At 35.8% G+C, this 57,671-nt stretch carries 46 protein-coding genes and 1 other RNA gene (1 of these 47 cut by a window edge); 17 read left to right on the top strand and 30 right to left on the bottom strand.

Annotation, left to right across the window (positions count from 1 at the left end; translation table 11 throughout):
* On the top strand, window positions 1-1,166 hold the 3' portion of the coding sequence (locus tag DF947_RS19875; protein WP_109932235.1) for an ATP-dependent DNA helicase. It extends 268 nt beyond the left edge of the window; the window shows 1,166 of its 1,434 coding nt (coding positions 269-1,434); the start codon falls outside the window, past its left edge; it ends in the stop codon at window positions 1,164-1,166.
* Window positions 1,167-1,265: 99 nt separating this feature from the next.
* Window positions 1,266-1,949, top strand: coding sequence for an MCP four helix bundle domain-containing protein (locus DF947_RS19870; RefSeq protein ID WP_109932233.1), 684 nt, complete (start codon window positions 1,266-1,268; stop codon window positions 1,947-1,949).
* 108 nt (window positions 1,950-2,057) lie between these two features.
* Here the strand turns inward: DF947_RS19870 and DF947_RS19865 are convergent, their stop codons facing one another.
* Entirely contained in the window at window positions 2,058-2,903 is an 846-nt protein-coding gene (locus DF947_RS19865; protein WP_109932231.1) for a CvfB family protein, read from the bottom strand.
* Between the two features lie 177 nt (window positions 2,904-3,080).
* Between DF947_RS19865 and DF947_RS19860 the strand changes: the two genes are divergently transcribed.
* From DF947_RS19860 to DF947_RS19850, 3 genes are all read left to right on the top strand, one after another.
* On the top strand, window positions 3,081-4,817 hold the full coding sequence (locus tag DF947_RS19860) for an ABC transporter ATP-binding protein (RefSeq protein ID WP_109932229.1): 1,737 nt from the start codon (window positions 3,081-3,083) through the stop codon (window positions 4,815-4,817).
* Window positions 4,801-6,561 carry an ABC transporter ATP-binding protein gene (locus DF947_RS19855; RefSeq protein WP_109932227.1) on the top strand — a complete coding sequence of 587 codons (1,761 nt, stop codon included), beginning with the start codon at window positions 4,801-4,803 and terminating at the stop codon, window positions 6,559-6,561. The genes DF947_RS19860 and DF947_RS19855 overlap by 17 nt, the downstream gene beginning before the upstream one ends.
* A 230-nt stretch (window positions 6,562-6,791) precedes the next feature.
* Window positions 6,792-7,679: an SMP-30/gluconolactonase/LRE family protein gene (locus DF947_RS19850; protein ID WP_109932225.1), complete on the top strand. Its 888-nt coding sequence runs from the start codon at window positions 6,792-6,794 to the stop codon at window positions 7,677-7,679.
* Here DF947_RS19850 and DF947_RS19845 read toward each other — a convergent pair whose 3' ends face one another.
* Window positions 7,680-9,728, bottom strand: coding sequence for a sensor histidine kinase (locus tag DF947_RS19845; protein WP_109932223.1), 2,049 nt, complete (start codon window positions 9,726-9,728; stop codon window positions 7,680-7,682).
* Between the two features lie 160 nt (window positions 9,729-9,888).
* Window positions 9,889-11,814, bottom strand: a complete 1,926-nt coding sequence (locus DF947_RS19840) for an ATP-binding protein (RefSeq protein ID WP_158526301.1) — start codon at window positions 11,812-11,814, stop codon at window positions 9,889-9,891.
* Between the two features lie 418 nt (window positions 11,815-12,232).
* Between DF947_RS19840 and DF947_RS19835 the strand changes: the two genes are divergently transcribed.
* On the top strand, window positions 12,233-13,141 hold the full coding sequence (locus tag DF947_RS19835) for an SRPBCC family protein (protein ID WP_109932294.1): 909 nt from the start codon (window positions 12,233-12,235) through the stop codon (window positions 13,139-13,141).
* Window positions 13,141-13,566: a luciferase domain-containing protein gene (locus DF947_RS19830; protein ID WP_240615429.1), complete on the top strand. Its 426-nt coding sequence runs from the start codon at window positions 13,141-13,143 to the stop codon at window positions 13,564-13,566. Before DF947_RS19835 ends, DF947_RS19830 begins: the two co-directional genes overlap by 1 nt.
* Before the next feature lie 18 nt (window positions 13,567-13,584).
* Here the strand turns inward: DF947_RS19830 and DF947_RS19825 are convergent, their stop codons facing one another.
* The 8 genes from DF947_RS19825 to DF947_RS19790 all read right to left on the bottom strand — a co-directional run bounded on the left by DF947_RS19825 (window position 13,585) and on the right by DF947_RS19790 (window position 25,567).
* Window positions 13,585-15,201 carry a TldD/PmbA family protein gene (locus tag DF947_RS19825; RefSeq protein WP_240615428.1) on the bottom strand — a complete coding sequence of 539 codons (1,617 nt, stop codon included), beginning with the start codon at window positions 15,199-15,201 and terminating at the stop codon, window positions 13,585-13,587.
* A 132-nt stretch (window positions 15,202-15,333) separates the two neighbouring features.
* On the bottom strand, window positions 15,334-16,650 hold the full coding sequence (locus DF947_RS19820) for a TldD/PmbA family protein (RefSeq protein ID WP_109932215.1): 1,317 nt from the start codon (window positions 16,648-16,650) through the stop codon (window positions 15,334-15,336).
* A 2-nt stretch (window positions 16,651-16,652) separates the two neighbouring features.
* Window positions 16,653-18,287, bottom strand: coding sequence for a TldD/PmbA family protein (locus DF947_RS19815; protein ID WP_109932213.1), 1,635 nt, complete (start codon window positions 18,285-18,287; stop codon window positions 16,653-16,655).
* Between the two features lie 89 nt (window positions 18,288-18,376).
* Window positions 18,377-20,164: a hypothetical protein gene (locus tag DF947_RS19810; RefSeq protein WP_109932210.1), complete on the bottom strand. Its 1,788-nt coding sequence runs from the start codon at window positions 20,162-20,164 to the stop codon at window positions 18,377-18,379.
* Window positions 20,165-20,166: 2 nt separating this feature from the next.
* Window positions 20,167-22,302, bottom strand: coding sequence for a DUF4175 family protein (locus DF947_RS19805; RefSeq protein WP_109932208.1), 2,136 nt, complete (start codon window positions 22,300-22,302; stop codon window positions 20,167-20,169).
* Complete coding sequence (locus tag DF947_RS19800; protein WP_109932206.1) at window positions 22,289-23,680, bottom strand: BatA domain-containing protein; 1,392 nt, start codon at window positions 23,678-23,680, stop codon at window positions 22,289-22,291. Before DF947_RS19800 ends, DF947_RS19805 begins: the two co-directional genes overlap by 14 nt.
* 1 nt (window position 23,681) lies before the next feature.
* On the bottom strand, window positions 23,682-24,569 hold the full coding sequence (locus tag DF947_RS19795; RefSeq protein ID WP_240615427.1) for a DUF58 domain-containing protein: 888 nt from the start codon (window positions 24,567-24,569) through the stop codon (window positions 23,682-23,684).
* Window positions 24,569-25,567, bottom strand: a complete 999-nt coding sequence (locus DF947_RS19790; protein WP_109932204.1) for an AAA family ATPase — start codon at window positions 25,565-25,567, stop codon at window positions 24,569-24,571. The genes DF947_RS19795 and DF947_RS19790 overlap by 1 nt, the downstream gene beginning before the upstream one ends.
* Window positions 25,568-25,718: 151 nt before the next feature.
* Here DF947_RS19790 and DF947_RS19785 point away from each other — a divergent pair, with 151 nt between their 5' ends.
* The 5 genes from DF947_RS19785 to DF947_RS19765 all read left to right on the top strand — a co-directional run bounded on the left by DF947_RS19785 (window position 25,719) and on the right by DF947_RS19765 (window position 30,703).
* The gene (locus DF947_RS19785; RefSeq protein ID WP_109932202.1) at window positions 25,719-26,348 is read left to right on the top strand and encodes a DUF4159 domain-containing protein; all 630 of its coding nucleotides are present in this window, start codon (window positions 25,719-25,721) and stop codon (window positions 26,346-26,348) included.
* Between the two features lie 23 nt (window positions 26,349-26,371).
* A complete protein-coding gene (locus tag DF947_RS19780) occupies window positions 26,372-27,145 on the top strand; it encodes an NIPSNAP family protein (RefSeq protein WP_240615426.1) in 774 nt (257 codons plus the stop codon).
* Between the two features lie 201 nt (window positions 27,146-27,346).
* Window positions 27,347-28,507: a sialidase family protein gene (locus tag DF947_RS19775; RefSeq protein ID WP_109932198.1), complete on the top strand. Its 1,161-nt coding sequence runs from the start codon at window positions 27,347-27,349 to the stop codon at window positions 28,505-28,507.
* A gap of 79 nt (window positions 28,508-28,586) precedes the next feature.
* Window positions 28,587-28,953: a transfer-messenger RNA gene (gene ssrA / locus DF947_RS19770) on the top strand.
* Window positions 28,954-29,194: 241 nt separating this feature from the next.
* Window positions 29,195-30,703, top strand: coding sequence for a M60 family metallopeptidase (locus DF947_RS19765; RefSeq protein WP_109932195.1), 1,509 nt, complete (start codon window positions 29,195-29,197; stop codon window positions 30,701-30,703).
* Between the two features lie 89 nt (window positions 30,704-30,792).
* On the opposite strand, the gene DF947_RS19760 is transcribed toward DF947_RS19765, so the two are convergent.
* Together DF947_RS19760 and DF947_RS19755 are read right to left on the bottom strand one after the other, a co-directional pair.
* The gene (locus DF947_RS19760) at window positions 30,793-31,992 is read right to left on the bottom strand and encodes a pyridoxal phosphate-dependent aminotransferase (protein ID WP_109932193.1); all 1,200 of its coding nucleotides are present in this window, start codon (window positions 31,990-31,992) and stop codon (window positions 30,793-30,795) included.
* A 62-nt stretch (window positions 31,993-32,054) separates the two neighbouring features.
* Window positions 32,055-32,447, bottom strand: a complete 393-nt coding sequence (locus tag DF947_RS19755) for a DUF1573 domain-containing protein (RefSeq protein WP_109932191.1) — start codon at window positions 32,445-32,447, stop codon at window positions 32,055-32,057.
* A gap of 174 nt (window positions 32,448-32,621) precedes the next feature.
* On the opposite strand from DF947_RS19755, the gene DF947_RS19750 reads away from it, so the two are divergent.
* Together DF947_RS19750 and DF947_RS19745 are read left to right on the top strand one after the other, a co-directional pair.
* A complete protein-coding gene (locus DF947_RS19750) occupies window positions 32,622-35,042 on the top strand; it encodes an alpha-ketoacid dehydrogenase subunit alpha/beta (RefSeq protein ID WP_109932189.1) in 2,421 nt (806 codons plus the stop codon).
* A 259-nt stretch (window positions 35,043-35,301) separates the two neighbouring features.
* Window positions 35,302-37,644, top strand: a complete 2,343-nt coding sequence (locus DF947_RS19745) for a tetratricopeptide repeat-containing sensor histidine kinase (protein ID WP_109932187.1) — start codon at window positions 35,302-35,304, stop codon at window positions 37,642-37,644.
* 4 nt (window positions 37,645-37,648) lie between these two features.
* On the opposite strand, the gene DF947_RS19740 is transcribed toward DF947_RS19745, so the two are convergent.
* The 11 genes from DF947_RS19740 to DF947_RS19690 form a co-directional block, all read right to left on the bottom strand.
* Window positions 37,649-38,398, bottom strand: a complete 750-nt coding sequence (locus tag DF947_RS19740) for a LytR/AlgR family response regulator transcription factor (protein ID WP_109932185.1) — start codon at window positions 38,396-38,398, stop codon at window positions 37,649-37,651.
* A 131-nt stretch (window positions 38,399-38,529) separates the two neighbouring features.
* On the bottom strand, window positions 38,530-39,138 hold the full coding sequence (locus tag DF947_RS19735; protein WP_109932183.1) for a DUF1684 domain-containing protein: 609 nt from the start codon (window positions 39,136-39,138) through the stop codon (window positions 38,530-38,532).
* 288 nt (window positions 39,139-39,426) lie between these two features.
* Complete coding sequence (gene aroC / locus DF947_RS19730) at window positions 39,427-40,524, bottom strand: chorismate synthase (protein ID WP_109932181.1); 1,098 nt, start codon at window positions 40,522-40,524, stop codon at window positions 39,427-39,429.
* 105 nt (window positions 40,525-40,629) lie between these two features.
* Complete coding sequence (aroA, locus tag DF947_RS19725; protein WP_109932179.1) at window positions 40,630-41,901, bottom strand: 3-phosphoshikimate 1-carboxyvinyltransferase; 1,272 nt, start codon at window positions 41,899-41,901, stop codon at window positions 40,630-40,632.
* A gap of 276 nt (window positions 41,902-42,177) precedes the next feature.
* Window positions 42,178-43,317, bottom strand: coding sequence for a chorismate mutase (locus DF947_RS19720; protein ID WP_109932177.1), 1,140 nt, complete (start codon window positions 43,315-43,317; stop codon window positions 42,178-42,180).
* A 106-nt stretch (window positions 43,318-43,423) separates the two neighbouring features.
* The gene (locus DF947_RS19715) at window positions 43,424-44,257 is read right to left on the bottom strand and encodes a prephenate dehydratase (protein WP_109932175.1); all 834 of its coding nucleotides are present in this window, start codon (window positions 44,255-44,257) and stop codon (window positions 43,424-43,426) included.
* Between the two features lie 443 nt (window positions 44,258-44,700).
* On the bottom strand, window positions 44,701-44,877 hold the full coding sequence (locus DF947_RS22540; RefSeq protein ID WP_240615425.1) for a hypothetical protein: 177 nt from the start codon (window positions 44,875-44,877) through the stop codon (window positions 44,701-44,703).
* 144 nt (window positions 44,878-45,021) lie between these two features.
* The gene (locus DF947_RS19705; RefSeq protein ID WP_109932173.1) at window positions 45,022-45,213 is read right to left on the bottom strand and encodes a hypothetical protein; all 192 of its coding nucleotides are present in this window, start codon (window positions 45,211-45,213) and stop codon (window positions 45,022-45,024) included.
* A gap of 316 nt (window positions 45,214-45,529) precedes the next feature.
* Complete coding sequence (locus DF947_RS19700) at window positions 45,530-46,492, bottom strand: sterol desaturase family protein (protein WP_109932171.1); 963 nt, start codon at window positions 46,490-46,492, stop codon at window positions 45,530-45,532.
* A 1-nt stretch (window position 46,493) separates the two neighbouring features.
* Window positions 46,494-47,552: a 3-dehydroquinate synthase gene (gene aroB, locus DF947_RS19695; protein WP_109932169.1), complete on the bottom strand. Its 1,059-nt coding sequence runs from the start codon at window positions 47,550-47,552 to the stop codon at window positions 46,494-46,496.
* The gene (locus tag DF947_RS19690; protein WP_109932166.1) at window positions 47,552-47,758 is read right to left on the bottom strand and encodes an RNA-binding S4 domain-containing protein; all 207 of its coding nucleotides are present in this window, start codon (window positions 47,756-47,758) and stop codon (window positions 47,552-47,554) included. Before DF947_RS19690 ends, aroB begins: the two co-directional genes overlap by 1 nt.
* A gap of 96 nt (window positions 47,759-47,854) precedes the next feature.
* On the opposite strand from DF947_RS19690, the gene DF947_RS19685 reads away from it, so the two are divergent.
* Complete coding sequence (locus DF947_RS19685; RefSeq protein ID WP_109932164.1) at window positions 47,855-49,039, top strand: proline dehydrogenase family protein; 1,185 nt, start codon at window positions 47,855-47,857, stop codon at window positions 49,037-49,039.
* Window positions 49,040-49,331: 292 nt separating this feature from the next.
* Here DF947_RS19685 and DF947_RS19680 read toward each other — a convergent pair whose 3' ends face one another.
* From DF947_RS19680 to DF947_RS19660, 5 genes are all read right to left on the bottom strand, one after another.
* Window positions 49,332-49,652, bottom strand: coding sequence for a DUF962 domain-containing protein (locus DF947_RS19680; RefSeq protein WP_109932162.1), 321 nt, complete (start codon window positions 49,650-49,652; stop codon window positions 49,332-49,334).
* Between the two features lie 9 nt (window positions 49,653-49,661).
* The gene (locus DF947_RS19675) at window positions 49,662-50,297 is read right to left on the bottom strand and encodes an HAD family hydrolase (RefSeq protein ID WP_109932160.1); all 636 of its coding nucleotides are present in this window, start codon (window positions 50,295-50,297) and stop codon (window positions 49,662-49,664) included.
* Between the two features lie 220 nt (window positions 50,298-50,517).
* On the bottom strand, window positions 50,518-53,208 hold the full coding sequence (locus DF947_RS19670; protein WP_109932158.1) for a PQQ-dependent sugar dehydrogenase: 2,691 nt from the start codon (window positions 53,206-53,208) through the stop codon (window positions 50,518-50,520).
* Window positions 53,209-53,318: 110 nt separating this feature from the next.
* Window positions 53,319-54,728, bottom strand: a complete 1,410-nt coding sequence (locus tag DF947_RS19665; protein ID WP_109932156.1) for a PQQ-dependent sugar dehydrogenase — start codon at window positions 54,726-54,728, stop codon at window positions 53,319-53,321.
* A gap of 105 nt (window positions 54,729-54,833) precedes the next feature.
* Entirely contained in the window at window positions 54,834-55,016 is a 183-nt protein-coding gene (locus tag DF947_RS19660; protein WP_109932154.1) for a hypothetical protein, read from the bottom strand.
* A 309-nt stretch (window positions 55,017-55,325) separates the two neighbouring features.
* On the opposite strand from DF947_RS19660, the gene DF947_RS19655 reads away from it, so the two are divergent.
* Entirely contained in the window at window positions 55,326-55,568 is a 243-nt protein-coding gene (locus DF947_RS19655) for a cold shock domain-containing protein (RefSeq protein WP_109932152.1), read from the top strand.
* Here DF947_RS19655 and DF947_RS19650 read toward each other — a convergent pair.
* A complete protein-coding gene (locus DF947_RS19650) occupies window positions 55,565-56,092 on the bottom strand; it encodes a GAF domain-containing protein (protein ID WP_109932150.1) in 528 nt (175 codons plus the stop codon). The two genes, DF947_RS19655 and DF947_RS19650, sit on opposite strands and share 4 nt — an antisense overlap.
* A 590-nt stretch (window positions 56,093-56,682) precedes the next feature.
* On the opposite strand from DF947_RS19650, the gene DF947_RS19645 reads away from it, so the two are divergent.
* Window positions 56,683-57,519: an aldo/keto reductase gene (locus tag DF947_RS19645; protein ID WP_109932148.1), complete on the top strand. Its 837-nt coding sequence runs from the start codon at window positions 56,683-56,685 to the stop codon at window positions 57,517-57,519.
* Window positions 57,520-57,671: the final 152 nt, after the last annotated feature.

Here is a 57,671-nt window from a genome sequence, read left to right as displayed (position 1 = left end):
CATTAACCATTCATAAAAAAATCTATCGAAAACGTTCTTCTACATCGCCAGAATTACAGTTTCAAATTGCTCCAAATTTATCAGAAAATACGCTTTTTATTATTGATGAAGCCTCGATGATTGCCGATGAATTTAATGAAACAGGCTCGTCTATTCTTCGTGATTTGCTGGAGTTTGTTTATAATGGCAAAAACTGTTTTCTGCTTTTTGTTGGCGATACGGCTCAGTTGCCACCGGTTGGAAGTTTGGACAGCCCTGCGCTGAATGAGCAATATATTAAAGATAAGTTTGCTTTATCGGTAACTGCTGTTGAGCTTAAAGAAGTGGTTCGACAGGAAAAGAAATCGGGGATTTTAGCCAATGCAACCATGTTGAGGAATCAGATTTCGAAGAATCCCGAAAACCCAATGCCTAAGTTCTTAACCAAAAGCTATACAGATATTTATAATATGGCCGGCGCTCGTTTGGTTGAAGGCCTTGAATATGCTTACCGAAAATTTGGAATCGAAAATACATTGGTGGTGTGTAGATCAAATAAATCGGCCAATGTTTATAATCAGCAAATTAGAGCTCGATTGCTTTACAGAGAAGAAGAATTAACAGGTGGAGACCAGATTATGGTGGTTCGAAATAATTACTTCTGGCTTCCAGAAAACGAAGAAACCGCATTTATTGCAAATGGCGATATGGCGAAAGTTATCCGTGTACGTGGAGAGGAGGAACGCTACGGTTTCCGTTTTGCCGATGCCACTTTAGAGTTTATGGATTTCCCCGCTGCCGGACAAATTAGTTGTAAGGTGCTTTTAGATACACTTAATTTGGAAACCGCAAACCTTCCGTACGAGCAAAATAAAAAGCTTTTTGATGGATTGGATGAAGATTATAGTCACATTGCAAACAAGCGACAAAGAATGTTGGCCATAAAGCAAGATCCTTTTTATAATGCCTTGCAAATTAAATTTGCCTATGCTGTAACTTGCCACAAAGCACAAGGCGGACAATGGGATGCCGTTTTTGCAGATCAAGGCTACTTAACAGAAGAAATGATCGATCTTGATTTTCTGCGTTGGTTGTACACAGCGATTACCCGAGCAAAAAAAGAACTGTATCTGGTAAATTTTGCACCACAACTTTTTGCTAAAACTGCGTTAGAAGATTATTTTTAAATATTTTACATAAAGCCATCAAGTACACAAAAGTTAATCGAATAATTTATTTGTGCTATTTTGTCTTATGGTTTAAATACATGCTAAACAAATTCTACTATGAAATTTGCCTTCAGTCTTAAAAATAAGCTAAAAATAGCTTTTTTGCTTTTCTGCATTATGTGTTGCAGTTTATTGATTCGTTTTTTGGAAGATAAAAGTGTTAAAAAAATAAACGAGTCATTTATTTCGATGTATAACGATAGATTGATACCTGCAACTGATCTTTATTTTATAGCAGAAAATCTTTATCATAAAAACTCCATTGTTCAAAATTCTTTGGGATTTTCAGAACGTTCAGTTCACCCTTCGGTCGGAAAACTTCGGTTGGCAAAATACAATAGGAAAATCGATTCTGTTGTGAGCAAATATGAGTTAACATTATTGGTTAAACAGGAAAAACAGCATCTGGATGATTTAAAAAGCGCTTTAACTCATCAAAATGTTCAGGAAAATAAAATTTTAAACCTATTACATCATGATATTTTGGAAGGCAGAAAATTATATGAAACCTCTGGAGGAAATACTTCTTCTAAGTCTCTAAACAGTTTATCTGTACTGATTAAAATGCAATCGAAAGTAGGAGATGAATTAATAAAAGACTCCAAAATATTTGTCTCAGGAACCAAGGTTTATTCAACCTTACAGGTTATGCTGGCTATTGCAATCGGGATTTTAATTGTTGGAATTGTTTCTGCTTCTAATGCAGTAAAAATCCAGAATGAAAAATTTAATTTGAATTAAGAGATTTAAGGAGTAAGGAATAAGGAGCAAAGATCAATGAGTAATAAGCAAAAGCCTTACAATTAACTTTACTTAAAATAAAGCAAACAATGAAAAACGACTAACGGATTATTCCGCTTCGTCGTCAGTCAGTAACCTTATCGAGTCATCAGAAAGTACAATTAAACGTTCTTTGTAAAGTGAACCGATGGTTTTTTTGAAAGCACTCTTGCTAATCTGAAAACGGTGATAAATTTCTTCAGGCGAACTTTTATCGCCCAATTCGATAACACCACCACTCTTTTTCAGTTCGGCCAAAATCATTTCTTTCGAATCTAATATATGTCCATAACCGCTTGGTTGTAAAGTCAGGTCGATTTTTCCCTCCACACGGATTTTTTTAATCCAGCCTTTGCGCATTTCTCCAGGTTGAACATTATCAAAAACCTCGTTGTTGTAAAGCAAACCAATATAAGTATTGTTGATGATTGCATTATAGCCTAAATCCGTTTCTTCGGTAATTAATAAGCTAACTTCATCTCCCTCTTCAAAATCGAAACCTTCTTCTTCAACAAAATCGTAAAGTTTTGATGATGCCAACAAACGATCGTTCGATTCATCCAGATAAAGATAAACTACATATTTATAACCTTTTTGCATAGGTCTTTTCTGCTCGCGTGTTGGAACATAAACATCTTTATCAATGCCCAAATCCATATAAGTTCCGTCCTCGCCATCAGAAACAACTTTTAAGAAAGCAAAATCGCCAACCTCTGCATACGCTTTTTGCGTTGTACCAGTTAAACGACCATCTTTTTGAATGTAAACAAAAACACGAATGTTATCGCCGATTTCTACCCCTTTAGGTACATACTGGTAAGGTAAAATAACCAGTTTGTCGCCATCGGTTAAATTTAATCCAGCTTCAGTTTTACTTAAAATTCTTAATTCGTTGTATTTTCCTATTTCAATCATTTTCGTCAGTTAACCATTTTCTTCAATGGCTTTTGTTTTTTGCAAAGTTAACAAAGTTAAGCGTAGTACAGATTGTTATTAATTATTGCAATGCTGTAGAAGTTAATTATGGCAACTAAAACAAATATTTGAATAATTGAGTTAAATTTGGCTCTACATTAAAGGAATTTCATCCATATGAAAAAACCCAAAGAGGCTAAAAAACCCAGTATATTCAGTTTGCTTTCTCAATACCGAGGATTGATTTTTCTGCTCATATTTTTTGCTTTGCTTAGTAACGGAATTAACCTGTTATTGCCCAAAATTATTGCAGAAGGCATGGATGCCTACACTGGTGGCACTTTTAAAGTCGAACCAATTCTAATTAAGTTTTCCCTGGCAATTGTATTGATTTTTATTTTTACATACTTGCAAAGTGTTGTACAAACCTATGCATCAGAACGTGTAGCCAGAGATTTAAGAACCAAATTGTCTGATCAAATTTCTCGTCAAAGCCACGCCTATGTGCTTCAGGCCAATCCTTCAAAATTGCTGACCAATTTAACTTCAGATGCCGATTCAATAAAGATGTTTGTCTCGCAGGCAATTGTTTCTATTGCCTCGTCCATCTTTTTAATTGTTGGGGCGAGTATTTTACTTTTAATAACCAACTGGAAACTTGCGTTGTGCGTTATTGCCATTGTTCCGATTATTGGAGGTGCATTTTTTTATGTTTTAAGTAAAGTACGCGTACTTTTTACTAAAAGCAGAGAAGTTATAGATTGGTTAAACAAAGTTATTAGCGAAAGTATCCTTGGCTCTGCTTTGATTCGCGTCATCAATTCGCAACAGCTTGAGTATAATAAATTTATCGATGCCAATGCCAGAGCCAGAGATCTCGGCTTATCTATTCTTCGGCTTTTTGCCGGACTTATTCCCATCATTATTTTTGTTGCCAACTTATCTGGTTTAACAATTTTGGTTCTTGGTGGTCATTTTGTAATTAACGATACCATGACTTTGGGCGAGTTCACAGCTTTTAGTACATATTTGGCTTTAATTATTTTTCCGATTTTGGTCATCGGCTTTATGAGCAATGTTATAGCACAGGCTACGGCATCTTATCAAAGAATTGAGGGCGTTCTTAACGCACCAGAAATTAAACATCCAGGAACGTTAACCGAAAATTTAACGGGCGATATTGATGTAAAAGAGGTATCACTCATGTTTGGGCAAAAACCCGTATTAAAAAATGTTTCGTTTTCTGCTAAAGGTGGTTCTAAAACGGCCGTAATTGGGCCAACGGCGGCGGGTAAAACACAGTTGCTTTATATTTTAACGGGTTTAATAGATCCCAAAAGTGGAGAAGTTCTTTTTGATGGAAAGCGGATTAATGAATATAATCAAGAAAATTTCCATCAGCAGGTTGGCTTTGTGTTCCAGGATAGTATTATTTTTAACATGAGCATCCGTGAAAATATTGCCTTTAGCGATACGGTTACGGATGAATCTTTAGCAAAGGCAATTGAAACGGCAGAGCTTAGAGATTTTGTAGAAGCACTTCCAGAAAAACTAAATACCATTGTTTCAGAACGTGGGAGTAGCCTTTCAGGTGGTCAAAAACAACGGATTATGTTGGCAAGAGCACTGGCTGTAAATCCAAAAATCTTATTGCTGGATGATTTTACCGCTCGGGTAGATACCAATACAGAAAAAAGAATTTTGGCAAATATCCAACAGAATTATCCGGGTTTAACTTTACTATCAATTACTCAAAAAATAGCATCTGTTGAGCATTATGATAAAGTTGTTTTATTAATGCAGGGCGAAGTTATCGCTGAAGGAACACATTCGGAACTTTTAAAAAACAGTCCTGAATACGTTCAGATTTACAATTCACAACAGAGCACAAGCAACTATGAACTACAATCTTAACCAGCTTACTGCCAAGCAGGAAAAGCAGTCTACCTATAAAGCACTTAAAAGATTGCTTAAAATGATCTCGGCAGAGCGTAAAAACCTATGGCTCGCTTTAATCGCTATTTTGGTAAATTCTGGGCTTTTGCTGGTCGGTCCGCTAATTATTGGCCATACTGTTGATGCTTATATCCGCACCAAACAGTTTCATGGCGTATTAATTTATGCGGGAATACTGTTAGCGATTTATTTAGTAGCTATGGTTACGGGTTATACCCAGACCAAGCTTATGGGTGGCATCGGTCAACGCATGTTGTACACATTAAGAAATGCTATTTTTAATAAATTACAAGAGTTTCCTGTTGCATTTTTTAATCAAAATAAGGCGGGTGATTTAATCTCACGGATCAATAACGATACCGATAAACTCAATCAGTTCTTCTCGCAATCGCTGATGCAGTTTATCGGCAGCATTGTAACCATGCTGGGTGCGGGAATTTTTTTATTAAGCATCAATATAGATTTAGGCGCAGCCACATTATCGCCAGCAGTATTAATTGTTCTTTTCACCATTACCTTATCGCCATGGGTAAAACGAAAAAATGCAAGCAATTTAAAAAGTGTTGGCGCTTTAAGCGCCGAGGTTCAGGAAAGTCTGAATAATTTTAAGGTAATTATTGCCTTTAACCGGAGAGATTATTTTAGAAAGCGATTTGATCAGGCCAATAAGGATAATTATCGCACGGCAATTGGCGCAGGACTCTCAAACAACATTTTTGTACCGGTTTATGGCCTGTTTTCAAGTATGGCTCAGCTTATTGTCTTGCTTTATGGGATACACCTAATTTCAATCGGTGAGTTTTCAATTGGTTTATTGGTGAGTTATGTTGCTTATGCCACAAACTTTTACAACCCTTTAAGACAATTGGCAGCGCTTTGGACAAGCTTTCAAGTCGCAATGGCAAGTTGGGACAGGATTTCGCAGATTTTACTTTTAGAAACGGATTTAATGCAAATTACGAGCAACTCTACTGAAACATCGGATGCTTTGTTAGAATTTAAAAATGTGCATTTCTCTTATGATGACTCAAAGGAAATTCTGCACAACATTAATTTGAAATTTGAAAAGGGTAAAACTTATGCCTTAATTGGCCCAACAGGTGGGGGTAAAACAACAACAGCATCTCTAATTTCGCGTTTATATGATGCCACAAAAGGAACGGTTTTACTTAACGGAAAGGATATTCGCTCTTTTAGTGCAGCAGAAAGAACTCAAAAAATTGGTTTTATTTTACAGGAACCATTTTTGTTTACAGGAACCGTTAAAGACAATATTTTATACGGTAATAGCCAATATGCAAATGTTAGCGACGAAGAGCTGGAAAAAATTATAGAAGATGCGAACTTAAATGCACTTTTAGCCATTTTTGATGAAGGTTTAAAAACACAGGTTACGTCAAATTCAGATGGAATAAGCTTAGGGCAGAAACAACTTATTGCCTTTATGCGGGCTGTTTTACGGAATCCTGAGCTTTTGATTTTGGATGAAGCAACAGCCAATATCGATACCATAACCGAGCAATTGTTAAGCAATATCTTAAATAAACTTTCTAAAGAGACAACCTTGGTTATTATTGCCCATCGATTAAATACAATTGAAAATGCAGATGAAATTTATTTTGTTAACGAAGGTGAGGTACAAAAAGCAGGAACTTTAAACGATGCATTGGGCATGTTGCTTAAAGGAAAAAGGGTAAGTTGATAGAAAACTTGTCATTTATTTCTTTCGTCATTTCGACTGGAGCGCAGTGGAATGGAGAAATCTTTGAAGAGCGATTCGTAAAGAATGTTTAAAGATTTCTCGGCTTCGCTCGAAATGACGACAAAAGCGCTGTTTTCTGAGCAAAGCGAAGAATAAATGATAAAACTGTACAATTTTTTACTTGCATCGCAAAATATAAATCCTGACTTTATCTCACCAAATATTACACTATGAAATATTTTTTTCTTCTATCCATTTTCATTTCAACGGCTTCAATCTCTCTGGCACAATCTATAAATCCAATTTTTGTTCAGGATAGTTTAAAACTTATTTCTTCACAGTTTAAGTTTACAGAAGGGGCATCAGTAGATAAGCAAGGAAATGTATTTTTTACAGATCAGCCTAATGATAAAATCTGGAAGTACGATACCCATGGAAAACTTAGTTTATACATGGATAAGGCTGGGCGAGCAAACGGAACATACTTCGATAAAAAGGGCAATTTAATTGTCTGTGCCGATGAAAATAACCAAATCTGGTCTATTGATAAGCATAAAAAAATCACTGTATTATTTTCTGATTATGAGGGAAAGAAAGTAAATGGTCCGAACGATATCTGGCTGGACAACAAGGGCGGAATATATTTTACAGATCCATATTATCAAAGAGATTATTGGACCAGAAAGAAACCAGAATTAGAAAGACAACTGGTTTATTATCTTCCAAAGGGAAAAAAGGAAGCCATAGTTGTAGCTGTTGATGTGGTAAAACCCAACGGAATTGTTGGTACACCAGATGGAACGTGTTTATACGTTGCAGATATGGGTGCAAATCAGACGTATCGCTATAAAATTAATGCTGATGCCAGTTTAAGTAGAAAGGAAGTTGTGTTGAGTCAGCATTCTGATGGGATGACGTTGGATCGTAACGGCAATATATACGTAACCGGAAAAGGTGTTAGCATATATAACTCTACAGGAGAAAATATTGGTCATATTGATGTGCCGGAAGAATGGTGCGGAAATATTTGTTTCGGTGGAAAAGATAGAAATATTTTATTCATTACGGCCTCAAAATCCTTGTATAGCATTAAAACGAATGCGAAAGGAGTAGAGTAGCTACGAAATCGGGAGCTCTACAAAAAATGTGGTTCCCTTATTTACTACGCTATTAAACCAGATTTTACCATTATGGGCTTCAATAATTTGTTTTGAAATTACCAATCCTATTCCAAAAGATTTTTCGCCATTGGTACCAGGACGTTTAGCTTCTTCGTTAATGTTAAATATTTTTTCCTTGATCTTATCGGGAATTCCAATTCCTGTATCTTGAACGGAAATTAAGACAGAATTTTTAAAAATGCCCATATTTACTTCTATGGTAGATTTTTCCGGGCTAAATTTTACAGCATTCGTAATCAAATTACTCATTACACGCCATATTTTTTCTCTATTAAGGCCAAGTGTAATCGGCGTACTGGTTAAAACAATTTTCTGATTTTTTTCTGTCGCTTTGTATTGGAGCAAATTAACGCAGTAATTAAGTAAGGCGCTCAAATCGACATGATCTTTTTCAATTTCCTCTACAACCAATTCGCGGTTAAGAAGTTCATTTACAAATTTTAAAGAGTCTGATCCCGAGTTTCGAATTAATCCCATTAGGTGCTGATCTTCTTCCTGTAGCCTATTATCGCTCATCATAAAACCGGCTAAGCTTACAATTGCGCCAATTGGGCTTCTTAAATCGTGCGCAACTACTTTCATTACACGCTTATTTTCTTCCTGGCTCTGCTCAAGTGCGGTTAAGGTATTCTGAAGATGAAGATTTTGTTCTGTTACCTGCTTATTTAAGAGTATTAAAGCATTATTGTTTTGCTTGGATGCCTTCCAGTTTTTCCAAATTTGATAAAGAATAAATAAAGCCATAATTGTAAAGCCAACCGCAATAATTAGGTATAAATTACTGAGTTGATTTTCTTTTTTAAGAATTGTAACCTCATAATCCTTTTGGAGATTATAGAATTCCGTTCGGGCATCCACATTGTTAAGTTTTCTCAACCCAGCATTTTGTTTTTCAGCTGATGCTAAATAAGCTGGCATCAAATTTTTTGCCTTATCATATTGTTGCGTAAAGTTTAAATAATCAATCTGTAATTTTTGCCAATCTACTTCGTTTCTTGGATTTGTAAGAGAATCCATTGAGGCACGAGCAGAGCGCATGGTTGAATTGTATTCCTTAAATCGACCCGTACTTAAATATAATCTTGCCAGTTTTACTTCCGCTATCTGCGCATTTCTTACTTCCGAGCTGTTTCTCCCATTTAGTGTAATGCATTTTTTTAAATATTCTTCTGCCTTTTCATTATTGCCACTATCTAAATAAACATCGCCCATATAATGGTAAGCAACGCCTTTGGCAACTTTTGTAAATGCGTTTTTGTATGGAAAAGCTGCTTGGTTTTTTTCTAAAAAGGCAATGGCTTTTTTATAACAGATTAAAGCACTATCTGTCATTTTTATATGCTCGTAACTTAAACCAGCGTTACATAAAGCACCTTGAATGGCCGCGTATCTCTCAAAATCCAGCTTACAGTCTAAATTATTTTTATAAGCCTGAAAAAATAATGATGCAGCCTGCCTGTATTTACCCTGTACGTAATTTAAGAATGCAAAACGGCTGTTAAAATCAGCCTGATCGCAGGTATTTTTAGATTCATCGGCAAGAAGTTTCCCTTTGTGGAAATATTGGTAAGATTCTTCATATTTTTCCATTTCCAAAAGAACATCGCCTTTAAGAAAGTTCGAGATGCTGAATTCATGGCGAAGCTTTTCCTCAACTCGGTTATCCTTAATTAGATTGAGCATGCTGTCTGCATATAAATCAGCAAGAGCGAGGTCTTTTTTGTCTTTATTTAAACGTGCTGATATAAAGTAATTACTTTCCTTAAAATAGTATTTTTTCCAAGTATCTTTAAGATTCGGGTTAATGGATTCAAATGCAGCATCGAGATATTGATAAGCTTGGTCCTTTTTTTTTAAATCGACAAGGTGGGTAGCACTATCAATTATTTGATTTAGCTGTGCACTGTTATCTATTTCTTGATTTGATTGCTTACACGAAATTGAAAACAAGATAAAAAATAAAAAGAGATATTTTTGATAACTCATAATCAATATTAAGGCTGAAGACTGAATTCAATGTACGTAATAATACAATAATGAATGCGCTTTTTCTGTAATTATTTGATATAAATCAAGCAAAGGGGCTTTTTTATGTCAATAAAGTTTAATGGTTTTTATAGTAGTACAAAGATCATCTACCATGCATTTATAATAACGGAAGTTCTACGAAAAAAGTTGTCTCTTTATTCTCGATGCTGTTAAACCAGAGTTTCCCCTTGTGTGCCTCAATAATTTGCTTAGAAATGATTAAGCCCATTCCAAAAGACTTTTCTCCTTTTGTGCCCGTGCGCTTGGCCTCTTCATTAATATCAAATATCTTTTCTTTAATATGATCTGGAATCCCAATTCCGGAATCTCTAACGGAGATCAATACCGAATCTTTAAGAATGCTCACATTTACATCTATAATCGAACTTTCAGGACTAAACTTTACCGCATTTGTAATGAGATTGCTCATTACACGCCATATTTTTTCTCTATTGAGACTTAGGGTAACCGGAATACTTTTTAAAACAATTTTTTGACTTTTTTCTGTGGCTTTATATTGAAGTAAATTAACACAATAATGAAGTAGGGCATTTAAATCAACAGGATCTCTTTCCATTTCATTTACAGTCGACTCCCGATTAAGCAACTCATTTACAAACTTTAAAGAATCTGATCCAGAATTTTGAATCAACTCCATTAAATGTTGATCTTCTCCCTGAAGTCTATTGTCACTTAACATAAAACCCGCTAGGCTAACTATAGCACCAATTGGGCTTCTTAAATCGTGTGCTACTACTTTCATTACCCGTTTATTATCTTCCTGGCTTTGTTCTAGAGCTGTTAGCGTGTTTTGAAGATGAAGGTTTTGTTCCGTAACCTGTTTATTTAGAAGTATTAATGTATTGTTGTTCTTTTTGGTTGCTTTCCAGTTCCTCCAAATTTGATATAAAATAAATAAAGCCATGATCGTAAAACCAATAGCAATAATTAGATATAAATTGCTGAGCTGGTTTTCTTTTTTGAGAAGATTTAACTCATATTCTTTTTGTAAATCGTAAAATTTCTGATTTATATTTTCAGATGAAGCATTCCTGAATTCCTTATCCGAATCTGCCTTTACTTTGGCATATTCTACAATATATTTATGTACATCATTTAAACTTTTTGTTTTGTACAAATAATCAATTTTCAGTTCGTACCAAAGTAATTTATTACCATCCGGCTTGGTGATTTCTGATTCATGTTTGTTTAAAATTTGATTACATGCATTGTAATTGGCCATTTTTAGGTAAAGACCTGCAAGTTCAAGCTCACTGCTTAAAATATATTCGGGGCTATTGGTAAACTTTTTAAAAAGATCAATACTTTTTGTATAAGCATTTAAAGCTTTCTCATAGTTAAATGAACTTTTATACAAATTCCCAATATTTTTGTAGATCACAGCCTTTGCCTCAGCCATAAAGGCTTTATTTTTTGGGTATTTGGGCTCATTTGAATTTATATATGCGATGGCCTTCACATAATAAATTAGTGCACTATCTGGAGCTGCGGAATTTGAATAACTTAAGCCGGCATTATCCAATGCACCCTGAGTACGCATGAAGATATCAATATTTGGATCACATTTTTGAAGTTCGTTATACTGTGACACGTAATACTTTGCCGCAGTCTGATATCGTTTCTGGGCATAATTCAAAGATGCTAGACGAGCATTGAATTCGCTTTTATCATAAGGTGTTCCAAATTTGTCACTCAGCCGTTTGGCCTTGAAAAACCATTGATAGGTTAAACTATATTGTTTTTTTTCAAGTGATATATCTCCTTTAAAAATATAACTTTTATTAAGTTGTTTCCAATATCGCGGGATATCATTGCTGTTTTCTATTAAGCTTATTGTACTATCAGCATAAATTTCGGCTTTGTTCAAAATTGCTTTATTATCCTGAACTAGATATACATGATAGTAAGCCCGAGAAAAAAAATTAAGTCGCTCAAATTCATCGCCAATTCCCGGATTTTTGATTTTAGCAAATGATGAGTCAACAAATCGGAATGCCTGTTCTGTTTTATTATGGTCTCCCAATTGAATGGCACTGTCAATTATTTTTTTTACAAGTATTTCGTTGTCGTTATGCCTACTTACAGAGGATTTGCAAGACCATATAAAAAATGAGCATAGAATACAAATGTATCTGATGGAAATCATAAGTAAGGGATGTAGTTAGAAGCAAACTTATATTTGAAGTTAGTAATTATTTAAAAAATACCTTAAAATTTTAAAACTTTTAGGCGTGTATTATTGACAAATGTCTACACTGTAACACATTATGACTAGAATGAGCTAATGAAGAGTTAGATGATGAATGTTGTGTGCTTACTGTGATACCTTTTGATGATTGAGCTCCGATAATAAAAGTTCTATTTATAATTTTATTTTCAATAACTTTTGAAAGTTTAATAATTTATTTTGTATGTTTGATTTAGAAAATAATTTAAATGCTATGAATACATCATCTAAATCTAACAAACTTTTAGGCTTTATCGTTTCCAATCTGCTTGTACTCGTAATTATTGGTGTGAATAGGCTACTACATGTAGAAAAAAACGGAGTAATGGTTTACTCACAGTTTGTAATCTTGCCCATCCTTATCGGGATTATTAGTGCTTGGTTTTGGCGAGATTTACATTTAAAAACTAAAACGATTATCGGTTATTCTTTAATTAACAGTTTGCTGGCCATTGCACTCAGCTACATCTTTTTGGGCGAAGGTGTAATTTGCCTTATTATCGTTTCTCCATTGATTTTAGTATTTGTTATAACCGGTGCATTTATTGGGAAAATGATGTTTAGGAAAAAGAATCAGACAATAAATGTGAGTATTGTTTCTTTACTTTTAATGGTTTTTGTAGTCGATTCCATTTCTGATCATCAATATGAAAATATGGTTTCTGATGAAATTGTTATAAACGCACCTCCTTCAAAAATCTGGAAAAACGTTGTCGCTTTTGATAAAATTAAACAGCCCAATAAGTACTGGTTATTTAAGATTGGTATGCCTAGCCCAATGCAAACCACGGTTACAGGTTACAAATACGGTGCTGGCAGAAAATGTATATTTAGTAATGGCTATACATTTGATGAAAAAATTGTTGCTTTTGATGTAAATAAAAACCTAACTTTTGATATTGTTGGACAGCCACAAGATCCTGAAATTATGGGACACATAGATATTAATAGAGGGCAGTTTTTGCTAAAAGATAATGGTAACGGCACCACTACGCTAATTGGTAATAGTTGGTATAACCTTCGCGTTTTCCCCATTTGGTATTACGATGTTTGGGCAGAAAGCATTACCAGAAATGTACATTTGAGGGTTATGGATCATATTAAAAAACTTAGCGAACAATAATGTTTTCATTCGTTGTTAAAAGGCTCGGGTTTATAAAAAACATCCCGTTAACTGCTTTAATATTTGATAGTGGAATAAAACTATGGCTCTCAGTTTTTGAACCTAAAAAACTAATCTGGCTCGATTCTTTAGAGGAAAAGGTTGTAAGTTGGGAAGGAGTAAGCATCAGTTTGCACAAATTCGGAGGTACACAATTTAATTTCAATAAAAAGGAAATTGGCCATGTACACAGTAATGGTATTTTGGATGTCTTGTTCGATCAAGAAACCAAGAAACATTTAATGGGTAAAGGAGAAGCAGAAGAGCATCATGTTTTTAAAAGATCAGGTTGGATCAGCTTTTACATAAAGAGCGACACTGATGTTGAGCTTGCACTGGCGTTACTAAAAAAATCGTATTTAAGGATTGCTCAAAAGGTTATTTAAGCAATCCTTAAATCATAATTAACCTAACTTTCTGCCTGTATTAATAACGTTTACACCATTAAATCTAGAGGTTGCGCTTCCATGCGATACGGCACTTACCTGGCTTGGCTGACCTTTTCCATCAGAAAATGTTCCGCCTAAGCGGTAATCGTTTTTATCGCAACATTGCGTGCAGGAATTCCAGAATTCTTGTGTATTGGCTTGGTAGGCTGCATCTTTTAACATGCCAACGATTTTACCTTCCTTAATTTCGTAAGCCAATTGAGAACTGAATTGAAAATTATAGCGTTGCTGATCAATTGAATAAGAATTTCGGCCAAACATATAAATTCCTTTCTCTACATTTTTTACCATTTCTGCAGCAGTTAAAGCAACATTTCCGGGAGCAAGCGAAACATTCGGCATTCTCTGAAATTGGATGCTATCCCAACTATCGGCATAGCAACAGGCCTGCGATTCTTTTAAACCGATAATGTGTGCCTGATCTCTAATGGTTTGATAATTAACTAAAATTCCATCTTTTATAATATCCCAGTTGCCACATTTTACGCCTTCATCATCATAGCCCACAGCTCCGAGCGAACCAACTTCAGTTTTATCTGCTAGGATATTTACATTTTTACTTCCGAAATTAAATTTTTTTGATTCCCATTTATCCAATGTAAGGAAACTTGTACCTGCATAATTTGCTTCGTAACCCAAAACCCGATCTAATTCGGTAGGGTGGCCAACAGATTCGTGAATGGTTAAGAATAGGTGAGTGGGATCTAAAACTAAATCATATTTGCCAGGCTGAACCGGTTTTGCCTTTAACTTTTCATCAATGTGAGCCGTTGCTTCTTTAACATCTTCAAAAATATCATAGCGTTTTTTATACATGGTAACTGGTCCGCCTTTGATTTTTTCATCGTCTTTTGGCGTTAAATATTCATAACCCATTCCCATTGGGGCACTTAACGCATTACGGGTTTCAAATTTTCCGCCAGCGGCATCAATTTTGGTTACTGTAAACGTTGGCCAAATTCGGTGAATATCTTGATCGATATAAGAACCATCTGTTGAAGCAAAATATTTCTGTTCGTTAACCATAAAAAGATTGGAGTTAACATATTTTGCACCACCCTTTAAGGCTTCGTTATTTACATTAAGCAACAAATCAACCTTATCGGTAATGGGTACCTCAAATGCATTTTTCTCTAATGGAGTTTTCCAGCTTACCTCTCCGTAACCTTTTTGTGCCGCAAGTTGAACAGGTTCGCTCATTATTTTCGAATTGCCTTTCGCAATTGCTACAGCCATGGCAGCTGCTTTTGCAATGCTATCATTATCGAGATTATTTGTAGCAGCAAAACCCCATGATCCAAAAGCCAAAACCCGAACACCCATACCATATGATTCTGCATTGGCAACATTTTCTACGCGTTTTTCTTTAGTTGCAATAACTTGATTTAAGTATCTGCCAATTCGAACATCGGCGTAAGTTGCCCCTTTAGATTTTGCCGCATTTAAAGCAACATCAGCCATTTTCTTTTTAAGTGCAACATCAACAGGTGTTAACGCCTCTTCTACTGAAATTAACCGCCCAAAAACTGGCACACTTTCAAGCATTGATGCGCCGACGCCAATGCCGGTCATAAATAAAAAATCCCTTCTTCTCAATTTTTGAAAAATTAGATGATAAAAAACATTGCAATATTAAAAGCTTTGACAAATTCAAACGTTAAAGCTTGAACTTATCAAAGCCATCTTACTCAAAGACAGATTTATTTATATCGCGTCTGATAGTGATGTAAAAGTAAAGTCCTTAATTTTCATTGGCGGAATCATTCCGCTTCCAGTTCTCACAGGTTTTCCTAATGCTTCTACATTGTTAAGCATAATAACAGGACTTTCGTTAAACCTGAAATTTTTAATTGGGAATTTTATTTCTCCGTTTTCAATGTAAAAAGTACCATCACGTGTAAGGCCTGTTAGCAATAAGGTTTGAGGGTCAACAGATCTTATATACCAAAAGCGTGTAACCAATATTCCTTTTTCTGTGCTTTTAATTAATTCTTCAAGACTTTGTGTTCCGCCTTCAACAACAATACTTCTGCTAAATGGTACAGGTTCAACACCTTTTTGGGCTGCCCAATATCTCGAGTACGAAAGGTTTTTAACAATCCCATCCTTTACCCATTGTGTTCTTTTTATTGGCAAACCATCTCCATTCCAAGGGGCTGAAGGAATATCCAAATTTAATGGATCAGAATAAATATTTACGTTTTCTGAAAAAAGCTGTTCGCCTAAACGCGTGCCACCACCTTTTTTACTCATAAAGCTTCTGCCTTCATCTGCGCTTCTTGCATCAAAGCCTCTAAACATATTGCCAAGCATATCGCTTGCAGCAAGCGGTTCTAAAATTACCGTGTATTTTCCTGGCTCGATTGCTTTTGCACCTGCTGATCCATTTGCTTTGCTGGCAGCAATTTTACTTAGGGCGAGCGTATCCATTTTGGATAGATCGTTAAAATCCTGTTCGATGTAGCCAGACCCAGTTCCTTGTTTATTTCTAACAGTTACTGAAAAAGATACGTTTGTGCCCTTATTGTAAGCAAATAAGCCTTTTGAATTCATAATCGAATTGAATCGGGTAGAATTCTCCAAAAATCCTGCTGCATCTAAATTAGCGGCTTTGGAAACACTTAAACTTTTGCCCACCATTTCAGCTCTAGTATCGGGCGTCATGGCAGCGGTATTTGCATTGTATGTTGTAGATTCTGGGAAGGTTTGTGGACCAAGTGGAGGCATAAACTCTGGGTTTTCTGGAGCCAACATGGCCAATTCTTCAGCCCTTTTAACAACTTTTTGTAAGGAAGCATCATCAAATTCATTAATGGTTGCCGATCCTGTTTTTTTGCCGAATGTCGAGCTCACACCAAGGCTCATTACGCTTATTTGTCCTGCGGTTGAAACAGCATTTCTTGCGTAGCGAATATTTCCTCCGTCAGATCCATTTAAACTTACCTCACAGAAATCTGCTTTGGAAAAGCTGAGTACTTTTTTGAGTATTGCCTGGGCTTCTTCTTTACTTAATATGGCCATAATTATATTTTTCTTGCTGTATTAATAACATTAACTCCATTAAATCTTGTTGTTGAGCTTCCATGAGAAACTGCACTGCTTTGTGCCGGCTGACCTTTTCCATCGTTAAATGATCCACCTAAGCGATAATCGCTTTCATCACATACAGCTGTGCAACTGTTCCAAAATTCCTGTGTATTGCTTTGGTAAGCCACATCATTTAGCATACCGACAATTTTTCCCTCTTTAATTTCGTAAAAGATCTGTCCGCCGAACTGGAAATTGTAGCGTTGCTGATCGATTGAAAAACTGCCATCACCAATAATATAAATTCCTTTTTCAACGTTTTTGATCATATCATCTACACTTAGTTTTTCTTTTCCGGGCTGTAAAGAAACATTTGGCATACGCTGAAACTGAACATCGTCCCAGCCCTGCGAATAGCAACACCCTTGTGATTCAGTTAAGCCAATAATGTGTGCCTGATCTCGGATGGCCTGATAATTTACCAAAACACCTTCCTTTATCAAATCCCACTTTTTGCATTTTACGCCTTCATCATCATATCCTACAGCACCTAAAGAACCAACCTGCGTTTTATCGGCAACAATATTTACCTTATCGCTTCCAAATTTGAATTTTTTCGATTCCCATTTATCTAAAGTAAGAAAACTGGTTCCAGCATAATTTGCCTCGTAACCCAAAACACGATCTAATTCTGTAGGATGCCCAACAGACTCGTGGATGGTTAACCAAAGATGAGAAGGATCTAAAACCAAATCGTATTTTCCGGGCTCTACAGATTTTGCCTTAACTTTTTCACCAGCAACAATTGCCGCTGCTTTTGCATCTTCAAGCATATCGTAACGCCCCTTATATCTGGTTACAATTCCGGCAACTTTGTCTTCTGGTCTAGCATGCATATATTCAAAACCCATTCCCATTGGAGAACTGAGCGAATTACGGGTTTTGAACTTGCCTGATTCTTTATCGATTCTGGTTACGTTAAAGGTTGGATAAATGCGATGCACATCCTGATCAATGTAAGAACCATCAGTAGATGCGAAATATTTTTGTTCGTTAACTGCGAAAAGTACAGAATTAACAAAATTAGCACCATTTTGCATGGCAACATCGTTTACATTAAGTAAAAGATCTACCTTTTCTTTAACGGGAACTTCGAAAGAGTTTATTTCTATTGGGGTTTTCCAACTGACTTCCCCATAACCCTTCTGCGGTGCCAACTGAACAGGTTCGCCCTGAATTTTTGAGTTTGCCTTTGCAACAGCAACTGCTTGTTCGGCGGCCTTGGCAATGTCTTCCTTGGTTACCTTATTGGTTGCTGCAAAACCCCAACAGCCATTCGCCAAAACGCGAATTCCAACACCATAAGATTCTGTGTTGGCAACGCCTTGAACTCGTTTTTCTCTAGTGGCCACAAATTGGTTTAAATATCTGCCAATGCGTACGTCAACATAAGTTGCGCCTTTAGATTTGGCTGCGTTTAGTGCAACATCAGCCAGTTCTTTCTTAATTTTTACATCTACTCGATCTAGAGCCTGTAGTGGGTCGATTGGATTTGCAAACGCAGAGAAATCTGGTAGCATCAAAGCGCCCATACCCATTCCGGATAGGTAAAGGAAGTCTTTTCTTTTCAATTGGTTCGGTTTAGGTGATTTAACAACCCAATATAGCTATTTCTTTAAAGCAATAGACTTAAGGAATATAACATTTTAGTTTCAATAGGTTATTTATTCGCTAAAACTCTAGATTCATACCAAAGAAATGCCGATGTTATTAAAAAAGTAAGCAAAAACCACCATTTTGAAATTTCATCTTCTGTTGAATACTGCATTTTGCCTGGTTTAATAATCTTCTTCTGTTGGTTTTTAAAGAAATCGAGATTTTTGGTTTGCCTTAATGTAGATTTAAAATTTAACCAATCTTCTTTTTTATAAATATATATGCGCTCTGCTTTTTGGTTAATTGTTGCGATTACCCAACCCGGTGTTTTTGGCCAGAAAAATCCATCCCACTCAAATGGAAGCTCCATATTCTGCCTAGGATATATTTTTGTACCATCAATTAAGATTTTAGGCAATTTGCTATCGGCTGAATTCACAATGAATCTTAATTTTTCGTTAACTGATGGAAATTTTGGTGATATTTCTAATGATTGATTTTTAACCTTTTTTCTTAAAGATTTTGCAAATAGCATCAACCAAAACCGACCATAATCGCTTTGTTTTCCTGCCAGTTGCCATTGATAGGTTGATGAAAGCGACGATGTTACAATTTTTCCCATTCCGCTGATCTGGCTATTTACAACAATTTTCCCAGTTTCATCGAGAATCAGGGGTTGATTATTTGCACCCGCTTTTAAATATAAGCTTTGCGTAAAGGGTAAATTATTAAACTTTAAATTATCTATAGATTTTAAGGATAACGGCTTTTCGGTTGAAGATAAAACTTCGTACTGGTTAAAGTTTTGGCTGTTCCCGTTTGGTTTAGAGTTGGTTACCCTTACAATTAATCCCATGCCGTCATTTACAGCATTGTATATCGAAGATTTGTCCGCACCAGAAATCGAAGAAAGTTCATCTTCATCGATAACAACCAAATCCATATTTTTTAGCAGAGATCGATTAATCTGATTGAGGTTTACCGCCTTCATGTTCAAGAAATCGGTACTGTACTTGTTTTTACTGATCTGACTTCTAAAAGCGACTGGATATTGATTTTCATACAACCACTTTTTAAGGAATTTATATTCAAAATCGGGAAAGGAAGCTAAGATCAAAACTTGGATTGGCGCTTTTTTCTCCACCTCAAATGGAACCGGTTCGGCTGAAAGCGTATCATTTCCTTGTAGTGCAAAGAGTTTATAAATGGCTTTTCCTTGTTGTTTAGGACGATTTAGAAAGGAAAAATTAACTTTTGAATGTGCTTTAATTTCTGTTGAATCTAAACTTGCGCCAAGCCCGAACAGCTTTAATTTTATGTTTTTATTCGTTTGATTGTTATAGATTCCTTGAATTTTTAAATTTTCAGAAGCATTTAATCTCTTTGTCCAGTTGGCAGAAACAATCCCTGAGGGAAGGGCAGAAGCATGAAAGGAAATCTGATGATCGGATAGACCTTTTAATTGTGAATCATCCAGACCATAACCATAAATGTTAATTTTCTTGATTTCTGGATGTTCCTTTAAAAAGTAAACTAAATCTGCAATGTGGTTAATTTTTAATCTTTTAGTTTTTGGAAATAGGGTAGAGTCAAGATCATATTTATTTCCATTTATCGTAGAAATAGAATCTAACTTGAAGCCTTCGGTTAAAATATTTATTTCATGTGCAGGTTCTTCTTTCGTTACCGAATACGTAATGGGAATAATCAAAAATGCAAAACTGGCAATCATAAAAATACTTGCCAATAATCTCAAAACCAACCTCGATTTATCAGCACGACGAATTTCTTTAAACACCAGAAAAATGGTGAAAACAATGCAAATAAGAATTATTACATATCTAAATTCCATATTTACCGGCCTGCATTTTTAAGGTGATTAAAATAACTTCGATATAAATTGACCTCAGGACCTGAAATTTCAGATTGTGGTTTTACCACTTCAACGCCCAAGAGTTTCTGAATTGCTTTCTGCACCACATCAACATCCTGTAAATTAACCACGGTTGAGCTGCTAATTTTACGTAAACTTTTTAAGGCTGATAAATAGGAAATGGGCTGGCTAGATGCAACTGTGATTAATTGTTTTTCGCCATCTTTTAATAATTGTCTTTCGCCTAAGGTAAAAGGTTTTCCCGCTTTTCTATTCTCAAGAACAGATAAAAGAACTTTTAAATCATCCATAGAATGATCTTGCTGCTCGAATGTGGCTTTTTGAACAGGTTCGGCAATTTTATCCAATTCGCCAGATAACCGTTTTTCTAATTTAAGTTTTGAGGTTTTAACTGTTGCTTTTGCTACGTAAGCTCTTGATTTTTGTTGTAAATCTTTTAGCAAACGCAAAGCTTTATATTCAAACGGCAAGGCTTCCTGTGGTTTGTAGGTTCTCAAGCGAAGCTCTGAAGTCCACATTTCTGTTAAAACGGCTTTTAACTGAGCTTTCATTTCTGGTTCAAAGAAAGTGGCGTCTTCTGCTACATCATGTTTGTGTGAGTATTTATCTGCAATTGCCTGTGCATCACCAAATTTCTCTTCTGCTTTAGGCTTGTCGTGATTATCGCCATCTTCGTGATCGTGATCCCCACCAATTTCGGTTTCCGATTCCTCGCCCAAAAACTTGCCATACCTTAATCTCAACAGTTTCTGATCAATTCCAAGCGTGTTACTTTTATTTTTAAATTCATCTGCAGAAATGGTTCCTTGCTCTTTTAAAAGCTTTTCAGTGTCCATAATAATTTGCCTTTGACTTCTAAAATATTCGGGAACGAGGTTAACTCCATTGGTCATTCCGGCCATGCTCATCAATTCGGTCGTATCAACAATGGATACAAAATAAACATCCGATCGGCTCGATTGGCCATGATTATCCAAAGCTTTGATAAAGAAATACAGTTCATCCCCAGGTTTCATTCCTAGAGATTTTAAATCAATAAGCTTATTAAGTTTTACCTCTTTTTTATTGCTAACATCTGTATCAAAAACAAGTTTTTTCTCTGTAAAACTTACGCCTTCGCCTTTTCCGCTGGCCATCGTGGCAGAAATATAGGCTTCGTTAATTCCGTAATCATCACTTAAAGAAACATTTAAATTTACCTTTGCAACCTGTCCAATATCGATGGTGGTATGCGGTTTTGGTTGGATAATTTTAATGCTTACCGGTAGATCTGGAATCACTTCAATTTGGTAGAGTTCTGATTTTTTCCCGTCCAATTCTATTTGATAAAAGCCGGATTTTGTTATAATTTTATTAAAACTCCAGTGAATATGATCTGAACTACTAAGTCTCGCAATTTCTTTATCGTTAAAGATAATGCTGAGTTTTTTAACCGAAATGTTGGTTTCAATATTCCATGCTATTTGAGCCCCGGTTTCTACCTTAACACTAAATTGCTTTTGCGTTCTTTGACTTTTTCTGGTATAATTCGGTGGAATTATTCGAAGTTGAAAACTTTCAATCTCTGGTAGGATGATTTCTTTATCCCGAGTTTTCTGATTGGATAAAGGAAGGTATTCTTCAGTAACTTTTTCGTACCAGTAATATTTTTCCATTAAATAGACTCCTGTTAAGGTTACTATTAGGAAAGCCAAACACAGCCATAATTTTTTCGAAGCCTCGTTTAAGCTCTTAGGAATAGGTAAATTATTGCTAATTTTCTCGACTTGTAACTGTTCAAGTAAAGATCTTTCAGTGGTTGGTTTTAAGAAAAGTTCGGCGCTTTCTTCTAATTGCAAAAACTTTGAGTTTAAGTACTTTGTTGCATCTCTTCTACTGATTTTCCATACAGGTTTAAAGATTATAAATCCATTAAAAATTAAAGCAAATGCGGTGAATAAATGCCAGATTTTGAAAGAATAGAAAAAACATACTGCAATTAAAATGATCAAAATAAAGGCAAGGGCAAGGCTAAGCACAGTAATTTGCACAAAGTAAAGCGCTATCCACTTCCTCCTAAAACTATCGATCCAATTTTTACCTTCAGCTTTTAACATAATCTAAATTTGCTTTTTTCCTGAATGATAAAATTCGTTCAATGATTAATACCATAAAGGCTATTAACCAAAGTATATAATCTAAATTTTTGCTTTCTGTTTTGATATAATTGCTCGATTTTCCGATTTTTGCCTCATTAAATTGGGTCTTGTCAATTGTTCTTTGATCTAAAGAATTATCCTCAAAACCAAAATCTTTTGCTTTTTGATTACCCAATACAATCGGAATCAGAGCTTTTACAAATTGTTCACTCCAAACCAAATCTGTCCATTGCGGATTAAACCGACTGTAAAAATGAAATTGCTTTTTCTTGAAACTGCTTTCGCTTACTAAAATGGGCTGTCCAAAACCATCGGTCCATATTATCTCGCCTGACAAGTTATCGGGAGCAATTCTTTTTCTTAATTCAATAGCTTGATCCTCGGTTTCATCTATGTGCAGATTAGAATTTTCAATCGAAACTTTTCCTTTTTCGTAATTTAAGAAGCGAGCACCATCCTTGAGTTTGCTTAAATCCAAAGTGCTAATCGGTTGATCTGACAGCCAGAAACCAACATCGGCTTTTACTTTAGCAGAATTATTCCAATTTTTAAATTCAATTTTTCGTTTGGTAAAATCGCTTATTGCACCCAAACCTGCTTTGATATATTTCGAATCCGTTCCCAATGGATCATAAATTAAAACTGAAATAACAGGTAAATCTTGTGTTGTCTGGGTTGAATAGCTCGTCTGTGTTGGAGTAGATTTTCCTTCGTAGGTTTTGCCCAAAAACTTTGTCGACCAAGTTTTTAAAGTATCTGTATTTCCAATTTCTTTCCAAATTAATTTGAAGCTTGGTTTTGGTAAATTGCTGCTGAAATTTTTTAATTGATAATCGGCAAATAAATAAACGGAATAGCCCGATGGAACCTGCTTATTTAATTGATTAATCAAAGACGAATAACTTAAACTTGAAGATTCATTGGCTTTTAAAAGGCTGTCTTTCAAAAGGAATTGATGAAAGCCCAAATTAAAATTATGCAACTCAAAACCTAGATTTAGTAGGGAATCAACAGTTTTTTTATTAGAGCCATAAATTTTATTAAACTGATTTTTATCCATTAAAATCCAACCAGAGTTTTTAGTGATTTTGCTTGTCTGTTTTAGGTAGGGTTGGGCCAGTATAAAGGCAATTAGAATTAGAATCAGACATCTTAAAAAGAATAATAGCAGGTCGGTAATTTTAATGCTTTTCGAGCTTGCGGTTGCGCTTTCGCCCAATAAGGCGATACTCCCAATTTTTAAGGTTTTACCTTGCTTTACACTCCATAGATGTATAATTACAGGAATAATTAATCCTGCAAGTGCCAACAAACTAATGGGATATAATAACTGCAACTTAAATTCTTAACTTATTTCTTTGTTTTAAAAAATCTCTCAGCGCCTGATCTAAAGGTTCATCCGTAGAAACTGTTCTATAATATATTCTTCTATCGAGCATTTTAGTTCTGGTTTCTTCTAAATATAGATTGAGTTTGTTTTTGTATTCAGATCTGGCCTTTGCCTGATCTATTTGTATGGTTTGTCCGGTTTCTAAATCTTCGAAAGTGGTATAACCCTTAAAATCCAATTCCATTTCATTTCTCGATACCACATGGAACACTACGATTTCATGCCTCAATGTATTTAACGTATCCAATAAATTGAAAATTTCGTTTTCCGTTTGATAAAGATCTGTTACAAAAACCAGCAATTCTCTTTTTTGTGTCCCAGCGAAAATCTCTTTATAATGAATTGGTTTTGTAAATGTTCCTTCGGGCCGTATTTGTTCTAATTGATAAAATAATCTAGCCAAGTGTTGATAATCCTGTTTGGCCACCATAGAGAACAGTTCGGCATTTTTAAAAATATACAATCCAATGGCATCTCCCTGCAGATTTGCCAAATAGGCTAGGCAGGCAGTTAGATATCTTGCGTATTCAATTTTAGTGAAATCGCCATCACTATGGTTCATGGATGCACTTGCATCAACCAAAAAACGAACCGAAATATTGGTTTCTACTTCCGATTCTCTAATGTAATACCGATCAGATCGAGCAAACATTTTCCAATCTAGCGAGCGCAAATCATCTCCAGGCTGGTAACTTCTATATTGACTAAACTCCAACCCGGCACCCTTAACGGTACTTTTATTAATGCCGTTCATAAAACCATCTATCGTTGTTTTTGCCGATAAATTAAGTTCTTTAATGGCCATTAATATTTTAGGATCGAGCAGTTTACTCATTAAATTTCTGTTTTTGGTCTAGCAATCGCTTTCACTAAAGCATCTGTAACTTGATCAGAAGATACATTTTCGGCCTCTGCTTTAAAGTTCATTAAAACTCGATGCCTTAATACTGGATAGGCCATGATTTGTAAATCTTCCATGAGTACGGCATATCTTCCGTTAAAAAGAGCTTTAGCTTTTGCCGTTAAAATTAAGGCTTGTCCAGCTCTTGGGCCAGCACCCCATCTTACCCATTCCTTAACAAAGGGAACGCTTGTAGAATCTGGTCGGGTTGCACGGATAAATTCACTCACGTAAGTAATCAAATCATCACTAATACTTACTTCACGCGTGAGCGATTGTAATTGTTTAATATCTTCAGCACCGATTATTGGGTTTACAGTTGCTTTTTTAGCGCCTGTTGTACTGCTTAAAATCTTTGCTTCTTCTACTACCGTGGGATAACCAATTTTAATGTACAACAGAAAACGATCCAACTGAGCTTCTGGAAGGGGATAAGTGCCTGCCTGCTCTATTGGATTTTGTGTAGCCAAGATAAAAAACGGCCGGTCTAAGGGATAAGTTTGGCCACCGTAAGTAACCTCAAACTCCTGCATAGCCTCTAAAAGTGCAGATTGTGTTTTCGGTGGGGTTCTGTTTACCTCATCAGCCAGAACAATGTTAGCAAACAAAGGCCCCTTATTAAATTTAAAAAAGCGCTTGCCCGTTGCATGGTCTTCTTCTAAAATTTCTGTCCCTACAATGTCCGTTGGCATTAAATCTGGCGTAAACTGAATTCTTCTAAAAGATAAATCCAAGGCCTGAGACATGGTTTTCACCATAAGCGTTTTTGCCAAACCCGGTACACCCTCCAATAAACAGTGTCCACCTGCCATTAAGGCGATTAACATTTCTTCAATAATTAAGTCTTGGCCAACAATTACTTTCTGGATTTCGCTTTTTAGTGCACTTAATTTGCCTATTAAATTTTTAACGTTGCTTTCTGAAGTCTCCAATACAATTATTTTTTTTGATTTGAACTTATTGTGCCTCAATATAGGTCATATTGCCATTATTTTTGTGCAGGAGCTGAAACAATATCAAAAAATTTACAAGATATCTAAGTTTAAAATCTGATTTATTAAAAAATGGCGCTAATTTAGAACGATGCAAAGATCGAAGTTTACTTTTGCGAGAATAAAATATAATTCTGGAGATTGGGATACCGATCAGCGGATGCCTTCAAATCTTTTAAACTCCCTGTTGGAGTATACCACCATCCCTCTGGATGAGGAAGAAAAAATTGTAGATTTAAGCAGCACCGATCTTTTTAAATATCCATTTTGTTATTTAAGCGGACATAAGCTTGTTCAATTTAGTCAGCAGGAAGCAACCAATTTTAAAACCTATGTACACAATGGAGGTTTTGTTTTTGTAGATGATTGCAACCACGATATCGACGGATTGTTCGCCCGTTCTTTTGAAACGCAGATGAGCAACTTGTTCGGTGCGCAGGCATTAAAAAAAATCCCGAATGATCATGCCATCTACAATTCTTTCTTTAAGTTTGAAAAAGGACCGCCAACTACTTCTTTCGAGCTTAATGGCTGGGGAGATGATCTTGTACACGATTATCTAAAAGCCATAACCATAAACAATAGGATAGCGGTTTTGTACAGCAATAAGGATTATGGTTGCGAATGGGACTATGATTTTAAAAATAAACGTTTTTTAGCTGAGGATAATACCAAATTTGGAGTGAATATTATTTTGTATGCAATGGGCGTAAACAGTTAACCAAATATTAAATTCATAAAATCGTGAAAGTAATCTCTATTAAATTAGCTTTGTCTATTTTTCTGCTTCTGATAATCTCTGTAAATAAATCAGGTGCCAAAACTCAATACTATTATCAATTAAAAATCTATCACCTAAAAGGGCAGTCGCAAGAAAACGCCGTTGATAGTTATTTAAAAGAGGCTTACTTGCCAGCCTTACACCGAGCCGGAATACCCAATGTTGGGGTTTTTAAACCGATTACTAAGGATACGACCGAACAATTGATTTATGTATTTATCCCATTTAAAAAGTTTGATGCCTTTTTGAAATTGGATGAGACTTTAGCTAAAGACCAAAGTTATTTAACTCAAGGCAAGCCTTATTTAAACGCAGAGTATAATCATGCGCCTTATAATAGAATTGAGAGTATTTTATTAAAAGCTTTTAGCGCCATGCCCGAACCCGCACTGCCAAAATTAACATCAGCAAAAAGCGAAAGAGTATACGAATTGAGAAGTTACGAAGCCTCAACCGAAAATTTATCGTTAAATAAAATCGGAATGTTTAACGATGCCGAGATCAGTATCTTCACCAATTTAAATTTTAATGCGGTGTTTTATGGTCAGGTAATTTCTGGAAGCCATTCTCCAAATCTAATGTACCTTACAACTTTTAACAACAAAGAAGATAGAGAAAAGCACTGGAGTGCATTTGGTGCAGAATATAAAAAGATTAGCGGCTTGCCTCAATACCAGCACAATGTTTCTAAAAATGTTACGCTATTTGTTTATCCAACGGATTATTCTGATATATAAGATGATTTAATGCAATTATGAACAGCAGTTTTTTCTGTTCAGTTTGTTCATAGCCCAAAAATATTGTCAGAACTATTTAGTTTTGCTTTCCTATTTATATAGGGATAGACAACTAAGAAAGCCTTATCAGGATTGAAAGGCTTTCTTATTTTTACAGTAATTTGGATAATATTTTAGGTTATTCATTTACATTTATCATCGATGATTAAAAACTTCATTTTGTTGTTCTTTTTAGTGCTATGTCATATCTATATCGCACAGGCACAAAATTCCAATTCTGAAAATCTACCTCATATACAATGGGATAAATCTACATTAAAACAAATTGCTCCTGTTGGAAAGGGCTATGCAAATTATGCCCGAATGATTCAGTTACATACCGGAAATTTAATCTGCATTTATGAAACAAAAGGTGGTATAGAATGCGCTCAAAGTTCAGATCTTGGGTTGACATGGAAAAACCAAACCACTATCGTTGAGCCGATAGCAGGCTATAACATGGCTGTGCCAGAAATTTTAGAATTGAAGGATCATGCATTGTTGATGTCTTATAATCCACGTCCTAAAAAAGTAAATGGCCAAACGGATACCACAAAGCTTTTCGAAATTAGGACTAAAAAAAGTTATGATCTCGGAAAAACCTGGAAAGATGACCGTTTGGTTTATCAAGCCAGTTATAAATTTGAAGACGGCTGTTGGGAACCCGCTCAAATCCAAATTCCGTCGGGAGAAATTCAGCTCTATTTTTCCAACGAGAATGTTTATAGGAAATCAAACGAGCAAAACATTTCCATTTTCAGATCGAAGGATGGAGGGAAAACCTGGACCGATCAACCGGAAATTGTTTCCTTTAGGCCTGGCCATAGAGATGGGATGCCAGTGCCGATTATATTAAATGGCTCAAAAGAAATTCTTTTTTCTATTGAAGATAATGCCAAAGGTCAGTTCAAACCAGCGATTGTTAGAAATAGCCTCACTCAGAATTGGCAAAAGCAAGTTGGCGCTGATGATGCTGAAAGAAATTTTGCTTTGGTGCCGCAATTACCCGATACTGTTTACGCCGGTGCACCTTACATCCGTCAATTAAAAAATGGCGAAACCATACTCTCTTACCAAAGCACTTTGGGGCGAGGCAGAAACGGAGATTTGGCTTATATGCAAGTTGCTATTGGCGATAAAGAAGCAAGGAACTTTAAAGATGTTGAAGTTCCTTTTGAGATTCCTAGCGATAAACATGGTTTATGGAATTCTTTATGCATCCTAAATGATGATACGATAATCGCCATAACCTCTACAAATGCATTTGGCAATTCTACTGCTGTTTGGATGATTAAAGGCAAATTAGTTAAGGGAAAAGATTAATCGTAACAGGAAATTGGCCAGATATTTGTATATTTGAAGCCTCAGGCTATTTCTCTACTTTAGACTGAGGACTATCGCTGGGGCCGTTCTTGGATTTGACGGGGTGGCGAAAGTTATGTTAGCATGCAGTGCGTTGTACGGAGAGCACTTAAAGTGAACGTTCACATTTTAGTTGGCGAAAATACTTACGCCTTAGCTGCTTAGTTTAGAACTAATTAGCTTTTGTCCCTCTAGTTGCTGCATTGTTAGGCTAGAACCTGGGGCATCGAAATAACAAAGCTGGCCTTCGTGGAGATACGACACAAGGTGAGATAAAGTATCTAAGGATTTAAATTAGGTCGGTTTTCAGCCCGTTTATTTCCCTAAAATCAATTGAAAAATAAGCATGTAGAAGGTATAATTTATCTCACAACTGGACAAGGGTTCGACTCCCTTCGGCTCCACAAAGCAAAACCCTTGTATTCATTTATAAGGGTTTTGTTGTTTTACACGATTCCTAAAACCAATTATCATTCATCAATACCTCACTTAAATGTTACCTTATAATCAAACGTTTGCGCAAAATCTGTATGATGTTCTTTTATCTAGCATGCGTAACTTAACCATCCAATTATAAAGGAGGCTTAATTCCTTAACTGTGATAAACTCATTTCAAGAACAAACATCCTCAAATAGATAACCACATAAATGAAACAATTATTTACCCTCGTATTAATGGCAACAGGACTAACCACCTTTGCACAAACTGCAAAAAAAGATCCTGCAACAATTCTGATTACGCCAAATCAAACATTATCAAAGAATGATACCATTTTTAGAAAACAGATTTCGAAGTGGAGTGATGACATTCTAAAAAGTACCGATTACAAACACATTAAGGCACAACCCTCATCAGCAGTTTTCCCTGGTGAAGCAAAAGCAGGTTATAAATTTATCAGCGAAAATGTAAGTATCGAGCACAAAAAAATGGCCGATAGCTTGGTCGGAATTGTGTCTACATTAGGCTATTCGGGCATTGAGAGCGAAACGATGTACAGCACCGGACTTTATGCAATAGCTGGCGAATACATTGAAATCGAAGTTGCAAAAAGTGCAAACCTAAACGGGCTAGAAGTACAGATCGGTGCACATAGCGATCGATTAGATGTTTGGGTTGCCGGCGAAGAAGATTGGCGAAGAATGCCCATCATTACCAAAAAGCAAAAATTGGTTGCAGGTAAAAATTTCTTAACGTCTCCATTTGGAGGGTTAATTTATATAGATCTAAATTCTAAGGCAGAAAGCAGAAAAATAGATTTCAAGATTAGTCATGCAATAAGTTCTCCGAATTTTATTTTAGGAAAAACTTCGCTTGCCGATTGGAAAGAACAGTTGAAAAACAATAAGGCACCATGGGGAGAATTGGCCTCAGAGAACGTAATTCTAACTTTGCCGGATAGTGTTTTGCAAACCATTAAAAATCCAGAAGAGGTGATGAAACTGTGGGATTTAATTGTTGGTGGTGAAATGGAATTGGCGCAAATGCCTGTGCCTTTTTACAGAGCACAACGTTTAGTGCCCGATGAACATATTGGCGGCGGTTACATGCACAGTGGCTACCCAATTATGATCCATCATTCACCAACTCGGCACATGGTATCAAATGAAATTATGGCCGACCCTGCTTTATTGATGAAGCCAAGTGGAGGCGGAGCAAATTGGGGATTCTTTCACGAAATTGGTCATAACATGCAAAATCTAAACTGGGTTTTTGGCGGCACAACCGAAGTAAGCAATAACTTTTTCTCTCTGTACATGTTCGATAGGTTAATTGGCGGGCGGGATAATGCACATGTAGCCATTTCTAATGCGAATACGCAAAAGCAGATGAAAAAATATTTCGCCGATGGACCAAGCTATGAAAAATGGCAAGATGATCCTTTCTTGGGATTGATTATGTTTCGCCAGATGCAGGAGGCTTTTGGTTGGGAAAGTTTTAAGGCGTTTTTTAGAGCCTACCAAAAAATCGGGCCAAGCATTGATGAATTAAACGATCAGCAAAAACGCGATTTGTGGGTTAAAACGTATTCAAACATTGTAAAAAGAAACCTGGTGCCATTTTGGAACAAGTGGGGCGTAAGCATTAGTGAGGCTACCAATAAAGAGCTTTCCGTTTATCCACAATGGATGCCTTATAACTTTCCGCCACAAAATTAATAAGGGAGGATTAAATATCAATTGTCATCCTGAGCTTGTCGAAGGGCATTTACAGCATTTCGACAAGCTCAATGTGACAAGTTAAAATACTAAATTGTTCTGCCCGGATATTGTTGCAAAGCAACTTCCAAACAATCCATTGCCGTATTTAAATCATCGGTATTTAAAACGTAGGCCATTCTAACTTCATTCTTTCCAGATCCTGGGGTAGAATAAAAACCAGTTGCCGGCGCCATCATAACAGTTTGATTGTTATAATTAAATTCTTCTAAAATCCATTGACAAAACTTATCTGCATCGTCAATAGGGAATTTAGCTACCACATAAAATGCACCGCCCGGATTTGGACAATACACACCTTCAATTTTATTCAATCTACCAACCAAGGTATCCCTGCGCAACGTATATTCAGTATTTACTTTTTCAAAATAACTATCAGGCGTGTCAACAGCTGCGGTTCCGGCAATCTGTTCTACCATTCCTGGGCTTAATCTTGCCTGAGCAAATTTTAATCCTGATGCAATAACTTCCTTGTTTTTGGTAATTAAACAGCCTAAACGGGCGCCACAAGCACTATAACGTTTAGAAACGGTATCCATAATGACTACGTTTTCATCCAAACCATCTAAATGCATGGGCGAAATAAATGCTCTGCCATCGTAACAGAATTCGCGATAAGCTTCGTCTGAAAACAAGAAAAGATCATATTTAACGCAAAGCGATTTTAAGGCCTCTAATTCTTCTTTAGAATATAAATAACCGGTCGGATTATTTGGATTGCAAATAATAATTGCCTTAGTTTTCTCTGTAATTAATTTCTCAAATTCGGCAATTGGAGGCAGCGCAAAACCATTTTCTATGTAAGATAGAATCGGTTTTACCACAACATTACTCATACAGGCAAAGCCATTGTAATTTGCATAAAAAGGCTCTGGGATAATAATTTCATCTCCCTCATTTACACAGGTTTGCATGGCAATTGTTATCGCTTCAGATCCACCAACGGTAACCAAGATATTTTCGGGTTTAATGTTGTAACCCAATTTGTTATAGTATTCGGTAAGTTTTGTACGATAAGCCAATGTACCTTCTGATGGGGTATAGGCCCAAACGTTAAAATCTATATTTTTAATGGCGTTTAACATTCCTTCAGGCGTATCAATATCAGGTTGGCCGATATTTAAATGAAAGACCTTCTTTCCGTCCTGTTTAGCTTTGTCTGCAAAGGGGGTTAACTTTCTGATTGGCGATGCAGGCATCTGCAAGCCTTTTTGTGAAATTTTTGGCATGGCACAAAAATAAAAAAGTCCCGATGAAAATCGGGACTTTTTAAATATTATCGATTAAAAAATTATTTTGATGTTGCGGCAACAGTTTCGCCTTTGATATAAAGAACCTTAACTGGAGTTTTAGCGTTAGAAGTAACCGTTACTGTTTTAGAAAAAGTTGATGGACCGGCAGCTGCGTTAAAGGTTACTGAGATTACACCAGTTTCACCTTTTTTCAATGGTGTAGAAGTATATTTAGGAACCGTACAACCACAGCTTCCTTCTGCTTTGGTAATAATTAATGGCTCTTCGCCAACGTTAGTGTATTTGAAATCGTAAGTAACAGGTTTGCCCATTACAATTTTACCGAAATCGTGCGTTTCAGCTTCAAATTTAAATTCTGCAGGTTTGCTTTGTGCGTTAGCAACTAAACCGAAACCCAATACAAAAGCGAATAATACTAAGATCTTTTTCATGTTATGTGTTTGAAATTAATTTTTTTTAAAATTTATAAAACAAATTTAATGTTTTCAGTTTAAAACAAAAACTATTCCAATTATATTTTATTCGTCCATATATAATTTTACAATCAAGGATAAAGTCAAACTTTTTATTTTGTATATATTTGCCACAACCAATATTTGATTACGATGCAGAATGAAAAACTGATAACCAACTCTATTGATGCTTCTGAATTAAGTTTTAACGATTTTAAGTCGATTGTTATAAACGATTACAAAATTGCCTTTGAGAGTAGGCAGGCAAGTGTTTTAGGGCGTAGAGAAGTGTTAACAGGTAAGGCTAAGTTCGGCATTTTTGGTGATGGTAAAGAAGTTCCGCAAATTGCTATGGCTAAGGCTTTTAAGAACGGCGACTGGCGTTCTGGCTACTATCGTGATCAAACTTTTGCCTTCGCAACGGGCATCTCTACAATTAAAGAATTTTTCGCACAGTTATATGCCAATCCAACAGAAGGTGCAGATCCATTCTCTGGCGGAAGACAGATGAATTGCCACTTTGCAACCAAATCTGTAAATGAGGATGGCAGCTGGAATGATTTAACACAAATTAAAAACTGTTCTTCTGATATTTCTCCAACTGGCGGGCAGATGGCTCGTTTGGTCGGATTGGCCTATGCATCAAAGCTTTTCAGAAATAATAAAGAGTTAGATTATTTGAAAAACTTCTCTGTAAATGGCAATGAGGTGGCTTTTGGTACAATTGGAAATGCATCAACATCTGAAGGTGTATTTTTCGAAGCCATAAATGCTGCGGGTGTTTTACAAATACCAATGGCCATTTCGATATGGGATGATGCTTATGGCATTTCAGTTCCTGCAAAATACCAGACAACGAAAGAAGATATTTCTGAGGTTTTAAAGGGTTTTCAACGCGATTCTGAAAATTTAGGATACGAGATATATAAAGTTAAAGGCTGGGATTATCCCGCTTTATGCGAAGTTTATGAAAATGCAATAAACGTTTGTAGGGAAGAACATATACCCGTATTGATTCACGTTACTGAGCTTACACAACCTCAGGGCCATTCTACTTCTGGGTCTCACGAGCGTTATAAGTCAAAAGACCGTCTTGCTTGGGAAACGGAACACGATTGTATTTTAAAAATGCGGGAATGGATGCTTGAATCGGCAATTGTTACCGAAGAAGAAATTTTGGAAGTAGAAAAAAATGCCAAAATATTTGTTCGAAATGCACAAAAAGAAGCTTGGAATGAGTTTTTGGATAGCATTAAACCAGAACAAAAACAAGTTGTAGATTTTATAAACGGATTAGCAAAACATCAACCTGAACTTTCTAAAATAAGCTCTGGCTTAGCTTCTACAGCTGATGCGCAACGGAGAGAGGTTTTTACGGCAGCACGCAAAGCCATTCGCCTATCAGCAAATTTTAGTTCAGCCGAGCGAGATGAATTTTTGAGCTGGTATAAAGAACAAACGGATTTAAATTACGAAAGGTATAACTCAAAGTTACATACCGAAGGAAAAGAAAGTCCAGACCAAATTACTGTTGTAGATGCGGAATATGATGATCTTTCTAAAATGGTAGATGGACGTGAGGTTTTAAACGCTTGTTTTAACGAAAATTTTGCCAGAGATCAACGACTTGTGGCATTTGGGGAAGATTTGGGGAATATTGGGGATGTTAACCAAGGTTTTGCTGGATTACAGGCGAAATTTGGGGAATTAAGAATCACTGATACCGGAATCCGTGAAATGACAATTATGGGTCAGGGAATTGGGTTGGCCATGCGTGGTTTAAAACCAATTGCCGAAATTCAATATTTAGATTATTTAATTTTTGCGTTAAATGTACTTAGCGATGATTTGGCTTCACTTTCTTACCGCACAAAAGGCATCCAAAAGGCTCCTGTTATTGTACGTACAAGAGGTCATCGTCTGGAAGGTGTTTGGCATTCAGGCTCTCCAATAAGTATGCTTTTAGGCTCCTTAAGGGGCATGCATTTGTGTGTACCCCGTAATATGACGCAGGCAGCCGGAATGTACAACACACTTTTTAGGGCAGATGAACCTGCCGTTGTTATAGAGTGCTTAAATGGGTATAGACTGAAAGAAAAACTGCCTAAAAACGTGGGCGATTTTACTGTTCCGTTAGGCAAAGCCGAAGTTTTGGAAACCGGAACAGATATTACAGTGGTATCTTATGGTTCAACATTAAGAATAATTCAGGAAGCTGCAGAAGAGCTGGCAACCATGGGCATCTCGGTAGAAATTATCGATCCTCAAACACTTTTACCTTTTGATAAAGCAAACGTTTGTGCAACTTCTCTTGCCAAAACAAACAAACTTCTAGTTGTTGATGAAGATGTACCCGGCGGCGCCTCTGCTTATATTCTGCAAGAAATTTTAGAAAAACAAAAAGGATATTTCTTACTTGATGGTCAGCCAAAGACATTAACTGCCAAAGCTCATCGACCACCTTTTGGTTCGGATGGTGATTATTTCAGCAAACCATCAGTTGATGATGTGATTGAAACCATATACAACATGATGCATGATGCAAATCCATCAAAATATCCAAGCATTTTTTAAAATTAAAGCCTTTTGAAATTTTGAATTTCATTTATAAGAAAATCTATTTTTCTGTTTGCTACAGAATTGATCAATTTTATTGAAAAATGTAATAAAGTTGTTGGGTAGTAATGACAATTTTATATTACTTTTATAAAATTATCCTTAAAATTCTGTCCCGTTATGCTCTACAAACATCCTAAAGATGGAGATGTGATTCTCTATATTCAAAATTTTCAGTTTAATATTCAATAGTTAAGGCATTTTTGTGTTTAACCAATTGAAATATTGCGCATTAGGTCTTTTCGAAAAGATTACAGATCCAATTTCCAGAAGGATAATTATAATTTTGTGCTTATGTTTTTTTTCTTTTTCTTACTGCTTTTCCCAAACTCAGGAGCAACAGAAAGAACTCGATAATTTATTAATTCTTAATCAAAACAATACAAAATCAGACTCTACAAAACTCATCATATTAACCAAGGTTTTCCGTCAGTATATGAAGATGCGAAACTTTGAAAAGGTTGATGAATATGTAGATGAAACGGCTCAGCTCGCTCAAAAACTCAATCTCCGAAAATATTCATTTAATGCTTATTACCGAAGAGGGTTGTTTAATCATGGTTTTAACAAGTACCAAAAAGCAGAAGAAAATTATTTTAAAGCGATTACAGAAGCTACTGCTTTGAAAAATTTATATGATGTTGCGGGCTGTTACCTAAGTTTGGGCGCACTTTATAATGAAATTCCGGATTACGGGAAATCCTTGGAGATGAATCAAAAGGCTTTGGATCTCTATCAAAAATATGGAGGGGAAGGTGATGTGGCGAATTGCTTTACGAATATATCTGAGGTTTATCAAGAGCTAAATCAACAGGCTAAAGCATTAGAGTATCTTAAAAAAGCACTTAAAGTATATTTAAAGGAGGGTGAAAAAAGTAGGGGTACGGCTGTGGTTAATTTAAATATGGGCTTGGCGTACTTTACAGCCTCTAAGCAGGAACAACTTAAAATGGAAATTCCGCCGAACCAGCGATTAAATATTGCTTTGGATTACTTTAATAAATCATTAAAGGGCGGTGAAATTGTTGAAGACCCAGATATTGTGGCAGAATCAATTAAATCTATAGGAGATGTCTATGCTGAAATGGGCGATAATAATCTGGCTTTAAAATCCTATCAAAAAGCAATTCAAATCAGTAAAACCGCCGATAATAAAACCAATTATTCTGAAAGCCTTTATGCCTTGGGCGATTTTTATAAAAAACAAAAGGATTATGATAATGCAGTTGTTTTGCTGAGCAATAGTTTCAAGGTATCAGACGAAAATAAATTTTCAGAAAACAAAAAGAATTCTGCTTATGCCTTGAGTGAGGCTTATGAGGAATTGGGTGATTTTGACAGATCTTTAGCATATTATAAACAGTACGTTGAAATTAAGGATCAGATCTTTAATGAGGATAAGGAAAAGGAAATTACTCGGCAACAGATGAGAATTGACTTTGGAATTAAAGAAAGAGAATATCTTTTCAGGCAAAAAATAACGGATGGAGAACTTCAACGACAGTTTTTGCTTGCCAAACAACAGCAACAACTTTTAATACTTAGAAAGCAGGAACTCGCCATTAGCGATAGGGATAAGGATTTACAAAGAATAAATTATCTAACCAAGAAACATGAACTGGAAAATGCTAGAAAGCTTCAAAAAAGCGATTCTGTAAGTGCTCAGCTTCAGGCTATAATTTCCAATAAAAAAATAAGTAGTCAAGAACAACAGATTAGATTTGATTGGAAGGTTAAAATCTTTCTTACGGTGGCCATTACGTTGGTGTTATTAACTGCAGTAATCATATTTTTTAATCAGAGAAAAACAACTCGACTCAATAAGATTATTAATAAACAAAAACGCGAACTGGAGCAATTGAGTAGGGTAAAGGACCGTATTTTTAGTGTAGTTAGTCATGATATGCGCACGCCTGTTAATTCTCTAATTTCATTTATTCAAATGTTGGAGGAAGGAAATATAGAGCAGGAAAAATTAAACCGTTATGCTGCCTCGCTTAAAAATAACCTAACCTATACCTCAACCATGATGGAAAACCTGCTTAATTGGGCTGCTAGCCAAATGCAGGGCTTTAATCCGTATTTAGAAGAATTAAATGTACAAGATACTACTACAGAGGTAATTAATACGCTTAAGCAACATGCCCTTCAAAAAAATATAACCGTTAAAAACAATATTGAACCAAACACCTTTTGCAGAGCCGATTTAAATATGCTTTCACTTGTTTTAAGAAATTTAATTAGCAATGCCATTAAATTTACACCAAATCAAGGAACTGTTACTATTGATGCGGTAAGTGTTGATGATGAATTGCATATTAAAGTCTCTGATACTGGAGTTGGTATGTCTCCTGCTCAAATCAATCATTTTAATAAACCCGGTTATCTTGGATCAGGAGTGAGCACGCTTGGCACAAACAAAGAAAAAGGAACAGGCTTAGGATTATTGTTATGTAGAACCTTCATTAGCTTGATGGATGGTAAGATTGCTGTTAATCCAGATTATGAATTGGGAAGCCAATTTATAATTTCCTTAAAACGAAATACTACTTACAATTAGCAGACTATTTCATAAATCTAGAAAGAGTCTTTTTCTCAATAGATTTTTCTAACAATTCCTGTCTATTTGACGCACTAATGGGTACAGTAAAGTTAAAATCCAAATGAACCTCGTGATTGGTTAAGGTTGTAATGTGATTAATGTTGATGATGTATTGTTTGTGTACTCTTCTAAAAATATGTGAGGGTAATTGTTTTTCTAAATTTTTAAGACTTACCAGTACAACATGCTTATCATCACCTGTGTAAATCTTCGAGAAATCTCCCATGCTTTCAATATAGATTACATCATCGTACTTTAATTTGCTAATTCCCTTGGTTTCTCTAAAGAAAAAGAAATCGTCTGCATTGGTTTGTGTAACCTCTTCTACGGTTTCCTTTCCAACCAAATTTTTTAAATCAATATATTCTATTGCTTTGTTGGCCGCTTTTAACAATCTTTCGAATGTTGCGGGCTTAACAATAAAATCTATAGCGTCCAGATTAAAACTTTCTGCAGCATAATGGCTGTGAGAAGTAATAAATACAAACTGAGGTTGTTTTTTTAAGGTTTTTAAAAGAGACATTCCTGAAAGCTCAGGCATATCAATATCAGAAAAGACGATATCAACATCGTTTTTATTTAAAAACGCTGCTGCTTCTATACCATTGGTACAAACCGCAACAATTCGTAGTGAAGAGATTTTTTTGAGGTGCATTTCAATCGCATCTCTTTCAATCTCGTTATCATCTACTATTAAACAACTATACATCATTTAGGGGACTGATTTATAAAATGCAATAATAATAATACAGGAATTAAAGATAACTGTTTAAACTTTAACTAAAAAAGGTATTTTTAACCTTTTTGTAAACAATAATTGACACAATTTGATGGTGTTTTGTTTTATTGTTTATGTTTTTTTTCTCCGGTATAAAGTTTTTCTCCAGCTTTAATTTCCAGTTGCAAATCATTTTCTTCAGGTGGAACAGGGCAACGATAGCCATCACTGTAAGCGCAATAAGGATTGTAAGCTTTGTTAAAATCAATCTCAATTTTATTGTTTTTGATTTCCTTTGAGCTCAAATCAATATATCTTCCACCGCCATAAGTTTCTTTATTGTTTGTTTCATCAGTAAAAGGAAGAAACAAAAGATTTTTATATAATGGATTACCGGCTAGAGCAATATTCTTATACAAAGTCATTTGAAGATTTTTGCCATTTAAATTGAAACTCACTTTCGCGTATCTGTAAAACTCCTTACTTGTTCCATCATAAGTAGGCATTTTGAAAATTTTCTCGTTTTTTAGGATTTCAACCTCAGCTGAAACAACGAATGTACTGTCTGCATCATAGAAATGAAGACTTTTAAGGTCTTCCTCTTTCAAAGGAGAGTTCGTTTCCTTTACGAAATCTTGCTTATAGCTTTCTCTGTGTTTCTCAATTTTTTCTAAATAAGATTGAGCAAACGAATTTAGGCTAAATAAAAGTAATAGAATAGGGAGGAGTTTCATAGTGTCTTATTTGTCCTAGCCGGACAGGCTTTCTTCTTTTGATCGCAAAAGAAGCAAAACTCCCGGCTGAAAATTTTTGTTTTAAAGTTTTTACGTTGGCTTGGTTACTGCATGCCCAAAAATTTGTTAGGCCGATTAAAGTAGAACGTAGAAACAATACTTAGGCTTAGCTAAAAGGCAAATTAAACTTGAAAAAATATGATTTAATAAACTGTTATTATTGTCAGTCTGAGCTTGTCGAAGACCGTTGTAAAGTTCTTCGACAAGCTCAGGGTGACACATGAAGTTTTAAATTATACTCGCTTTATTTCTTAAAAACTGATCGGCCAGAACCAGGGCAGCCATTGCTTCTACAATTACCACAGCTCGTGGTACAACGCATGGATCGTGGCGGCCTTTTCCTTTAATTTCAGAAGCTTCGCCTGCAGCATTAATGGTTTGCTGATTGAGCATAATAGTAGCAACCGGCTTAAAAGCTACTTTAAAAGTAATGTCCATTCCGTTAGAAATGCCACCTAAAATACCACCGGCAAAATTGGTAGTGGTTTTAAATACATTCGAATCTGGAGCTTTTGGCTGTGGGATATCGTTATGTTGTGAACCTCTTAACTCACTTCCGGCAAAACCAGAGCCATATTCGAAGCCATGAACGGCATTTATGCTCAACATGGCCTTGCCTAAATCGGCATGAAGCTTATCAAAAACAGGTTCACCCAAACCTGCTGGGCAACCTTTAATTACGCAACTAATTTTGCCACCAACCGTATCGCCATCTTTTCTAACTGAATCAATAAATTCAATCATCTCATGCGCAGTTGCAGGATCAGCACAACGTACAATATTTTCTTCTCTAATGTTTAGCAAAGCTGATAAGTCGTTGCTTTCTAAATTTGGTGCTTCAATTGTTCCAACAGAAGTTACATGCGCAAAAATTTCAATGCCTTGTTGTTTTAAAAACAATTTTGCAATTGCTCCTGCAGCTACACGTGCAGCAGTTTCTCGAGCTGAAGAACGGCCACCACCGCGATGATCACGAATACCATATTTTGCGTCGTAAACATAATCTGCGTGGCTTGGGCGATACACATCAACATTATGTCCGTAATCTTTTGAGCGTTGATCCTCATTGGGAATTAGCAAAGCAATTGGTGTTCCTGTACTTTTTCCTTCAAAAACGCCAGATAAAATCTGTACCGTATCACTTTCTTTTCTTTGCGTAGTAATTTTAGATTGACCTGGTTTGCGTTTATCCAACTCTGATTGAATAAAATCCATATCAAGATCCAATTGCGCCGGGCAACCATCAATAATTACTCCAATAGCTACGCCATGAGATTCGCCAAAGGTGGTTATGCGAAATAGTTGTCCGAATGAGTTGCCTGCCATTTGTATTTTAGATTTTAGATTTTAGAATTTAGAATGGGATAGTCCATTTAAAAACATAAAGTCTAGTTTGCTTTTATTGTTTTTTAATCTTTATTCTTTGCTCTTTTATCTTTTTTCCTCAACAGAAAATCCTGCTTTTTTCAAATCTTCCCAAAAATAAGGATAAGATTTTTCTACAACCTGCATTTCTTCAATCTCAACTTCATCTATTAATAATGCAAGCGGTGCAAAAGCCATCGCCATACGGTGATCTTCGTAAGTTGCGATGGTAATTTTTTCAGGAAAGTGAAGCTCATCGGTATTTAACGTGTATACCAAATTGTCTTCATTTAGTGTTACACCAATTTTAGCCAGTTCATTTTGCAAGGCGGCAATACGGTTGGTTTCTTTAATTTTTAAAGTTTCAAGACCAGTAAAAGACATGTTCTTACCTAATGCGGCAGCAATTACAACTATCGTTTGTGCTAAATCAGGACAGGTTTTTAAATCTAGAATTTGGTTGGTTTCTAAAGATAATCCCAAATTGCTGATTGAAACTCCTTTTTCAGTTTTTTCTGTCGCGATTCCGAAAATCTTCATGATTTTTTGGATTTGGCTATCACCTTGCAAGCTTTTCGCTTTCAAAGCAGGTAAACTGATTTCAGCCTCTTCCGCCAAAGCTACAATGCTGTACCAATAAGATGCAGCACTCCAATCGGGCTCAACTATCAATGTTCCAGCTTTAAAAGATTGTGGTGCTATAGAAATTGAATTTTCATTCCATGAATGTTCAATCCCAACTTCTGCAAGCATATCTAAGGTCATATCAACATAAGGTTTAGAGGTAAGCTCTCCTTCAATTTCCAAAGTTAACCCCTGTTGAAGCGTTGGTGCAATCATTAACAATGCCGAAATATATTGACTGCTTACATCTCCTTTTATTTTTACTTGGGATGTTTTTTGGCTCAATGGCCCATTAATGGCCAAAGGAGGAAAGCCCTCGTTTTCTGCGTAAGAAATATCAGCGCCGATTGTTTTTAAAGCTTCTGCTAAAATTCCAATTGGGCGCTGTTTCATCCGTTCGGTTCCGGTTAACAAAAAGTTGCCGTTTTTAGCCGATAAATAAGCCGATAAAAACCGCATTGCTGTTCCTGCTGGACCAACATCTACCGTTTTTGATTCTTGAATTTCAACTTCTAATTCTTCTTCCAGATTATTCAGAATGCCGTTTAAAGTTACTGTATCAGCGGCATTTGATAAGTTTTCTACCTTAACCAATTTTTTGCTTAAAGCACTAATAATCAGAGCTCGATTACATTCGCTTTTTGAGCCTGTTAATTGGATTTCCGTATTAATATTCTTGGTTCCTTTAAAAGAAACTAAGGCATTTTTTGACATTTTATTTTTGTTTTATACTCAATGGATTGTCTTAAGCGGTTGTCATGTTGAGCCTGTCGAAACAATTTTAAAAAGTTCTTCAACAAGCTCAGAATGGCAATTCTTAAGGTATTACACCATTAATTTTATTAATCGTAATTAGAGGTTAAGAAATTTTAAATGCTTTACGCTTTAAGATTGCTTCGTACCTCGCAATGACGAAGTGTTTTAGGGTTCCGGTCTTTAAGCTTTCAACCTTAAACCTTCTGCCTTAAACCTTTTAATTCTCTACCTTAATTATGCTTTTACTTCAGTATGTTGTTCTGCTGCAATACCTTGAGCAACTTTACCGGCGTTCATTATCTCAGTTTGTTTGCGGATAGATTCACCGTGCATTAATTCAAGGAATTTTTCTGTAAAGTTTAAATCTAATTTTAAAGCCTTTGCAAAAGCATGTCCTTTTTTAATGATGGCATCCCAACGGTTAACCTGTAAAATGGTTACTTGATTATCGCGTTTGAACTCGCCTATTTTTTCAACAATAGCCATACGCTCACCTAATTTTTGCAATAAGATATCATCAATTTTATCTATAGATTTACGTAGATCTGCCAGTTTATCTACAAAAGCTTCGTTTGTAGATTCCGGTTCGCGAACGGTTAAGCGATCAACCAATTCGGCTAAAGCTGCAGGGGTAACCTGTTGTTTAGCATCTGTCCATGCAACTGAAGGATCAACGTGAGATTCGATCATTAAACCTTGCATATCTAAATCCAATGCTTTTTGAGAAATGTAAGGGATTAACTCACGGTTACCACAAATATGACTTGGATCGTTAATGATTGGTAATTCAGGGCATAAAGTTTTTAACTGAATAGCAAGTTCCCACATTGGTTCGTTACGGAAAGAGCTTTTCTCGAAAGAAGAGAAGCCACGGTGAATAGCGCCAATTTTAGTAATACCTGCACCATTGATACGCTCGATGGCACCAATCCACAATTGTAAATCAGGGTTTACTGGGTTTTTAATTAATACAGGAACATCATGTCCTTTTAAAGCATCAGCAATTTCCTGAACGGTAAAAGGGTTTACAGTAGAACGTGCACCAATCCAAAGGATGTCTACACCAGCCGCTAAAGCTTCTTCAACGTGTTTTGCATTTGCAACTTCAACAGCAGTTGGTAAGCCTGTTTCTGCCTTTGCACGTTTTAACCATTCTAAACCAATGCTTCCGATTCCTTCAAACTCTCCCGGACGAGTACGTGGTTTCCAAATCCCAGCTCTTAAAACCGATACTTTACCAGTTGCAGCCAATAAATGTGCGGTAGTTAATAATTGCTCTTCAGTTTCTGCACTGCATGGTCCAGAGATAATTAATGGCTCGTTGTTTACGTTTAACCAAGTGTTTAAAGGTTGGATGTTTAAATTAAGTTTCATGTTTTGGGTTTTGAAGTCCGGAAGTCCGATGTCGGAAGTCCGGAGATATGTTTTGATAGTTTTATTTATTTTAATCGTAATTCGTAAATCTAAAATGTTAATTCCTTCAGACTTTATCGTTCTTCTGATATTCTCCGAGGATGTTGAAATTCGAAGTGTACTTTAATGCTTTTCTTACTGCTTTATCGTATTTTTCCGTGCTTGGCCATTCTAAGTCGACATAAAAGTAGTACTCATTTCTTTTACCCAGCACAGGCATAGATTGTATTTTTGTTAAGCTTACCTCTTGTTCTGCAAAGATGTTTAAAACTGTTGCCAAAGAGCCCGCTTTGTGCCCAACCTGAAAACAGATTGATGCTTTGTTTATTTTCTTGCCTTCGTCCGTTTTGTCTTTTTTAAGGATAAGGAAACGGGTATAGTTTTTCTTGTTCGATTCAACGCGGCGTTCCAATATATTTAACCCATACAGTTCTGCGGCTAAACTATTCGCAATGGCCATTGTATCTGTAAGCTTTTCTTCTTGAATGCGTTTTGCGCAAGCAGCGGTATCATTGCTTTCCACGATTTTAATGTGTGGATAATCGTAAAAGAAATCGATACATTGACGAATAGCAATAGGGTGAGAGGTTACAATTTTAATGTCTTCGAACTTTACACCAGGCAATGCCATTAAATGCAATTGAATTGGCAGATAAACTTCCCCAACAACTGAGAAACCGTAATCGCGAATGAGCGTATAGTTTGGTAACAAGCTTCCGGCAATAGAATTTTCGATGGCCATAACAACGAAGTCAGCTTCATTTTTTTCAAGCTTATCGCAGGTTTCCTTGAAAGAATTACATTCGACGGCTTCGATATCTTTTCCGAAGAATTTGTATGCAGCCTCTTCATGAAAAGATGCTTTAATACCTTGAATTGCTACTCGTTTTTTCGTTTCCATTTTTGCATAAAAACAAAAAAGTCCCGGCTGTTTGCCGGGACTTTTTTATACATTTTAATATTGTTATCTATCTTTTTGCATATTAGCCCCGGCTCTTACTAAAATAGTAAAAGTAACCAAAGCTGTAATATGTGTTTTTATTTTGCATTTCTTTTTTTGTTGAGCCAAATGTAATAACAAAATTTAATTTGTCAATAGAAAAATGAAAATAATTTTAATAAAATTTTATTTTTTTTGATTTAGACCGTTTTCGAGATGGGTATGAAATACTAGAAAGAGGTGCTTAATAGCTGGTCGCCGTTGCTTGAAACCAACGGTAATAAATGCATGACGCGGGGAATAGATAATTAGTAAAACTTTTTAATATTCATTGCAGTCTACTATAACTATTTAATTCGGCAATTATCAATTAAGAATTAACTAAAATATAAAATTTGCCAATATTATAGACTATCAATTATAGCTTGAATGTCTTTCTTTGAAATTGTCGCTTCTTCTGATTTATCATAAATGTAAATCATTGTAATTTCTTCTTCAGTTTGCAAATAGGTAATAACCGGTAACCCCCACTTTTCCCTTCCCTTTACTCTTAACAGCAAGCCTGATTTTGAAAATACCATTACCTAAATCGGTGCCAGTTTTAGGGTTATCAGAAAGTATTAATTCTAATTGAGATAAATCATTTACTAATGAGATATGTTTCTTTTTTAATTGTTTTGCTTTTTTAATGAAAATAGGGGAATAGGTTATTTTAATTCCCCGTGTCATATATCACTTAAAGATAATGGTGAAATTTTCCCGTTTTTTATATCTTTTGCTTCTTTAATTCCCTGTTTAATTCCATCAAGCAAATTTTGCTTTTTCGAACTTTGGATTATTTTGGCATCAATTCTTTTTAATACTTCTAAAAGAAAATCTGTATCGTTATCTTTTACTTGTATAGTTAATGTTGTCATAATAAATCTCCTTTGTTTAAAAATACAAATTACTGATCAATTAAATGCTTGTGAAAAATTTTGTTCTAGGGTGGTTTACTTCGTTTGTAAACCTGATAGCAATGGAAATACTTTTTGTTGCAATAACCTTGAATATGATGTCATTCTGAGCCACGAAGAATCTGCAACCTATGAAACAGATGCTTCGTTCCTCAGCATGACAGAAGCTTTAAAAGATTGTAGTGGATAGCAGGGCTGTTTAAGAAACAGAAATAAAGACCCAACATTTCAAAATTTTCTTTAAACAAAAACGGCCTGTAAATCCAGACCGTTGATGTTATCCTATTGAACTCAGCATTCGCTCTTGCTCATTTAAATCTTTTACCTTATTTTGGTCTTGCTGTTTTTTTAATTCCTCAGCCTCATGCAACTCTTGTTGCATAATTTTTGCAATCTTGGTACTTCCATCATGGCTCCATCCTGGAGGATTTAGTATATATTTTACTTTATCCATAAAAGTGGGTGCTTTTTTTACATCAGCCGTTAAAGCAATAAATTCATGGAAAATGATGTTTACAGGGCCCGTATCTTTTGGTTGAGTGGTTAAGCCGTATTTAATTTCATCTTCTGGTAATTCTGCCTGAAAGGTACCAAACATCCTATCCCAAAGAATTAAAACCATACCCATGTTTTTATCCAGATAGCGTACATTGCTGGCATGATGAACACGGTGATGCGAAGGTGTTACAAAAACATATTCGTACCATTTTGGGAAGTTTATTTTATATTGCGTGTGTACCAAATTGCCATAAATCTGTGTAACAAGGTAGGCAAACAAAATATCCATTGCCGTAAAACCCATAAATGCCAAAGGCAAATAGAAAAACACCCTATATAAAGGTTCGAAAACGGTTGAACGGAAACCCGTTGTTAAGTTGAAATGCTCTGATGAATGATGTGTAACATGCATTGCCCAAAAAAAGCGAACATAGTGCCCAACGGTATGCAGAAACCAATACAAAAAATCTTGTGCGAGAATTAAAACTGTCCAATATATCCAAACATTGGAGATTTGAAACAGACGAAATTGGTAGCAATATTCTAATAAAAAGAATGTTGCCGTTTTCATTCCTAGGTTAATCACAATAGCCGAAACCATTAAATAAATATTGGTCCAAGTGTCTTGTTTGGTATATAATTTCCTGTCGTGTGCATAGCTGAAATACATTTCAACTAAGGTTAAAACGATTACAAAGCCGAACAATGCGCCTACAGAAATATCACTTCCAGTATACTTCATTTTATAAACTATTATAATAATCCAAACTGCTCAAAATATCTGCGGTACTTACACGGCAGTTAAACGTGCATTTACCGATGTTTTCTAAAAGCGAGAACAGAATGTTGCCATCTTCATTCTTTTTATCGCTCTGCATTAATTCTAAAAGCGTATCAAAACTTTCTTTTTTAATGTGATACTTAGGATATAACGACAAAAGGTAAGTGCTAATATCTTTTAGCTCCTCTTTTGTTAAAGTGCTGTTTTTGATCGATAATGCTGCTTCGCAGACAAATCCAATTGCAATTGCTTCTCCATGTGTTAACGGATTCTCGTCATTGGCCAAAGAATAACCTTCTACTGCGTGCCCAATGGTATGGCCGAAATTTAAAATTTTGCGCAGATTTTTCTCATGCGGATCAATGGTTACCACTTCGTTTTTAATTTCTACAGAACGATAAATGTCTTCTGCAGATGGGGTTAAATAATCCGTTGACTTTAGCTTTTCGTAATAAGTTTTATCGTAGATTAAACCATGTTTGATCATTTCGGCAAAGCCCGATAAAAGTTCGCGTTTTGGCAAGGTTTTTAAAAATCCGGTTTCAATAAAAACCATTTGTGGCAGGGTAAAAGTACCCACCATGTTTTTCACATTATCGATGTCAATACCTGTCTTGCCTCCCACAGAAGCATCTACCTGCGAAAGTAGGGTGGTAGGTACGTTAATAAAATCAATTCCGCGTTTATATGTCGAGGCAATAAAACCGCCCATATCGGTAATTACGCCACCTCCGAGATTGATCAGTAAACTTTTACGATCTGCTTCAAAATCCAAAAGGGTTTTCCAAATGCCAATGCAAAAATCTATGTTTTTATTTTCTTCGCCTGCAGATGTTTCAATTAAATCGAATTCAGAAAAATCATCCATCATCGATTGAAAAACAGGTAAACAGATTTCGCTCGTATGTTCATCCGCAAGAATAAAAACCTTGCTGTATTTGTTGCTTTCTAAAAGGTTTTTTAAAGCTTCTAATCCACTTTCAAAGTATAGGCTATGGCCAGCGCTGGTTAAAGTTTCCATTAAATTACTTCAATTTTATCTGGTCCGAATGTGATAATATCGCCAACTCTAACCTTATATCGTTTGCGAAATTCTACTTCACCATTGCATTTTACTTCACCGTCTTCTACAGCGGTTTGGGCATCGCCACCACTGCCAACCAATCCTGTTGCTTTTAACAATTGGATTAATGGAATAAATTCGCCCTCTAATTTGAATTGTATCATTTTGTTGCAAAAATACAATTATTTACAGCTTTTTGGTTTTAACAATGGATGCTTTTTATAATTTTGCATCCGTCTGACTTATTAAACATTTTATAAATGGATTTATCCCCCCATAAACAACCCAATTTCGATAATACCGAAGTTGCTTTCCGCCAAAAAACAAATGCAGAATTAAAAAAGGCTTATTGGCTTTTTAAAATGATTGGCAGTAATTTTTTAACCAAAGTTGGGCCTGCCATTACTAATTTCTTTTTAAATATTGGCTTGCCCATTCAAGGTGCAATAAAGGCGACTATTTTTCAGCAATTTTGTGGGGGCGAAACCATTGCAGAGTGCGATAAAGCGGTTGATCAATTGGCAAAAGGCGGTGTTGGAACCATTTTAGATTATTCGGTTGAAGGGGAGGAAGAAGAAAAGATTTTTGATGAAACCTGTGAAGAAATTATCAGAACAATTTTGCGTGCAGATGGAGATGCTAAAATTCCGATTACTGTTTTTAAAATTACCGGAATTGGTCGCTTTGCTTTGTTGCAAAAATTAGACGCCAAGGAAAAGTTATCTGATCAAGAAAAGGCAGAATTTGAAAAAGTTAAGCTTCGTTGCGAAATGATTTGTCGTACTGCTTTTGATAAAAGTGTGCCGATTATGATTGATGCCGAAGAAACCTGGATCCAAAATACCATTGATGAATTGGCTTTAGATATGATGCGCAAGTTTAATCGCGAACGCATTATCGTTTATAATACCTATCAAATGTATCGCCATGATAAATTGGCCGATATGAAAGCAGATCATTTAATTGCGAAGGCCGATGGATTTATTTTGGGCGTTAAGATGGTTCGTGGAGCATACATGGAAAAGGAGCGCAAACGTGCTTTAGAAATGGGCTATCCGTCTCCAATTCAGAAAGATAAAGAATCATCTGATCGCGATTACAACGAATCTTTGCGCTATTGCGTAGATCACATTGAGGAAATTGCCATTGTTGCCGGTACGCATAATGAAGACAGTAGTCGCTTGCTTACTTATCTTTTGGATGAGAAAAAAATCGCTCATAACCACCCGCACGTATACTTCGCCCAGCTTTTAGGGATGAGCGATAACTTGAGCTTTAACCTTGCAGATTCTAATTACAACGTAGCCAAATACGTTCCTTATGGGCCGATAAAAGCTGTAATGCCGTATTTGTTCCGCAGGGCACAAGAAAACACGTCAGTTGCCGGGCAAACAGGAAGAGAACTGGGTTTAATTGAAAGGGAGTTGAAGAGAAGAAAGCTATAGTTGGTTAAACTAATTAGCTATAAATAGAATTTCTTGGAAATGAACGTTCGGTAATTCTTCGATTGATGTAGTCCCGCTTTACGCTATATCGCCAGTGAAGAACTGGCGGATGCCGCTGCAATCGGGTTTAAAAAAATCAGTTCAGTGAAATTAGCATAATTTTCCGTTGCAAAACTCTAAATAGAGGATTACAAATCCTCATTTCGGCAGACGGGATTACAAATCCCGACTAACTGAATTCAGGGTGACGATTGTTCTTGCAATATTTCATAAAGCTCCTAGACAGAAAACTTTATTTCTTAACCACAAACCCTTGCTTGCCCGTTAACAAATCATAAAACAAAATAAAATCACTGGCAAGGCTATAACAAGGATACTTGAAGGTTGCAGGTTTATTCTTTTCAAAAAAGAAGTGACCAACCCAAGCAAAGCCATAACCCAAAACAGGCATTGCTAAAAAAAAATGCCAGTTGTGAAAGAGAAAACCTGTGAAAAAAGCGAGCGCAACTAATCCCGTTCCTATAAAATGTAAAATTCTGGAAGTTGTATTGGTATGTTCTGTTAAATAGTAAGGATAAAATTCCTTAAGCGATTTAAATTGTTTCTCTGGCATAATCTAAATTTACAGAATTCCGTTCGCTTTTAAAAAAGCCTGTAACTGAGCTGGCTTTTCTGTCATTAACAGCGTATTTAAACCAACTTTTTTTGCGCCTTCAATATGCTGTGGACTATCATCAATAAATAATGTCTCTGCTGGATTTAGGTTGTTCTCCTTTAAAACCTGTTCGAAAATATTGGTGTTGGGCTTACGTAATTTCATATGCTGAGAAAAGTAGGCCTTCTCAAAATACTCATCGTAATTATTAATTTGGAAAGTTGTTTTTAAATAATTGATGATCCAATCGTAATGGATTTCATTATTGTTGCTTAACAGGAAAGTACGGTATTTCTCTTTTACTTTCAACAATAAATCATGGTTTTGTTGGATGGTACCGATTAATAAACTATTCCAGGCTTCGTCAATCTGTGCATCTGTTAAATCTGGTTTGTTGGCTGCTTTTCTAATTCCAGCTCTAAATTCTGCAGGCGAGATTGTAGCAGTTTCAAAATCGTCAAATAATTGATTATGAGATTTATGTGCAAAGAAATTCTCAATATCTGCAACACCAAGTTTTGCAAATGAAGCTTGGGCAATTTTAAAATCTATATCGAATATTACGTTACCGTAATCAAAAATGATGTTTTTTATGTGTTGCATGAGTAATTCTGATTATGCTACAAAGATATTATTGCTGTGTTAAGCCAGTGTATTAAATTTTGTTTTTTAAATAAATATGAGGCTATGAATAAAAATAAATGTAATCCTGAGCTTGTCGAAGGACTTGCAGAAACCGCCACCTAAAGCGTTTCGACAAGCTCAACGTGACAAAAATAAAGACAAATTCATTTTTGATACAGCCTCATAAATAAAGATGAATTTAAAGAGATATAACGGTAACCGATTTTATAACTGGTTTCTCGCTATCAGCACCTTTGAAAATAAAATATATTTTATGGAATTTTCCGTCAGAAATGGATTTAATCATTGTATTGCCATTTATTTTCGATTTACCCAATAATTCTCCACCTGTATTATCTAATCGAATTTCGACTTCATAATTGCTACTATTAACTAAATTAAATTTAAATCCGCTGATGTTTGTTAAATCAACGTGGCTTAAACTGAAATCACCATTATTTTCGTTTAAGGCAATTACTTCAGCTCCAGAAACTTCTTTTTTCTCGAAGCCTTTTAAGTCGTTTATTTCAGAAGCATCAATTTCATTGCGCTTTAAATTAATAGTATTAGTTGTGGTTAAGGGTTTTAGTTTTGCAGTGCCGGCATCGGTATAAGTCGCTTTCAAAGTTAAAACCGATTTCTTTTTATCAACATTATTGGCTGGCGTAATTTTTCCAGAAGTTGGTAATGACGCAGCAACCGCATCTTTATTGCTTAAAGTCATAATCCACTCTGTAATTTTTTTAACCTCAGCTTCTTTCATGGCTGGATGGGCAGGCATCGGGATTTCGCCCCAAACGCCAGAACTTCCCTTCATTACTTTGTTGGCCAGATAATCTACTGCCTTAGGGTCGCTTTGATATTTTGCGGAAACCTTTTCAAAAGCTGGGCCTATAGATGTTGCTGATATCTTGTGGCAAGTACTGCAATCTGATTTAAGCATTAAAGTTTTGCCAATAAGTGTTTGTGCAGCCTGTTGATGGCCCAATTGTGCACCAGCCAAATCACTCCCTTCAGTATAAGTATTTGAAATATAAATGCGTTCCTTATTTACGGTTGCACCTTTATCTGATACCAACACTTGATAATCGATAGCTTTGTTCGGGAACCAAAAGCTTTTGTTGCCATTTAAAACGATATCGACATTTGGATGCTCATTCCCTGCAAAAACCGGAATTACCTGGCTTTTTGACGAAGCCTTGATTTTGTCTAAAACGAGAACACTCACAGGATATTCGCCGGCAACTGTGTAAGTATACTTTAATTCAGGAACTGTTGTGGTTTTTTTAATCCCATTTCCCAGATTCCACACATAAGTTAATGCATCTCCATCAGGATCTGTTGCTTTTACCTTCGCTGCAAGTTTATAAGGCAATAATCCGCTTGTTTTGGCAATTTCTAAATCTTCAATATTTGGCGGTCTGTTTCCTTTTAAATAATCAATTCTGGTAATTCCCGCATCTGGGTTTTTAGAGAACCAGCCTTTCCCATATTCTAAAATATATAGTTTTCCATCAGGGCCAAGTTCCATATCAATTGGGGCATTTAAAGATATTTTAGAAAGCATTGGTTCCATGCTCTTATAATCGCCTTGTGGCGACATGGTTACAGCTTTAACCCAACCACGAACCCATTCATAAATAATCAATTTCCCGTTATAATAAGCTGGGTATGGCGATGCACCAGGCTTTGCGTAATAAACCGGGCCAGCCATTGCAGTTCTGCCTCCAGAACCAACCTGCGGAAACTCTTTCGATTCGCCATAAGGATACCAAATAAATGCTGGTTGTGCTGGCGGTATAATTCCCAAACCCGTATTGTTTGGCGAATTGTTTATTGCACCAGCAGGATCAAAAGGATTTCCACTTTGACCGTTTGTATAATCGTAAGCTCGGTAAGGGTAGTTGTTTCCGATAAAATATGGCCAACCGAAATTGCCGGCTTTACGGGCTTGGTTAACTTCATCATAACCACGAGGACCGCGAGAAGGATCGTCGTTCGTTGCATCAGGCCCAACTTCGCCCCAGTATAAGTAACCAGTTTTTTTATCAACCGAGATTCTATAAGGATTTCTATTACCCATTACATAGATTTCTGGTTTGGATTTTGGATCGTTTTTTGGAAATAGATTCCCATCTGGAATGCTGTAAGTCCCATCATCATTCAGTTTAATTCTTAGAATTTTGCCTCTTAAATCATTTGTGTTTCCGGCAGATCTTCTAGAATCGTATTGCTCTAAACCTTTACGATTATCCAATGGTGCATAACCGTTATTTACATATTGTTGCTTGGGCGCATCGAAAGGAGTGGAGTTATCTCCCGTAGAAACATATAAAAGATTATCGGCTCCGAAAGCTATTGATCCACCAGTATGGCAACAGATTTCTCTCTGGGAATAAAACTGAAGGATAATTTTTTCGGATGATTTATCAATTTTATCATTAACCAATTTAAAGCGTGATAAGCGATTTACCGATTGATCAAATGGGCTGTAAAAAAGATAAATGTATTTATTGATTGCAAACTTTGGATCTGCAGCCATTCCCAATAAACCCTCTTCTGCATTCACATCCGGCGTGCTGGTTTTAAAATAAACATCTAGTTTTCCTGCCTGAGATAATTTTTTAGTTTGATTTTTATAAATCAAAATTTCGCCACGGCGTTGGGCAACAAGAATATCTAAATTGGGCAAAACCGCTAATTCTGTTGGTTCTGTAAATTCTCCCTGAACAAGATTTACCTTAACAAAGCGATCCTGATTTGGAGTATCAATTCTATTTTCAGATTTTAGGGCAATTTTTTTTTGAGTGTAATGATTTTTATTTAGCGTGGCAGCATACAAAAAGGAAATGGCGATGAATGAAGTTGCCAGTGTAAAAATAGTTTTCATTTATTTGGTTTATGTGTGTTTACTTAATAAATATAGAGGATTGTTTTTCAGCCGGGGAAAATATATCAATATTTATACGCAATCGCTCATTACAGTTAAATAGAGCATTTTTAATGCGTTGCCGATAAAATATAATCTGCCAATCCATCAATATCTTTTTTGCTAATTGCGCCATTCCATGCGGGCATTCCTTTTGCAACTACGCCATCTGTTATGGTTTTTACGATTGATTTTTTGTCAGAACCGTAATTAAATTTCCCACCGATTAAACTTCTCACGGCTTCAGTTCCTTGAAGCTTATCTCCATGGCAGGAGGCGCAAAGCTGTTTAAACATATTTTGAGAAGTATTTTTTACCAAGTCACTTTTATTATTTGCTGTAATTTGCTGACTTGATGCAAAAACAGTTTTATCGGTAGATGGACGCAACCTCAAAATCATATCGTAAGGTCGTTCGCCTTTGCTTTCCGGTAAATCAAAATTTGAAGTAGATATATAGATAAAGCCATCAGGACCAACAACTACAGATCGAATCCTGCCGAATTGCTTTTTAAGAAAAACTTCCTGTTCGCTAGGCTTATCAAGAGGGATGTTCAAAATGGATTCGCCACGCAGGCAACCGACTAATAAATTTCCTTGCAGGGTTGGAAATGCTTTTCCTACATAAAATAAAGCTTCTGAAGGCCCAATAGATGGAGTATATTCAAATATTGGAGATTTCATGCCTGCTTTAGCATCTTGATGGTGAATAACAGGCCAGCCATAATTTGCACCCTTCTCAATAATATTTACTTCATCGCCACCAGTTGGACCATGCTCAGTTTCGTATAATTTATTTGTACCTGGCTGAAAGGCAAGTCCCTGTGGATTTCTGTGTCCATAAGACCAAATTTCTTTGCGGGCAGTATCACTTTTAATAAAAGGATTATCAGATGGAATACTTCCATCGTCGTTTAATCGAAGAATTTTACCATTAAAGGTTTTCAAATCTTGTGCACGCACAGGTTGATCAGCATCTCCTGTGGTAATATAAAGTTTTTTATCAGGACCAAACACAAGTCTACAACCAGTATGATTTCTGGCTGCGGGAATTTTTTCAATTAATGTTTTTGGATTTAATAAAGTATCGTTTTTATATTCATAACGTACAACACGAAGCCACAAAGCATTATTTTCGCCATAGTTGTGCGCTATATAAATTAAATGATTTTTTGCAAAATCCGGATGAATAACCATGCCCAGTAAGCCGGTTTTGGATTCAGCCTTTATATCATTTACAATAAGAACCGGTTTTTCTTGCAGTTTTCCATTTCTATAGTGCCTAACCTTTCCCGTACGCTCCGTAAAAAGCATAGATCGATCTGGAAGAAAAGTAATTTGCCAAGGCACCGTTAAGTTCTCAGCTAGCGTATCAATTTTAAAAGATAGTACCTGCTGATTTTTTGTGTTTGATTTATAAATAAACCCACTTGCGAAAGCCAATAGCATTATAATTACCAGATAAGTAAATGCTTTTCTCATAGATTAGATTTGGTTGTTAAATCGTTTTACTAATTAGTTAAATATAGATAAATATTTGATTCTAAGAAAGAAACATAACCAGATCTAAAAGGCAAAAGTGATTTATTATTTAAGGATGAGGATGGTCCCATCATTTTTTAATTTATAGTAATATTGTTTTTCGTGCTTACGTTCTAATATTTCTATAACTTCAACTTCACCCTGTTTTCCGGTGTCATCTTTAATGGCATCGCCTTCCTTAACATTTTCCAGATCCCTGTCTGAACTGTTTTTACCTAACTTTTTCATGCCGAATCAATTAATTAAAACCCTAAAGAAAATTAACACTTCAGCTTACAATAAGTTTGTTTTTTGTAAAACCTAATTTTTGTTTTGGATATATTGGCAATTAGAGAGGCCAATAGAAATGTTTTATATTGCATGTAGAAGTATTTGGTTGGCCACTAAAACGGAAATGCAATCATTCTAAGTAATCCGATCACTGCAAATCTTCTTATCCAAATCGCATATCTATTAAATGGGCCATATTGTCTACTCTACTACTTCCTTAGGCATGTTGTTTATATATTTAAATATCTAATCCCTAAATAAAACAGTATGGAAGGCGTAATAACTGCTTATAATAAGCAAAGAGGCTTTGGCTTAATTTCTCAGTTTATGGTAGAGCAAAGCATTTACTTTGATATTGTTGACTGCAAAGTAAAAGGCTTATATATTGGAAGTTCTGTTCAATTTGATTTATCGTTAACCAAAAAAGGGCATGTGGCAAAGAACATAACAGCAACCCCCAAAATCAAAGTGCGCAAAACCAAAAAAACCATTGCTCAGGTTGCTTATTAATTGCTGTTGCTAAAAGAATTTGCTAAAGTTCTAGCCTGAAGTTTTAGTTCCATAAAATCCATTACCATATCCCGTAAATCTTGCAGAAATGCAATTTCGAAAAACTCGAGTTGTCTGGGTTGTTTATCTAGAATACAAAAGGTTCCCAAATTATAGCCTGTAGATGTTTTCAAAGGGAAAGCTGCATAAAATTCTAAACCGAGCCCACTCGCAATTAACGGGTTTGCTAATGTTCTTGGATCAACAGAAGCATGTTCTACGGTGTAAAATCCATCTACCATGATTGCGGATGAACAAAGCCCGGGTGCACGTTGTGTTTCTTGCAAATCTACACCATGAGCAGATTTAAACCAGATTCTGTCTTCATCAACTAAGGATATAATGGCTATTGGAACATTTAAAAACTGCGATGCAATTTTTGTAAAACGATCAAAGGCTCCATCTTTTGGAGTATCTAAGATTTTATAGCTTTTCAAGGCTTTTAGACGAAGCGCTTCTTCGCTTTCAACTTTTTCGGGACGCATTAAATAATAAGGATAGTAAAACGTTTAAATATACCTATCGAAATTATTTGCCATTTAAGTTTTTTAATAAATCGCACAACCTACAGTGATGAAAATTACATTAATATGATTAAAAAATGCCTTAGCGATTAATTAAATCCATAATCAAAAAATATTGTGTCCGTGCTAAAATTAAAACCATTAGAATGCAATGACAATTATAATTACATTAGGGAATGGGCGATACAGTTAATTTTGTTTTAGGCGTAGTTTTCATACTAAGCGGATTTAGTGTTTTTTGTGTAATTTTTGGTGGAAAGAAAGCAAGCTGAACTTAGCTATATCTTAAAAATTATCCTTTAATTATTTTTTTTTGGAGCTATATAACAAAGCTTCCAACTTCTATCTATTGTGTGGTTTTTCATCATAATGAAGCACCAAATGGAATGATGCAATTTTATATCGTAATCATAATCTCATTTTGGTTACGAGTGTATTTTTTATGGAAATGTTTCTAATTTATCATAAAAAAATAATCTCAAACATTCGTGTGCAATAGGGGTTAAGAAAAATAGAATTAATCAATTTTATTTTACTCAAAAGAAAAAATAATGGGAAATAAATCATTAACCTTTAAACTAGGCGAATTAGAAATTAATCGTTTAGGTTATGGCGCTATGCAATTAACAGGAACCGGCGTTTTTGGTGAAGTTGCCGATCGGGATAACGCTAAAAAAGTATTGCAGGTTGCGGTAGATAATGGTGTTAATTTTATTGATACTGCTGAAGCCTACGGACCACAATTTAATGAAACACTAATTGCTGATGCGCTTCATCCTTACAAAGACAGTATTGTTATTGCGACTAAAGGAGGTTTTAATCGCCCGGGACCAAATAATTGGGTGCCAAATGGAACTCCAGATTTTATAAGACAGAATATTGAAGGAAGCCTCCAGCGTTTAAAAGTTGATGTTATAGATTTATGGCAACTTCATCGAATTGATCCAAAGGTAAATGTAGAGGAAACTTTAGCTCCAGTTGTCGAAGCGGTAAAAGCTGGCAAAATCCGTTATGTTGGATTATCGGAAGTAACAATAGAACAAATTAAACAGGTGCAGGAGATTTTACCCATTGTTTCCGTACAGAATATGTACAATTTGGCGAACAGGCAATGGGAAAATGTATTAGATTTTACAGTAGAACAAGGACTTGCATTTATTCCTTGGTTTCCATTAGCTTCAGGACCAACCAAACTGGAAGACAAGATTAAACTTATTGCAGAAAAACATGAGGCTACTACTGCCCAAATTGCCTTAGCCTGGTTACTTAAAAGATCTGAAAATATATTGTTAATCCCCGGAACGAAATCTGTAGAGCATTTAAAAGAAAACTTGAAGGCTTCGGAAATTGAACTTTCTGATGAAGAGTTTTCATCATTATCGAATTAATCAATCAGCTCATCGCTAAAAAAGAAATCCCGGCTCAAAAAGGCAGGGATTTCGTGCTTTTATGGTGTGCCTGCCCAACGCGGATCTCCCGCTCACAGGACTTTTTTATCTCTATTTTTATATTCAACAATTTAGGATTTTATTGGTTTTGT

The organism is Pedobacter paludis (assembly GCF_003173575.1).
Classification (GTDB): domain Bacteria; phylum Bacteroidota; class Bacteroidia; order Sphingobacteriales; family Sphingobacteriaceae; genus Pedobacter; species Pedobacter paludis.
Note: the sequence above shows the minus strand (reverse complement) of the source record. Positions and strands in the feature narration are given on the sequence as shown.

Bases quoted from the DNA above. Each gene is read 5' to 3' on its own strand.
- DF947_RS19870 (WP_109932233.1), top strand. From the start codon at position 1,266: ATGAAATTTGCCTTCAGTCTTAAAAATAAGCTAAAAATAGCTTTTTTG.
- DF947_RS19865 (WP_109932231.1), bottom strand. From the start codon at position 2,903: ATGATTGAAATAGGAAAATACAACGAATTAAGAATTTTAAGTAAAACT.
- DF947_RS19860 (WP_109932229.1), top strand. From the start codon at position 3,081: ATGAAAAAACCCAAAGAGGCTAAAAAACCCAGTATATTCAGTTTGCTT.
- DF947_RS19855 (WP_109932227.1), top strand. From the start codon at position 4,801: ATGAACTACAATCTTAACCAGCTTACTGCCAAGCAGGAAAAGCAGTCT.
- DF947_RS19850 (WP_109932225.1), top strand. From the start codon at position 6,792: ATGAAATATTTTTTTCTTCTATCCATTTTCATTTCAACGGCTTCAATC.
- DF947_RS19845 (WP_109932223.1), bottom strand. From the start codon at position 9,728: ATGAGTTATCAAAAATATCTCTTTTTATTTTTTATCTTGTTTTCAATT.
- DF947_RS19835 (WP_109932294.1), top strand. From the start codon at position 12,233: ATGAATACATCATCTAAATCTAACAAACTTTTAGGCTTTATCGTTTCC.
- DF947_RS19830 (WP_240615429.1), top strand. From the start codon at position 13,141: ATGTTTTCATTCGTTGTTAAAAGGCTCGGGTTTATAAAAAACATCCCG.
- DF947_RS19825 (WP_240615428.1), bottom strand. From the start codon at position 15,201: ATGACCGGCATTGGCGTCGGCGCATCAATGCTTGAAAGTGTGCCAGTT.
- DF947_RS19820 (WP_109932215.1), bottom strand. From the start codon at position 16,650: ATGGCCATATTAAGTAAAGAAGAAGCCCAGGCAATACTCAAAAAAGTA.
- DF947_RS19810 (WP_109932210.1), bottom strand. From the start codon at position 20,164: ATGGAATTTAGATATGTAATAATTCTTATTTGCATTGTTTTCACCATT.
- DF947_RS19805 (WP_109932208.1), bottom strand. From the start codon at position 22,302: ATGTTAAAAGCTGAAGGTAAAAATTGGATCGATAGTTTTAGGAGGAAG.
- DF947_RS19795 (WP_240615427.1), bottom strand. From the start codon at position 24,569: ATGAGTAAACTGCTCGATCCTAAAATATTAATGGCCATTAAAGAACTT.
- DF947_RS19785 (WP_109932202.1), top strand. From the start codon at position 25,719: ATGCAAAGATCGAAGTTTACTTTTGCGAGAATAAAATATAATTCTGGA.
- DF947_RS19775 (WP_109932198.1), top strand. From the start codon at position 27,347: ATGATTAAAAACTTCATTTTGTTGTTCTTTTTAGTGCTATGTCATATC.
- DF947_RS19765 (WP_109932195.1), top strand. From the start codon at position 29,195: ATGAAACAATTATTTACCCTCGTATTAATGGCAACAGGACTAACCACC.
- DF947_RS19760 (WP_109932193.1), bottom strand. From the start codon at position 31,992: ATGCCAAAAATTTCACAAAAAGGCTTGCAGATGCCTGCATCGCCAATC.
- DF947_RS19755 (WP_109932191.1), bottom strand. From the start codon at position 32,447: ATGAAAAAGATCTTAGTATTATTCGCTTTTGTATTGGGTTTCGGTTTA.
- DF947_RS19750 (WP_109932189.1), top strand. From the start codon at position 32,622: ATGCAGAATGAAAAACTGATAACCAACTCTATTGATGCTTCTGAATTA.
- DF947_RS19740 (WP_109932185.1), bottom strand. From the start codon at position 38,398: ATGATGTATAGTTGTTTAATAGTAGATGATAACGAGATTGAAAGAGAT.
- DF947_RS19735 (WP_109932183.1), bottom strand. From the start codon at position 39,138: ATGAAACTCCTCCCTATTCTATTACTTTTATTTAGCCTAAATTCGTTT.
- aroC (WP_109932181.1), bottom strand. From the start codon at position 40,524: ATGGCAGGCAACTCATTCGGACAACTATTTCGCATAACCACCTTTGGC.
- aroA (WP_109932179.1), bottom strand. From the start codon at position 41,901: ATGTCAAAAAATGCCTTAGTTTCTTTTAAAGGAACCAAGAATATTAAT.
- DF947_RS19720 (WP_109932177.1), bottom strand. From the start codon at position 43,317: ATGAAACTTAATTTAAACATCCAACCTTTAAACACTTGGTTAAACGTA.
- DF947_RS19715 (WP_109932175.1), bottom strand. From the start codon at position 44,257: ATGGAAACGAAAAAACGAGTAGCAATTCAAGGTATTAAAGCATCTTTT.
- DF947_RS22540 (WP_240615425.1), bottom strand. From the start codon at position 44,877: ATGGTATTTTCAAAATCAGGCTTGCTGTTAAGAGTAAAGGGAAGGGAA.
- DF947_RS19705 (WP_109932173.1), bottom strand. From the start codon at position 45,213: ATGACAACATTAACTATACAAGTAAAAGATAACGATACAGATTTTCTT.
- DF947_RS19700 (WP_109932171.1), bottom strand. From the start codon at position 46,492: ATGAAGTATACTGGAAGTGATATTTCTGTAGGCGCATTGTTCGGCTTT.
- aroB (WP_109932169.1), bottom strand. From the start codon at position 47,552: ATGGAAACTTTAACCAGCGCTGGCCATAGCCTATACTTTGAAAGTGGA.
- DF947_RS19690 (WP_109932166.1), bottom strand. From the start codon at position 47,758: ATGATACAATTCAAATTAGAGGGCGAATTTATTCCATTAATCCAATTG.
- DF947_RS19685 (WP_109932164.1), top strand. From the start codon at position 47,855: ATGGATTTATCCCCCCATAAACAACCCAATTTCGATAATACCGAAGTT.
- DF947_RS19680 (WP_109932162.1), bottom strand. From the start codon at position 49,652: ATGCCAGAGAAACAATTTAAATCGCTTAAGGAATTTTATCCTTACTAT.
- DF947_RS19675 (WP_109932160.1), bottom strand. From the start codon at position 50,297: ATGCAACACATAAAAAACATCATTTTTGATTACGGTAACGTAATATTC.
- DF947_RS19670 (WP_109932158.1), bottom strand. From the start codon at position 53,208: ATGAAAACTATTTTTACACTGGCAACTTCATTCATCGCCATTTCCTTT.
- DF947_RS19665 (WP_109932156.1), bottom strand. From the start codon at position 54,728: ATGAGAAAAGCATTTACTTATCTGGTAATTATAATGCTATTGGCTTTC.
- DF947_RS19660 (WP_109932154.1), bottom strand. From the start codon at position 55,016: ATGAAAAAGTTAGGTAAAAACAGTTCAGACAGGGATCTGGAAAATGTT.
- DF947_RS19655 (WP_109932152.1), top strand. From the start codon at position 55,326: ATGGAAGGCGTAATAACTGCTTATAATAAGCAAAGAGGCTTTGGCTTA.
- DF947_RS19650 (WP_109932150.1), bottom strand. From the start codon at position 56,092: ATGCGTCCCGAAAAAGTTGAAAGCGAAGAAGCGCTTCGTCTAAAAGCC.
- DF947_RS19645 (WP_109932148.1), top strand. From the start codon at position 56,683: ATGGGAAATAAATCATTAACCTTTAAACTAGGCGAATTAGAAATTAAT.